This is a genomic window from Streptomyces sp. NPDC046862 (assembly GCF_040704615.1).
GTDB lineage: Bacteria > Actinomycetota > Actinomycetes > Streptomycetales > Streptomycetaceae > Streptomyces.
In genome coordinates, this window is the sequence record NZ_JBEYXP010000008.1 from 1 (window position 1) to 57671 (window position 57671).

Here is a 57671-nt window from a genome sequence, read left to right on the forward strand (position 1 = left end):
AGGCTGGAAGCCCCGCGAGAGGGCCGGCCTCTCGCCGTAGTCATGGCCTCGATGGACGCCATGAGCGGCCGCGAGTTCGAGGAGAACGGCGCCGAGTTGCTGCGCCGCGACGGCTGCGCAAGCGTCGTCGTCCAAGGCGCAGGCAGGGACCGTGGAGTCGACATCACCGGTCTCACGCCCGACGGAAGGCGCCTCGCCGTTCAGTGCAAGAGGTTCGCGCCCCACATCTCCATCACCAGCCCCGAGGTCCAGAAGTTCATCGGGGCAGCCAGGGTGCTGCACAACTCGGAGGTGGCCATCTTCGTGGCGACCTGCCCCTTCACACGGGACGCCCTGAACATCGCGGCCGACGGTGGAATCACCGCCGTACATCGTGGGCTGCTTGAAGAGTGGAGCGCCGGGGCAGCACTGAGCATCCTGCAGTAATCACGACAGAACGCAGAAACGCCCGAAGCCGCAAGAGATAGTTGCGGCTTCGGGCCTCCGCCATGCTAGGTGACGGACCTCCCCGAAGGAGGCCAGTCACCTCACCGCAACTCCTCCGGCAACGTCCGATCCGCGTTCACCTTCTGCACCCGCTCCAACTCCCCCCACACCACGTACCGGTACGTGGACGTGTACACAGGCGTGCAGGTCGTCAGCGTGATGTAGTGGCCCGGCTTCTTCTTGCCCGACTCCTTCGGGACCGGGGCCAGGACCTTGACGTTGAACTTCGATGTCTCGGGAAGGATCGCGTAGACCTTGTAGACGTACCAGTCGTCCTTCGTCTCGAAGACGATCGGGTCGCCCTTCTTGATCTTGTCGATGTTGTGGAACTTGGCCCCATGGCCGTCACGGTGAGCGGCCAGGGAGAAGTTGCCGTCCTTGCCGCCGGTCGGGAGCGTCGCCTTGACGGGGTCGGTGTAGTAGCCGGCCACACCATCGTTCAGCAGCTGCGTCGACGTGCCCTTACGGACCAGGATCTCGCCCTTCGACATCGACGGAACGTGCAGGAAACCAATGCCGTTCCTGGTGTTCAGGGCCCCGGGACCGGAGTCCCGGTCCTGTTCGTGCGCCCACGTGTCACGGACCTTCTCACCCTGCTTGTCCGCCTCACGGTCCGCGACGACGTTCGTCCACCACAGCGAGTAGACGACGAACAGGCCGAGCACCAGGCCCGCCGTGATGAGGAGCTCACCGAAGACACTGACCGCCATCGCGATCCGGCCCATACGGCGACGACGCGGCACCGCGGCCGAGGAGACGGGCACGCCATCGGCCCGCTCGTCCTGCTCCTCGTGGTGCTGCTCCCCGTGATCGGTGGTCGCTGCCACTTCCATCCGCCCCGTCTGTTCGAGGTACCGCGTGCTCCTACTGGACGAGCGCGTCCGGTTTGCCCTTGCTGCGCGGCCGTTCCTCGACCATCTTGCCCCACACGATCATCCGGTACTTACTGGTGAACTCCGGCGTACAGGTAGTGAGGGTGATGTAGCGCCCCGCCTTGGTGAAACCGGACCCCTGGGGGATCGGATTCAGGACGCTGACATTCGAAGGCGACGTCACCGGCAGGATCGACGCCATGTCGTACACGTAGTACTTGTCCTGCGTCTCGACCACGATCGGATCACCCGGCTTGAGACGGTTGATGTACCGGAACGGCTCACCGTGCGTGTTCCGGTGCCCCGCGATACCGAAGTTGCCCGTCTTGTCCCCGGGCATCGCCGTCTTGATGCTGTCCTCGTCGTAGTGCCCGACCATGCCACGGTCCAGGACCTTCGACTTGCTGATGCCCTGCGCGATCGGCACCACCACGTCCAGCTTCGGGATGTGCAGAATGGCGAAGCCCTGCCCTGGCATGAACGCCCCCGGCGCACGCTTGCCACTGGCCCACTCCTGCTGAAGGCTGTTCGCCTCCTTCCCCGCCTGCGCATGCGCCCGGATGTTCGACCACCACAGCTGGTACGTCACGAACAGCAGCATCACCACGCCCGTGGTGATGAACACCTCACCGATCAGCCGACTCGCGAGAACACCCGCGCCGGGCTTGTTCGCCCGCGCCGCCCGCCGGGCCTCCACCCGCGACCGCGGCGCCGCTAAAGCCGACGCCGTCCCATCAGCCTTCTCGCCCTCCTGGACGCCCTGGGTGCCATGAGCGCCACGAGCACCATGCCGAGCCCTGCGGGCGCCTGTGCCCTCCTGAGCCGCTCCAGCGCCTCCCTGGGCGCTGTGAGCGCCTCCCGCGCCCCCGTGCCGCCCATGCCGCTTCGCGGCCTTCCTGCGGGCCGCACGACCGCCGGGAGACGGAGCGGAAGACGTCGTACCGGCCGCTCCCGCAGCGGACGCCGAACCCGCCTCGGATATCGCCTCGTCGGCCTCCCGCACCCTGCGCCGCGCGTCCTCCACCCGCAGCGCCACCGTCTCCTCGTCGACCGGCGGATGCTCGAGCCCCTCCGCGGCATACGCGTCGTCGTAGGGAGCCTGCGGATGCGTTCCGTACGACGCGGAGGGCGCGTGATCGTACGGCGCCTGCGGCTGCGGGTAACCCTGGCCGGACCAGTCCTCGCCGTACTGGGCTGTCTCTGCGCCCTGGGCGCCGTACCACTCGGGCTGCGGTTCGACCGGTCCGGCCGTTTCGACTGGTTCAGCCGTTTCGACTGGTTCGGCCGGTTCGGAGGCCGAGCGTGGGCCGGGAGCACCCGGCAGGGGGTCCGTGAGCGGGTCCGACAGACCCTGGACCGCCGCCTCGAACGCGTCGGCTCCCCCGTACGCGGCCTCGCCGCCATAGGGGGAGCTGTCGCGCTCGGGGCGCAGCGCCGTCACGCCGTGGCCCTGCCCACGACCGGCGCGAGCCCCGAGGACCGGGCCACAGCCTCACGGTCCCCGCACTCCACCAGCCAGTTGGCGAGCATCCGGTGCCCGTGCTCCGTCAGCACCGACTCCGGATGGAACTGCACACCCTCCACCGCGAGTTCACGATGCCTGAGCCCCATGATGATGCCGTCGTGCGTACGCGCGGTAACCTCCAGCTCGGCCGGCACGGTCGCCGGCTCGGCTGCCAGCGAGTGATACCGCGTCGCCGTGAACGGAGACGGCAGACCCGCGAAGACACCCCTGCCCTCGTGCTCCACCAACGACGTCTTGCCGTGCAGCAACTCGGGCGCCCGGTCCACGACACCGCCGTACGCCACCTGCATCGACTGCATCCCGAGGCAGACCCCGAAAACCGGCACCCCGCTCGCCGCGCAGTGACGGACCATGTCGACGCAGACACCCGCCTCCTCCGGCGTGCCCGGCCCGGGCGACAACAGCACACCGTCGAAACCGTCCTGCGCGTGCGAGGTCGCCACCTCGTCGTTGCGCAGCACCTCGCACTCCGCACCCAGCTGATACAAGTACTGGACCAGGTTGAAGACGAAGCTGTCGTAGTTGTCGACGACGAGAATCCGGGCGCTCACTGGTCGTTCACCGTCACATCGTTGAAGGGCAGCAGAGGCTCGGCCCAGGGAAAGACGTACTGGAAAAGGACATAGACCACGGCGAGGACCAGGACGACGGAGACCAACGCCCTCACCCATGCGTTCCCCGGCAGATGCCGCCAGATCCAGCCGTACATGCCGTCCCTTCCCTCACATCACGGCACCAGACTCACGCCGTTCACGCCACCAGACTAACGGCGCAACGCCTCCGGTTTCCCAGCCTCCACAGGCTGTGTGGAATCAAGGTGCGCCCACACGATCAGCCGATGGCTGTGCCCCCACTCCGGTTCACAGGTGGTCAGCGTCAGATAGCGGCCCGGGCGGGTGTACCCGGACTTACGTGGGACAGGGTCGATCACCTCAATGTCCGAGGGCAGGGTTTTGTACGGTCCTTTGTCGATCCGATACGTGAACCAGGTCGTCCCATCAGTCAGAACGACCGCGTCACCGGCCCTCAGCTTCGGGAAGTCCTTGAAAGGATCACCGTACGTACGCCGGTGACCGGCCACCGAGAAGTTCCCCTTCTGCCCGAGCCGCGCCGTGTTCGCGTAGTGGCCGAGACCTTTCTTGAGAGTGTTCACCCCGGTGCCCTCGAGCACGGGCTTGTTCCACGTGAAACCAAGACGCGGGATGTACATCAGGGCGAAGGGCTCCCCGCCCTTGTACGGGCCGGGCGGGGCCGGGGCGGCCGAACCGCCGGGCGCCGACGAGCTCCCTGGCTTCGTCGAGCCCCCGGGCGCGGCCGAGGGCTTCACGTCCTCCCTCGCCCACCGCTCCTGGAGCTGGTCGACCTGACGGTCCATGGCGCTGTCGGCCTTCACACCCGTCCAGAACAGCACATAGGCCACGAACAGCACGATCAGGGCGCCGACGGTGATGCACAGCTCGCTGACGGTCCTGACGATCACCCGCACCGACACAGAGAGTCCCCCAGGGGCAGCTACTCCACAGGCTTCGCGTAGTGCAGATCCACTGTGCCCGAGTAGCCGGGAAGAGTCACCGCCCCGTCCTCGGTGACTTTCCAGCCGAGTCCGTAGACATTGACGTACACCATGTAGTTCTGGATCGCGGGGGAGGCGCTCAGAGCCTTCTGCAGCTTCTCCGGGTCACCGACCGCCTGGATCTTGTACGGGGGCGAGTAGACGCGGCCCTGAAGAATCAGAGTGTTGCCGACACAACGCACGGCACTGGTGGAGATCAGCCGCTGGTCCATGACCTTGATCCCCTTGGCACCGCCCTGCCACAGCGCGTTCACCACGGCCTGGAGATCCTGCTGGTGGATGACCAGGTAGTCGGGCTGCGGCTCCGGGTAACCGGGCAGCTTGGCCGTCGCGTCCGGCGGGGCGTCGTTGAGGGTGACCGTGAGGGCCTCGCCCTTGAGCTTCTGGGTGCCCGCGTTCTTCTCCAGCGCCTTCAGCCGGGCGTCCTCCGCCTCGGTACTGCCGTCGTCGCGCTCGGCGAGGGCCTCCACGTCGTCACGCAGGGTCCCGTTCGACTCGTCGAGCTGACCGTTCTTCTGGCTGCGCTCGTGGATGAGGTCGGACAGCTTCAGCAGGGAGGTGTCCGTACGGATGTTGGTGCCCTTGGCCGTGTTGAAGCTCGTGAAGAAGATCAGCCCGGCGAGGGCGAACACGGCGACAGTGAGCACCCGCACCGGCGGAAAACGGCGCGGGGCGGGCGGTTCGGCGGGGCCGGAATCCTCTGTGGGCGGGCTGCCCTGACCCGATCCGGGTGTGTCGGCGGAATTGCTCAACGTACCCTTATCTCCTTCTGCGCCGCGGAAGCACTACGCTAACGGACGCCCGGGGGAGCATTCAGTGTCCCCTTGTACGCTGCCCCGGAGCCCGCCCCCAGATCCCTGCGCGGCCACGCAGCGCATCGACAGGAGAGACCCTCGTGCCGAAGTCACGTATCCGCAAGAAGGCCGACTACACCCCGCCGCCGACCAAGCAGGCAGCGACCATCAAGCTGGACAGCCGCGGCTGGGTCGCCCCCGTCATGCTGGCCATGTTCCTCCTCGGCCTCGCATGGATCGTCCTCTTCTACGTCACCGACGGCTCGCTGCCCATCGACTCGCTGGGCAACTGGAACATCGTGGTCGGCTTCGGTTTCATCGCGGCGGGATTCGGCGTCTCCACCCAGTGGAAGTAAGGCTCCGCCGCAGGTGACGTAACGGTCGCCACCTGGTGAACGCGGTTCTGCCCGGGACTGTCCACCGAGTTATCCACAGGCGTTATCCACAGTGGGGAAAAGAAAGACGATCTGTGGATAACCCATCGGGCGTTGACGCCGGTACGACAGACACACCGGCCACCGCAAGCATGTTCGCCCCCTGCCTCACCTGCGGAAACACGGGTGAGCGACAGGGGGCACAGCTGTTCCCGCACCGTATGCACAAGATCCGCCACCGTCTGTGGACAACAGACCACAGCCCGGCCGGACGGCCTCTCAGGTGAGCTGAGCCGTCCTGACCAGCGTCGTGACCACGACGGCCACCATCACGAGGGCACAGACCCCGTACTGGATCAGCGCCCGGCGTTCGCGGGGTGCGTGGACCATCGCGTAGCCGATCACTACACCGCCGACGAGGCCGCCCACGTGGGCCTCCCAGGAGATGTTGAACGCCGGGTTGAAGGTGAAGATCAGGTTGATCACCAGCAGGGCGATGATCGGCCGCATGTCGTACCGGAGCCGGCGCATGAGGACGGCGGTGGCGCCGAAGAGGCCAAAGATGGCGCCGGAGGCGCCGAGCGAGGGCTGGTTGGCGTCGGCGATCAGGTAGGTGAGCGCGCTGCCCGCGAGGCCGGAGACCAGGTAGAGGGTGAGGTAGCGGGCGCGGCCGAGAGCTGCTTCCAGAGGGCCGCCGATCCACCACAGGCTGACCATGTTGAACAGGATGTGGACGTAGCCGCTGTGCAGGAACATCGACGTCAGCAGGCGGTACCACTGACCGTCGGCGACTCCCTCGACCGAGCGGAGCTCGGGGACGTAGGCCAGGCCGATGAGGTCGAAGCGGTCGGTGAAGCGGTCGCCGAGGGAGAGCTGGAGCAGGAAGATCAGGAGGTTGATGCCGAGGAGGATCTTGGTGAGGAGCCGGGGGTCGGCGGTGGCGGTGCCGCCCGCCAGGGTGCGCGGCTGGGAGGCGGTGGGTGCGTGTCCGGTGCCGGAGCCGTCGCGGACGCATTCGGGGCACTGGAAGCCCACGGAGGCGCTCACCATGCACTCCGGGCAGATGGGGCGTTCGCAGCGGGTGCAGCGCACTCCGGTCTCGCGGTCCGGGTGCCGGTAGCAGCCGGGCAGGCTGTGGGCGTCCTGCGGGTCCGGGTTGTGCGGGCCCTGCGGGTTGCCCGGCGCCTGGTCCACCATGGGGTCCCCTCATTCTCCGTACGTCGGCAGGCGGCGGGCGCACGAGGTTCCGTACGCGCAACGTCGCGCCCCGCTCATCCTTACGGTTGAGCGGGGCGATTGGTTCCCCTCGGGCTGTGCGGGCCCTGTGCGGGGTGCTGCGACTGGTTGGTGCCGGGCCCTGGCGGGCGTCGGCGCTCAGCCCTGCCGGGTCTCGACGACGACGCTCTCGATGACGACGTCGTTGACCGGGCGGTCGGTGCGGGGGTTGGTCTGGGTCGTCGCGATGGCGTCGATGACCTTCTGGCTGGAGGCGTCGACGACCTCGCCGAAGATGGTGTGCTTGCGGTTCAGCCAGGCCGTCGGGGAGACGGTGAGGAAGAACTGCGAGCCGTTGGTGCCCGGGCCGGCGTTGGCCATGGCCAGCAGGTAGGGCTTGTCGAAGCCGAGGTCCGGGTGGAACTCGTCCTCGAACTGGTAGCCGGGGCCGCCGGTGCCGTTGCCCAGCGGGTCTCCGCCCTGGATCATGAATCCACTGATCACCCGGTGGAAGACCGTGCCGTCGTAGAGCCTGTCCGTGGACTTCTTGCCGGTTGCCGGGTTGGTCCACTCACGCTCGCCCTGGGCGAGCTCGACGAAGTTCCGGACCGTCTTGGGCGCGTGGTTCGGCAGCAGCCGCACCTCGATGTCGCCTTGGTTGGTCTTCAGGGTGGCGTAAAGCTGCTCAGCCACGATCTGCCTTCCGTTGTCCCTTTGTGACTCCCCTGATCCTCGCACGGACGGCGGCGCGCGTCGCCCGGCCACCACATCCGAGCGAAGATCCGGGGGTCGTGCTTGCGGTTCCGGGAAGTGGTACGTCCTGATTCCCTGGTCGTACTCGCTGAAAACCGGTCGAGTCGTCCCGGGCGGGAGCGCGTCGCGGCGATCCGTGGCATTGTCGTCGTCAAGCGGCCGTTGCCCCATATTCATCCGCTATTGCACGTGATCGTCACTCATGACCCATCACCCACGCGCGCCGCACTCGTACCGAACCCGCACCGAAATCCCATGGACATCTCACAGAACCCGTAACGGCCTCGGTACCGACCCCGTACCAGCCTCGGTACCCGCCCCGCACGGTCGCGTCCGGAGTCCGCTTCGGTCCCCGGGGGTGACCCGGATGCCCGTCCACACATGCCCAGAAGCGTTTGGACAGGCATGATCCGTAAAAGGGTGGAAAGTCGAATTACCGTACGCCACCGAGGAGGAGGATCTCGTGACCCGCAAAGACAGCGTGCGCGCAGCGGCCGAGTCGGCGAAGGGAAGCGTGCGGCACGCCGCGGACGTGGTGGCGCCCTACGCGGACACAGCCAAGGACAAGGCCGTGCACTATTCGCACGAGGCGCGTGTGCGGCTGGCGCCGAGGGTGTCTCAGGCCGCGGAGCAGGCTCGCCACCAGTACGGCGCTCATGTGGCTCCGCGTCTGGAGCAGGCCCGTTCGCATGTGCCGCCGAAGGTAGACCACGCGGCCCACGAGGCCGCTTCCAGGACTCGTAAGGCGGCTCGGCAGGCCGCCGTGTACACCACGCCTCGCGTGGAGCGGGCCGTGGCCGCGGCCGGGCCCGCCCGGGTGGAGGCCGCGTCCCGTGGTGCCGCGGCGGTGGCCGCGCTGCGGGGGCAGGTCTCGCCCCGGCAGATCCAGAAGCTGGTGCGCCGGCAGCGGCGGCGGGCCAGGGTGGGCCGGATCGCCAAGGGTCTGGCCGTGCTGGGTGCTGTCGCGGGCGGCGCCTTCGCCGCCTGGAAGTGGTGGGACAAGCAGGCCAACCCCGACTGGCTGGTCGAGCCGCCCGCCGCCACCGAGGTCCCCGACAGCGGTCGTCTCTCGTCGGTCGACGGCAGCGGGCAGTCCGTCCTGGACCCCGAGGTGCAGGCCAAGGAGGCGGAGGAGGAGGCGGTGGACAAGGACGACCGCCGCTGATCCGCCACTGATCCGAGTGTTGGGCGCAGCCACTTTCATCCGGCGGCTGTGGGGAGGGTGGGGCCGTGGAGCCCGCTCTCCCTTCGGCCTGTTCCTTGTCGGCCCCGTCGGCCGGTCGCTACGCAACGGTGCTGTGGGGCAGGAGACTTGAGGGTCTCCTGCCCCACAGTGCTGTTTCACGTGGAACATCCATCGAGCGGAATGCACTGATCCGATTGCGGAGAGTGGCTTCCACATCTTTTCGCCACCGACGTGACGCGGAACACAGTTTTCGCTAATGCGCACGTCAGGACGTCGGATCCCGTCTCACCTCTGCATATGCCACGCACGGCCTTCACCTGCACAGACGCGATCGCGACGGCCGGCCCGTACGGCCGCGCAAAAAAGAACCGGCCTGGTCGTCTCAGGACGACCAGGCCGGTCATGTGGTGTGGAGCCTAGGGGAGTCGAACCCCTGACATCTGCCATGCAAAGACAGCGCTCTACCAACTGAGCTAAGGCCCCGGAAGGGAAGCGTCCGCCCGGTGGATTCCGCCACCGGAAGGTGCCGCAGACCAGAGTAGCGGGTCACCCCCGGGATCTCGCAAAAAGATTGGGGGTCCCCGTGAACGACCACTCTCCGTAAGATGCTCGTCGTGGTTCGCTACAGCGAACCACGGTATTTGGGGAAGCGATGGGGAGACGCAATGGACGCCGCACAGCAGGAAGCGACCGCAAGAGCCCGGGAGCTGCAGCGGAACTGGTACGGAGAGCCGTTGGGGGCGCTCTTTCGTAGGCTCATCGACGACCTGGGTCTCAACCAGGCTCGTCTCGCGGGGGTGCTGGGTCTGTCGGCGCCGATGCTGTCGCAGCTGATGAGCGGTCAGCGCGCCAAGATCGGCAACCCCGCGGTGGTCCAGCGGGTTCAGCTGCTGCAGGACCTGGCGGGGCAGGTCGCCGACGGCAGCGTGAGCGCCGCGGAGGCGACCGAGCGCATGGACGAGATCAAGAAGTCGCAGGGAGGCTCGGTGCTCAGCAACACCACGCAGTCGACGACGAGTTCGGGGGCGCCCACGGTCAAGCGGGTGGTCCGCGAGATTCAGTCGCTGCTGCGCTCGGTGGCGGCGGCCGGGGACATCATCGAGGCGGCGAACACCCTCGCCCCGACCCACCCGGAACTGGCAGAGTTCCTCCGGGTGTACGGCGCCGGCCGCACCTCCGACGCGGTCGCCCACTACCAGGCCCACCAGAGCTGAGCCGAAGTCCCGGTCGCCGAAGGGGGTTCGGCGACCGGGACGACGGTTGAGGGGGGAGTCGGGGCGGGCGTCCCGGGCGGTGCGGAATCCGGGATGCCGCATAAGCGGTGTCAGGGCGGGGAAGCCGATATCCGCGAACACCCGAGCGGGCCGAGGGGAGCCGTAGTGCTCGCCCGGGGAGCCAGCCGAGGGGGGAGCCGAAGGGGGAGCGACGCACAGCCATGGGTGAGGTCTTCGCCGGCCGGTACGAACTGGTCGACCCGGTCGGGCGCGGAGGAGTCGGCGCCGTCTGGCGCGCCTGGGACCACCGCCGGCGCCGTTATGTGGCGGCCAAGGTCCTGCAGCAGCGCGACGCGCACTCCCTGCTGCGTTTCGTACGGGAGCAGGCCCTGCGGATCGATCACCCTCATGTGCTGGCGCCCACCAGCTGGGCCGCCGACGACGACCAGGTCCTGTTCACGATGGAGCTGGTGACCGGTGGCTCGCTGGTCAATCTGGTCAACGACTACGGCCCGCTGCCGCACGGATTCGTCTGCACCCTGCTCGACCAGCTGCTGTCCGGGCTCGCCGCGGTCCACGCGGAGGACGTCGTGCACCGCGACATCAAGCCCGCGAACGTCCTGTTGGAGGCCACGGGTACGGCCCGGCCGCACCTGCGCCTGTCCGACTTCGGCATCGCCATGCGCCTGGGCGAGCCCCGGCTGACCGAGACCGACTACGTGGTGGGGACGCCCGGTTACTTCGCGCCCGAGCAGATGCTGGGTTCCGAGCCCGACTTCCCCGCCGATCTCTTCGCCGTGGGCCTGGTCGCCCTGTACCTCCTCGAGGGCGCGAAACCGGATGCCAGGGCGCTCATCGAGTACTTCGCCGACAAGGGCACACCGGGGCCTCCGAAGGGTATTCCGGAGCACCTGTGGCAGGTCGTGGCCACGCTTCTGCAGCCCGACCCGGCCGCCCGCTTCCGGACGGCCACGGGTGCCCGCAAGGCCCTCGCCTCCGCCGTCGAGCTCCTTCCCGGGCCCGGCCCGGACGACGAGCTGGTGGAGGTCTTCGACCAACTCGGCCCGCTCCCCGAGGGGTTCGGGCCGAACGGGCCTGTGCGGAGGGCCTCGGGGCTGGACACGGCCGGCGGCAACGGGTTCTCGCCGACTCCTCAGCGGGGCACGGGCGGTGCGGGCAGTACGGGTGCCGGCACCGGCAGTACGGGCACTGGCGCGGGCGCGCCGCCGTCACGGTCCGGCCCGGGTGGCATACCGTCGGGCGGCTCGGACGTCACGCCGATGCCGCCCCTCACTCCACCGTCGGTCACGGCGGGCAGCGGCACGGGATCCGTGTCGTTGCCTCCCTCGCCGGGCTTCCTGCCCCGGCCTCCTTCCACGCCGCCGCCCATGCCGCCCATGCCCCAGAGCGCGCCGCCTCCGGCCGGCTCAGGCGGTGGGCTGTGGGAGCACGGGGCGGGCACGGGTACCGGTACGGGTGGGGCGGGTACGGGTTCGGGGGCCCAGGAGCGCCCCTCCGGGCCCGTACACACGGAGAGTGCCCCGGGTGCCGTACGGCCGGAGTCCGCTCCCCTGGCCGTACCACCGCGCCCCGAGCACGATCCCGAGCCCGTGCGGCCGTCCACGATGTCGGACACCGGCAGTTTTCATCTCCCGCCGCCACAGGCACAGGCGGCCGCCGCGCCCGTCCAGTCGCCGGCGCGGGACGCCGAGTACCAGGAACCGCACTCCCCTCCCGCGCCTGTGCCGCAGCCGCACGCGCCCTGGAGCGGTCTGCCCGCCGAGATCCCCTCGCAGGCTCCGACGACCGCGGTGCAACAGCACGCTCAGGTCTCCGCTGGTCCGCACGCCGCTGGTCCGCACGCCGCTGGGCCCCCTCAGCCGTCGCGTCGGTCGAGGAGACTGTCGCGGCGCCGTCCGGGCCCGCCCGCCAAGGTGGCCGTACCGGTCGTCCTGCTGGCGCTGGCCTGCTTCGCGGTGGGTTTCTGGGCCCTGGCCCACCTCTGACCGGCGCCGCCTACCCCCGTGGCGCCCCGCGCCCACGCCCGCGCCCACGCTTGGTCATGGCCACCCCCTGCCCGGCGGCGGGCACCACCGCCGCCCGCCGCCGGGCCACGACGGTCCACAGTCCGAGCCACAGGAGCAGCAGGCTGCCGGTACCGATGCCGCCCGCGGCGACCAGTTTCATCGCGATGGGGTCCGCCGCGATGCCCTGGGTGTTCCCCGTGGTCTCCGCATCTGCGGATCCCGTGCCGCCTTCGGTGCCGCCGCCGGAGCCTCCACCGTCCACCGACCCGCTCTCGGCGGCCTTCCGGTCCTCTGCTGTGATCTCGAACACGCCCCTCGGTTCGGGGGCATCCAGGTAATCCGGCCCTTCGGCCGCCGAACCGGCCACGCGTACCCGCAGTGTCAGCCCGAGGGGCCCGTCGCCGAACCGGTCGGCGACGGGGGCCCCGAGATGGACGGCGAGGTAGTACCAGCCGGCGAACCGCATGCCGCTCGTCTCGCCGTCGGCGGCGAAGCGGTTGTCGTAGCGGACGGGAGGCAGCGGGTCCAGGTCCGCGGACGTCTGACGGCCGTTGTAGCCGATCGTCGCGTCGTCCACGGATCCACGTACGGGGTTGTAGAGGGACATGACCAGCGCGTTGCCCACATAGCCGTTGTCGTTTCCGTCGTCGTTTCCGTCGGCGCTGCCGAGCTCCGCGGTGACGTACAGCTGCTGTCCCCAGTCGACGGGCACTTTGTAGTAGAGCGTCTGCCCGGCCCGTATGCCGTCCGTGTCCTCCCAGACGCCCTGGGCCACCGCGCTCGCCGTCGTGAAGCTCGTACCGCCCTTGCGGCGCCTGGCGTCGCCCGTGACGGCCTCGGGTGACGCGGAGTTCCATGCCTCGGGTGGGCTCGTGGAACCCGCCTGCTTCACGACGGGCTCCAGCACGTAGCCGAGTTCCAGTCCCCAGGCCTCCCCGCCGTCAGAGGATCCCTGGGTGCCCTGGGTGCCCTGGGTGCTCCGATCAGGCGTGACCGTCCCGACGCGCTCGACGAGCACGTAGTACGTTCCGGCCTCCTGGCACATGTAGGGGTCGCTGCCGATCTGACGCGACGCCCAGGCGGTGACGGGGTGCGGGCTGCGGGTGGGGCCGAAGCGTGCGGTCTCGGAGGAGCACCGGTGGCCGTCGGCGTCCTGCACGGTCACCTTGACGCCCTCCGCCGAGGCGACCGCCGTCCCCAGGTCGGGGACAGCCGTGGCGGAGACGTAGGCGTTGGCCCCGGCTCCGAGTTCAAGGCGGTAGTAGAGCTTGCCGCCCTCGCGGAGGGAGCTGCGGTACGTCTTGCCGGGGGCGAGGCGTACGGCGCCCGTGGTGCTCGGCATGCCGTCGACCCTGGTGGCGTCCTCGGCGTAGGCGTACGGGTCGGGTGTGCCGGCCGCGGTGGCCCCTGCGGTCAGCGTCGCCGTCGCGCACAGGGCCGCTCCCACGGCTGCCAACGCTCGCCACCAGACCGTGCGCCGCCCCATCACGCGCCACCCCTCGTCGTAGCCCCGGACGCCGCCCATCCTGCCCCGCCGGAGGGCGTGCCACCCGCACTATGCGCACGCGGGCCAGAAAGCCCTCTCCGGAGATCCCTGATTCGCTTTTGCAACCTAATCGATCACAGAAGCGAACAGGCCAGGTGATCAGGGCCTCCGGGCCGCCCGGAAACACAAAACCCCGACCGCTGGGCGGTCGGGGTCTGCTCTGAGACTGATGTCGATGCAGTCGACACTCACGAACCCGTGGGCACGGAGTCAGTCGCCTCCGTCCACAGATCCTGCTCGGCGCGATCCGCCTGGATCTGGCGGTACACGAGGAGCCCGCCGATGGCGGCCAGTGCGACCAGGAGAAGCTTCTTCACCGCGCGACCTCGTCTTTCGTTGACGTAGGGGACCTCTGGCGCCCGACTATACACACCGATCGATATCGATCGGTGACCTACGTCGGCCTTCAACTCCCGCCCGGGACACCGCAGTAGAACCGGACGGATCTGTTCCGATGGCACGTTGATCACATCGCGCAGAGCGCGACATTCACAGGCAAACCACACTCGTTACCAACTTTGCCACTCCCGTGCGCCCATCCGGGTGCTGTTCATCGGAAGAGCGGCACGCGACGAGCGTCGATCCACCACTTCGCGGCCCACATACACATCATGAGGAAAGTACGCAAATCGCCCCACCCGAAAGTGAGAGGCTCATGGCCCGCAACCAGGTCAGGACGCTGTGGACCGCCGTCGTCACCGCCTTCCTCGCGCTGTTCACGGCGCTCGGACTCATCACGACCACGGCCTCGGCGGCTGTACCGCAGACCGAGCCGGCCTGCAAGAGCGGCGCCCCGGAGGTGAAGGTGCAGGCGCCCGTCCCCTGGATCGTGGCCTACGCCCGCTCCCTGCCCCCCACGATGGAGCAACGCATCCGTGCCGAGGCCCACGGCGCCTCCCCGTCCTGTCGCCACCGCACACTCACACAGGCCGCCGCGGACGCCCCCGGGTCCCCCGGATCCCCCAGGTCCGAAGCCGCCCCCGCCCCAGCGACAACCACAGGGCCCCTGCCCTAGCCCCTCACCCACGGGCGAGCCTGCGTACACCGCAACACCCGAAGACCCTCAACCGTGATCGGTTGGGGGTCTTCGGGCTGGTGGGGCTCTCAGGATGTGAACCTGTGGCCTCATCCGTCACTGGCGCCGTTGGCCAAGGACACAGAACTCGTTGCCTTCGGGGTCTGACATGACGACCCACGACTGGTCACCCTGGCCGATGTCGACGCGCTTCGCACCATGAGCCTCAAGACGAGCCACCTCGGCGTCCTGGTCATCAGGCCTGAAGTCGAGATGCAGCCGGCTCTTGGCCTTCTTGTCCTCATCGATCCGGACGAAGTCCAACCCTGGCAGGCGATCCGGCTCCGGGCGGATCTCGAACTCGTCATCAGAGGAGTGGACCACGACCCAGCCAAGAGCCTCAGCCCACCACTGCCCCAACGCCACCGGATCCCCCGAGTGAACGATTACCTGTTCCCATTCCAAGGTCATCTGCCGAGTCTAGGTCCACCGGGTTCACCGGGTCTTCGAACGCAAAAGCCAAAGACCTCCTACTCACGTGAGTAGGAGGTCTTTTCGCTGGTGGGGCTAACAGGATTTGAACCTGTGGCCTCATCCTTATCAGGGATGCGCTCTAACCAACTGAGCTATAGCCCCGCCGCGCTGTGCGGTGTGTCCCGCGCGCTGACTCCTGAAGGTTAGCGCACGACCTGGGCAGTCCCAAAATCGATAGCCCGCGGTTACTCGTCCTCGGCCAGCGTGAGCTCCACGCCGCCCACGAAGCCCGCGGAGAGGTTGTAGATGAACGCGCCGAGCGTCGCGAGTGCCGTCGCGAGGACGACGTCGATGACGGCGATCACCGACGTGAAGATCAGCACGTTCGGCAGGGACAGGAAGGCCTGTAGATCGAAGCCGTTCGACTCGTTGGAGCCGGTGGCCTCGGAGATGGTGCCACCGACCGTAGAGAAGACGCCCATCGCGTCCATCACCATCCACAGCACCGCCGACGCGACGATCGTGCAGACGCCGAGCGCGATGGAGAGCAGGAAGCTGACCTTCATCACGGACCACGGGTCGGCCTTGGCCACCCGCAGACGGGCCTTACGGGTGCGCGGCATCGTGCGTGCACCCGTACGCGGCCGGCGCATGGCGCTGTCGGACGCCTGCGCCGGGTAGGCCTGCGGCGGGTGGTAGGGGGCCGCGCTCTGCTGCGGCTGCCGCTCACCGGGAAGCGGTGAGGCCGACGCCGCGGAGGCGGACGGCCCCGCGGACGGCCCGTGGTTCGGCGGCCCCGGGTTGGACGGCCCGGAGTTCGACGACGCGGCGGCCGACTGCGGCGCGGGCTGGGCCTGCGGCTGAGGCTGCGCCTGCGGCTGTGGTTGCGGCTGGGCGCTCGGAACCCCCGAGCCCGCGCCGGCCTCGTACGGCTGGCTCTGCGGGCCTCGGGTGTCCGTTGCGCCTCTCCCCTGGGATCCAGAAGCGTCGGGCGAGTTCGACTCCGCCGCTTGCGGCTTGATCGCCTTCAGCTGGGTCGTGTGCGTATCCGTCACACGCTCGGCGGAGCCACGGCCGCCGTCCGTTTCCGTACCGGTGGAGGTATCGGTACCGGTCGATCCGGGGCCCGTGGCTCCGCTCACGATGACTCTCTCCTCGCGCTACTCAGCCGAGGACGGCTCGCCCTCGTCCGTGCCGGTGGTCGTGACGTCTTCGGCCTCCGGCTCGTCCACGGCTACGTCGCCGTCGACCTCCTCGGCCTCGCGTCCCGCCTCGGCGTTACGTGCGATACCGACGACGGCATCGCGCTTGCCCAGGTTGATCAGTTGAACGCCCATGGTGTCACGGCCCGTCTCCCTGACCTCGTTGACTCGCGTACGAATCACGCCGCCGCCGAGCGTGATGGCGAGGATCTCGTCGGTCTCCTCGACCACCAGCGCGCCGACGAGAGAACCGCGGTCCTCCACGATCTTGGCGGCCTTGATGCCGAGGCCGCCGCGACCCTGGACGCGGTACTCGTCGACGGCGGTCCGCTTCGCGTACCCGCCGTCGGTGGCAGTGAACACGAACGTACCGGTTCGAACAACATTCATCGAGAGCAGCTCGTCTCCCTCACGGAAGCTCATGCCCTTGACGCCCGAGGTGGCACGGCCCATGGGCCGCAGCGCCTCGTCGGTGGCGGTGAACCGGATGGACTGCGCCTTCTTGCTGATCAGAAGGATGTCGTCCTCGGCCGAAACGAGCTCGGCTCCGATCAGTTCGTCGTCGGAACCGTCGTCCTTTTCACGGAGGTTGATCGCGATCACACCGCCCGAGCGGGGAGAATCGTAATCCTTCAGAGGCGTCTTCTTGACCAGGCCGCCCTTCGTGGCGAGCACCAGGTACGGCGTCGCCTCGTAGTCGCGGATGGCGAGGATCTCGGCGATCGCCTCGTCCGGCTGGAAGGCGAGGAGGTTCGCGACGTGCTGGCCGCGCGCGTCCCGGCCGGCGTCCGGCAGCTCGTACGCCTTCGCCCGGTACACGCGGCCCTTGTTGGTGAAGAACAGCAGCCAGTGGTGCGTCGTGGACACGAAGAAGTGGTCGACGATGTCGTCTTCCTTGAGCTTCGTGCCGCGCACGCCCTTGCCGCCGCGCTTCTGGGCCCGGTAGTCGTCGGTCTTGGTGCGTTTGACGTAGCCGCCGCGCGAGACCGTGACGACGATGTCCTCCTCGGCGATCAGGTCCTCGATGGACATGTCGCCGTCGTACGGGACGAGCTTGGTCTTGCGGTCGTCGCCGTACTTCTCGACGATCGCGGCCAGTTCCTCACTGACGATGCCGCGCTGACGGACCGGCGAGGCGAGGATCGCGTTGTACTCGCGGATCTTCGCCTGGAGTTCGTCGTGCTCCTGGACGATCTTCTGACGCTCCAGGGCGGCCAGGCGGCGCAGCTGCATCTCGAGGATGGCGTTGGCCTGGATCTCGTCGATCTCCAGGAGGTCCATCAGGCCCGTACGCGCGATCTCGACCGTGTCACTGGCCCGGATCAGCGCGATGACCTCGTCGATGGCGTCCAGGGCCTTCAGCAGACCGCGCAGGATGTGCGCCCGCTCCTCGGCCTTGCGCAGACGGAAGCGCGTCCGGCGGACGATGACCTCGATCTGGTGCGTCACCCAGTGGCGGATGAACGCGTCGAGCGACAGCGTGCGCGGCACTCCGTCGACCAGCGCCAGCATGTTGGCGCCGAAGTTGGACTGCAGGTCGGTGTGCTTGTACAGGTTGTTGAGCACGACCTTGGCGACCGCGTCCCGCTTCAGCACGATGACAAGACGCTGGCCGGTACGGGAGCTGGTCTCGTCCCGGACGTCCGCGATGCCGCCGATCTTGCCGTCCTTCACCAGGTCGGCGATCTTCTGCGCGAGGTTGTCGGGGTTGGTCTGGTACGGCAGCTCCGTGACCACCAGGCACTGGCGGTTCTGGATCTCCTCGACCGCGACGACCGCCCGCATGGTGATGGAGCCGCGGCCCGTGCGGTACGCCTCCTCGATGCCCTTGCGGCCGACCACGAGGGCGCCGGTCGGGAAGTCGGGGCCCTTGATGCGCTCGATCAGGGCGTCCAGGAGCTCCTCGTGGGAGGCCTCCGGGTTCTCCAGGTACCACTGGGCGCCGGCCGCGACCTCGCGGAGGTTGTGCGGCGGGATGTTGGTGGCCATGCCGACCGCGATACCGGCCGAGCCGTTGATCAGCAGGTTCGGGAAGCGGGCCGGCAGGACGGTCGGCTCCTGGGAGCGGCCGTCGTAGTTGTCCGTGAAGTCGACGGTCTCCTCGTCGATGTCACGGACCATCTCCATCGACAGCGGCGCCATCTTGCACTCGGTGTAGCGCATGGCCGCCGCCGGGTCGTTGCCCGGAGAGCCGAAGTTGCCGTTCGAGTCCACCAGCGGCATGCGCATCGACCACGGCTGGGCGAGGCGGACCAGGGCGTCGTAGATCGAGGAGTCGCCGTGGGGGTGGTAGTTACCCATGACGTCGCCGACGACGCGGGCGCACTTGTAGAAGCCGCGCTCGGGGCGGTAGCCGCCGTCGTACATGGCGTACAGGACGCGGCGGTGGACGGGCTTGAGACCGTCCCGTACGTCCGGCAGCGCGCGGGAGACGATGACGGACATCGCGTAGTCGAGGTACGAGCGCTGCATCTCCGTCTCGAGCCCGACGGGTTCGATGCGCAGCGTGGTCTCGCCGTCGACGGGCTCGGGCGTGACTGGGGGGTTCTCGTCGGCCATTGCTGGTGAAGATCCTTCCTGGTGCGGTCAGCTGAGACCGACTCAGATGTCGAGGAAGCGGACGTCCTTGGCGTTGCGCTGGATGAACTGGCGCCGGGCCTCGACGTCCTCGCCCATCAGCACCGAGAACAGCTCGTCGGCCTGGGCGGCGTCGTCGAGCGTGACCTGGCCGAGGACGCGGTGGTCCTGGTCCATGGTCGTGATGCGCAGTTCCTCGGCGTTCATCTCGCCGAGGCCCTTGAAGCGCTGGACCGAGTCGTCCTTGATGCGCTTGCCGTTCTGGCGGCCCAGCTCGATCAGGGCGTCGCGCTCGCGGTCCGAGTAGGCGTACTCGAAGTCGTCGCGACCCCACTTGATCTTGTAAAGCGGGGGACGCGAGAGGAACACGTGCCCGGCCTCGACCAGCGGCCGCATGAAGCGGAACAGGAAGGTCAGCAGCAGGGTGTTGATGTGCTGGCCGTCGACGTCGGCGTCCGCCATCAGGATGATCTTGTGGTAGCGCAGCTTCTCGATGTCGAAGTCCTCGTGGACCCCGGTACCGAAGGCGGAGATCAGCGCCTGGATCTCCTGGTTCTGCAGGATCTTGTCGATCCGCGCCTTCTCCACGTTGAGGATCTTGCCGCGGATCGGGAGGATCGCCTGGTACTCCGGGTTGCGGCCGGACTTGGCCGAGCCGCCGGCGGAGTCACCCTCGACGATGAAGATCTCGCACTTGGTGGGGTCGTTCGACTGGCAGTCGCTCAGCTTGCCCGGGAGGGAGGCCGTCTCCAGCAGACCCTTGCGGCGCGTCAGGTCGCGCGCCTTGCGGGCCGCCACGCGCGCGGTGGCCGCCTGGATGCCCTTGCGGATGATGTCCGTGGCCTCGTTGGGGTTGCGGTCCAGCCAGTCCGTCAGGTGCTCGTGCACGATCTTCTGGACGAAGGTCTTCGCCTCCGTGTTGCCCAGCTTGGTCTTGGTCTGGCCCTCGAACTGGGGCTCGCCGAGCTTGACCGAGATGATCGCGGTGAGACCCTCGCGGATGTCGTCGCCCGTGAGGTTGTCGTCCTTCTCGCGCAGCAGCTTCTTGTCACGCGCGTAGCGGTTGATCAGACCCGTCAGCGCGGCCCGGAAGCCCTCCTCGTGCGTACCGCCCTCGTGCGTGTGGATGGTGTTGGCGAAGGAGTACACGCCCTCGGTGTAGCCGTTGTTCCACTGCATCGCGACCTCGATGGACAGGAGTCGCTCCTTGTCCTCGGCGTCGATCGAGATGACGGAGGGGTGCACCACGTCTCCCTTACGGGAGTTGAGGTACTTGACGAAGTCAACGATGCCGCCCTCGTAGTGGTACGTGACGGCCTTGGCCTCGTCCTTCTCGTCGGCACCCGCCTCGTCCGCACCGGTGACGGCCTTGGCCGACGCGCGCTCGTCAGTGAGTTTGATCGTCAAACCCTTGTTGAGGAACGCCATCTCCTGGAAGCGCCGCGAGAGCGTCTCGAAGGAGTAGTCGGTGGTCTCGAAGATGTCCGGGTCGGCCCAGAAGGTGACCGAGGTGCCGTGCTCCTCCGTGGCCTCGTGCTGGGCGAGCGGGGCGGTCGGTACGCCCAGCTTGTAGTCCTGCGTCCAGCGGGAGCCGTCGGTCTTGACCTCGACGGCGACCTTCGTCGACAGGGCGTTCACCACGGACACACCGACGCCGTGCAGACCGCCGGAGACCGCGTAGCCGCCGCCGCCGAACTTGCCGCCCGCGTGCAGGACCGTCAGCACGACCTCGAGGGCGGGCTTGCCCTCGGACGGCACGATGCCCACCGGGATGCCGCGACCGTTGTCGACGACGCGTACGCCGCCGTCGGCGAGGATCGTGACGTCGATCGTGTCCGCGTGACCGGCCAGCGCCTCGTCGACGGAGTTGTCGACGACCTCGTACACGAGGTGGTGCAGTCCGCGCTCACCGGTCGAGCCGATGTACATGCCGGGCCGCTTGCGGACCGCGTCCAGCCCTTCGAGGACGGTGATGGCGCTGGCGTCGTACGAGGAGTTGGCCTCGCCGTTCTCGCCGGCGTCGATGGACGGGATGTTCTCGTTGGGGTTGCCGGAATCGGCCACGAAGCGCCCTTTCTGGCACAGCACAAGCCAGGCTCCCGGCGGGTTTGCCGGAGCGGCTGCGGCATGTTGCGGTGGAAGCCTTTGTCAGCGTTGCACAGTGTTTCCGAAGCGGTCCCCACAAGTGGGGCGGGATTAGCTTCCAGTCTACCGGTAGCGCCGACAGTGATGGGGGTTTGCCGGTACCTGAGTCCGCATGTGCCGCCCTGAACCGGTCTCGCCCGACTCCCCATATGCGGAACGGGGCTCCAAGAGGCTCACGGAGGCACTCAGCGCTTCCGGGCGTCAACCCATCGCTACTCCCTTACGGGGGCGGGCTTCGCACCCGCGTGCGACCACGAACTTCGACACGAACAGAGGGCCGAATACCCATCAAAACGCCCCCAACCCTCCCGTGACGGATTCGTCCGTGTGAATCCGGTCACGAAAGCGGCCGACACCTACGGCTGAGCCACGTCATGCACCCCAGCGGAGCTCAGCCGTAGGTGTCCCCGGGACCCGTGCTCCCAGGCGCGCGCAGCGGGCCGAAACGGTGGGCGGGCCCCCCGGGGCCCTGCACCTTGAGCAGCCTCACCCTGCCGTGGCCCAGGTCCTCGTTGAGGCGCGCGACGATCTGCGGGGCCAGCAGGCGCAGGTTGGTCGCCCAGGCCGTGGAGTCGCAGCGCACGGTCAGGACCCGCTCGTCCTCGTCGTACTTCTCCGGGACGCAGTGCTTGGCCACGTCCTCGCCCACGATCTCGGGCCAGCGGCCCATGACACCGCCGACGGCGGCCGGCGTCTCCCAGCCGCGCTCGGTGATCAGACGGTTGATGGCGGAACCGAGCGCCATCGGGTCGCGGCCGTCCGCCCGCGCGCCGGAGCGCAGCCCGCCTCCGCGCCGGGCCTGCCTCTTCTGCTGAGCGGCGTCCCCACGCGCGCGTGCCGCCTCCTTCGCGGCGCGCAGCGCCACGCGCGCGAGGTCCACGCCGGACGGCTCGGGAGTCCTGCGCGGCGCGGGCTCAGGGGCGCCCGGTGGGGTTCCGTCGGTGCTCATGCGCGCTCCACAGTGCCGTCCGACACGGCGTACCGCGTCCCTGTCAGTACGCCCGGTACGTCGTCGTCGACCGCGGCGGTCACCAGGACCTGCTCCCCGGGAGCGACGATCTCCGCCAGGCGCTCCCTCCTGCGGGCGTCCAGCTCCGCGAAGACGTCGTCGAGGACGAGCACCGGCTCGTTCCCCTCCGCCCGCAGCAGGTCGTACGAGGCGAGCCGCAGCGACAGGGCGAACGACCAGGACTCACCGTGCGACGCGTACCCCTTCGCGGGCAACTGACCGAGTTTGAGGACCAGATCGTCCCGGTGGGGCCCCACCAGGGTGACGCCCCGCTCGATCTCCTGCTTGCGGGCCTCGGTGAGGGCCGCCATCAGCTGCTCGTAGAGCTCCTCGCGCGCCTGGCCGACGATGCCGGGCGCGGACGGCTTGTACTCCAGGGCGACGGGACCGCCGCCGGGCGCGAGCTGCTCGTACGCCTTGTCGGTCAGCGGCTGGATCGCGGCGACCAGGTCGAGGCGCTGTGCGAGCAGTTCCGCGCCCGCGCGCGCCAGGTGCTGGTCCCACACGTCGAGCGTGGACAGGTCCATGGAGCGGCCGCCGTGGCGGCGTGCCAGCGCGGCCGACTTCAGCAGGGTGTTGCGCTGCTTGAGGACCCGCTCGTAGTCGGAGCGGACGCCCGCCATGCGCGGCGAGCGGGCGGTGACCATCTCGTCGAGGAGGCGGCGCCGTTCGCCCGGATCGCCCTTGACCAGGGCGAGGTCCTCGGGCGCGAACAGCACGGTCCGTACGATGCCGAGCACATCACGCGGTCTGACCTGCGAGGACCTGTTGACGCGGGCGCGGTTGGCCCTGCCCGGGTTCAGCTCCAGCTCCACCAGCTGCTGGCGCTCGCCCTGCCGGACCTGGGCGCGGATGACCGCGCGCTCGGCTCCCATACGGACCAGGGGCGTGTCCGACGCCACCCGGTGGCTGCCGAGCGTCGCGAGGTAGCCGATCGCCTCGACCAGGTTCGTCTTGCCCTGCCCGTTGGGGCCCACGAACGCGGTGACGCCCGGGTCGAGCGGGACCTCGACCCGGGCGTACGAGCGGAAGTCGGCCAGCGACAGGTGCGTGACGTGCATGGTCGGGTGCCGACCTCCCCCGGGTTGTGGACCGGCGACGCGGCCCTGTGGATTACTTCTTCTCGACCGCGTGGCCGCCGAACTGGTTCCGCAGCGCCGCGATCATCTTCATCTGTGGCGAGTCGTCCTGCCGGGAGGCGAACCGCGCGAACAGGGACGCGGTGATCGCCGGCAGCGGGACGGCGTGGTCGATGGCGGCCTCCACGGTCCACCGGCCCTCGCCGGAGTCCTGTGCGTAGCCGCGCAGCTCCTCCAGGTGCTCGTCCTCGTCGAGGGCGTTGACCGCCAGGTCCAGCAGCCAGGAACGGATCACCGTGCCCTCCTGCCAGGAGCGGAAGACCTCGCGGACGTCCGTCACGGAGTCGGCCTTCTCCAGCAGTTCCCAGCCCTCGGCGTAGGCCTGCATCATCGCGTACTCGATGCCGTTGTGGACCATCTTCGCGAAGTGCCCGGCGCCCACCTTGCCCGCGTGCACCGCGCCCGAGTCGCCCTCCGGCTTGAGCGCGTCGAAGACCGGCTGCACCTTGGCGACGTTCTCGGCGTCGCCGCCGTACATCAGCGCGTAGCCGTTCTTGAGGCCCCAGACGCCGCCGGAGACCCCGCAGTCGACGAAGCCGATGCCCTTGGCGGCCAGCTCCTCCGCGTGCCTCTCGTCGTCCGTCCAGCGCGAGTTGCCGCCGTCCACGACGACGTCACCGGGCTCGAGGAGCTCGGCGAGCTCGTCGATGGTCACTTGCGTCGGGGCGCCGGCCGGGACCATGACCCACACCACGCGCGGGCCCCGCAGTTTGCCCACCAGCTCTTCGAGACTGTGGACATCGGCGAGGTCCGGGTTGCGGTCGTATCCGATCACGGTGTGGCCTGCGCGGCGTATGCGCTCGCGCATGTTGCCGCCCATCTTGCCGAGGCCGACGAGACCGAGCTCCATCAGTTGTTCCTTAGGTTGCGACGTGGCATGAGGGCACCTTCGTACCCGTGTCCGAGCCTAAACCCGGACGCTCACGCACATCCGTGGGCATACGCGCTCAAACGTATGCCCCGACCTGCGGCTTCGTCGGCTGGTCGCCCGGACGCCCCGGTGGTCGCGCGCCGGCCCCGGTGGTCCACCGGGCCCGTCCCGGGCTGTGGACGACCGACGACCGACAACCGGCGACGGATCAGCCGCTGAGCCGCACCGGCATGATCAGGTACTTGTAGGCCTCGTCGGCCTCGGCGTCGACCGCGGGCTTTCCGCTGAGCAGCGCCGGCTTCGTGGACGTGGTGAAGGACAGCTGGGCCACCGGCGAGTCGATCGCGCTCAGGCCGTCCAGCAGGAACGTCGGGTTGAAGGCGATCGACACGTCGTCGCCCTCCAGCTGAGCGTCAACCCTTTCCACAGCCTGTGCGTCGTCACTGGAGCCGGCCTCCAGGATGAGCACGCCCTGCTCGAAGCTGAGCCGCACCGGGGTGTTCCGCTCGGCGACCAGGGCCACACGCTTGACGGCCTCCACGAAGGGGGCGGTCTCGATGACGGCCACGCTGTTGAACTCCGTCGGGAACAGCGAACGGTACTTCGGGAGGTCCCCCTCCAGCAGGCGCGTGGTCGTACGGCGCCCCGCGCCCTCGAAGCCGATCAGGCCCTCGCCCGCACCCGAGCCGGACAGTGCGATGGTCACGCTGTCGCCGCTGGTGAGGGCCTTGGCGGTGTCCAGGAGAGTCTTGGCGGGAACCAGGGCGACCGCGGAGGCCTCCGGGTTCTCCGGCTTCCACAGGAACTCGCGGACCGCGAAGCGGTAGCGGTCGGTGGACGCCAGCGTGACGGTGTCGCCCTCGATCTCGATGCGCACGCCGGTGAGCACCGGCAGCGTGTCGTCACGTCCGGCGGCGATGGCGACCTGGGCGGCGGCGGAGGCGAAGACCTCGCCGGGAACCGTGCCCGTCGCAGTCGGCATCTGCGGCAGCGCCGGGTACTCCTCCACAGGCAGCGTGTGGAGGGTGAACCGCGAGGAGCCGCAGACCACGGTCGCCCGTACACCGTCTGTGGAAATCTCCACCGGGCGGTTGGGGAGGGCGCGGCAGATGTCCGCGAGGAGGCGGCCGGAGACGAGGACCGTGCCCCCCTCCTCGACCTCGGCCTCCACCGACACGCGCGCGGAGACCTCGTAGTCGAAGCCGGACAGGCTCAGCTGACCTTCCTCGGCCTTCAGAAGGAGGCCGGCAAGGACAGGCGCCGGCGGACGGGCCGGGAGGCTGCGCGCCGCCCAGGCCACGGCCTCCGCGAGTACGTCGCGTTCCACCCGGATCTTCACTGTTGCCGCCTCCTGCTGTTGCCGGCGCTTCTCGGCCTGCCTGGCTCGTCGTCTGACTCGGTGTGCTCAGCCCCTGTGATGGGGAGGACACCGGGGAACAGTCTGACGCACCCCACTGACAGTAGGTGCCTCTCGGGGTCAAGTCGTGACGAGGGGCAGCTGGGAGCCGGACAGCGAGTTGTGCACAGGGCCCCCTTCGAAACGGATTCCCAGCTCTCTCTAGTTGGGAGTAGTAGTAGGGCCTGTGGAAACCGTGGATAACCCTGTTTTCGCAGCTCAGAGGCGATATTTTATCCACTGGGCCTGTGGGTGAGGGCAGTGGACAACCAGGTGTCTCTGTGGAGAACAGAAAGTTCTGCACACGCCGTGCACAGCCCGGGGCCACTTCTCCCCAGCGGCGTCCCCAGGTTTACCCACCTTTCCCACAGCCCAACCCGGCACCTTTGTGTGACGCCTTTCACTCGACGCGGTGAGAGGGCGCGTTGCGTTGCCGAACAGTGGACAGCCATGTGGAGAAGGCGGGACTTGCTGGGGACAACTGACCACAGCCTGTGGGTTGTCGGTGGACAACTCCGTACACAGCCTGTGGATCTTCTCGTCGTCCACAGTCTGTGGAGATCGTCTGTCCACGAATCCACAGGCGGCTGACCTTGCCTGATGCTTCTCCGGCAGAGCTGCCTGTGGACATGATCTGTATAACTTCCCAGTCCCCAGGGTGTGGACGGGAGAAAGTCACCGAATCTGTGGAGGGCGGCCGTAACCCCACGCTTATTCGAACAGTGGGTGTCGGGTGCGGGGACGGAGCACGACGGCCGACACCCCTCGGCGTGCGCCGGGGAACGGCGGGCGGCGTCCTCGGGAACGGGCGGTGGACCTTCCCGAGGACGGCTGCGGGTGCCCTGGGCAGTGCTGAGCGGCGCTTCTCGGGGACGGCGCTTCTCGGGGACGGCGCCTGTCGGGAACGGCGCCTGTCGGGAACGGCGAAGGCGCCCTCGGAACTCTCGTCCCGGGGCGCCTTCAGGGGCGTCCGGCTGTGGTCGTCTGTGTGTGTGGGCGTATGCCTGTGGCTTTACGCCTGTGGCCGTCAGCCGTTCTTGATGCGGTTGGTCAGCTCGGTGACCTGGTTGTAGATGGACCGGCGTTCGGCCATCAGCGCGCGGATCTTGCGGTCGGCGTGCATGACGGTCGTGTGGTCGCGGTTGCCGAACTGTGCGCCGATCTTGGGCAGGGACAGGTCGGTGAGCTCACGGCACAGGTACATGGCGATCTGCCGTGCGGTGACCAGGGCGCGGCCGCGCGAGGTGCCGCACAGGTCCTCGACGGTCAGACCGAAGTAGTCGGCGGTCGCGGCCATGATGGCGGTCGCGGTGATCTCGGGGGCCGCGTTCTCGCCGCCCGGGATCAGGTCCTTGAGGACGATCTCGGTCAGGCCGAGGTCCACCGGCTGCCGGTTGAGCGAGGCGAACGCCGTCACCCGGATCAGTGCGCCCTCCAACTCGCGGATGTTGCGCGAGATGCGGGAGGCGATGAACTCCAGTACCTCCGGCGGGGCGTTGAGCTGCTCCTGCACCGCCTTCTTGCGCAGGATCGCGATACGCGTCTCCAGCTCGGGCGGCTGGACGTCGGTGATCAGACCCCACTCGAAACGGTTCCGCAGCCGGTCCTCCAGGGTCACCAGCTGCTTGGGCGGCCGGTCGCTGGAGAGCACGATCTGCTTGTTGGCGTTGTGGAGCGTGTTGAAGGTGTGGAAGAACTCCTCCTGTGTCGACTCCTTGTCCGCCAGGAACTGGATGTCGTCGACGAGCAGGATGTCCATCTCGCGGTAGCGCTTGCGGAAGCTGTCGCCCTTGCCGTCGCGGATGGAGTTGATGAACTCGTTGGTGAACTCCTCCGAGCTCACGTACCGCACGCGCGTGCCCGGGTAGAGGCTCCGCGCGTAGTGCCCGATCGCGTGCAGCAGGTGCGTCTTGCCGAGCCCCGACTCGCCGTAGATGAAGAGGGGGTTGTACGCCTTGGCCGGCGCCTCCGCGACCGCGACCGCGGCGGCGTGCGCGAAACGGTTCGAGGCGCCGATGACGAAGGTGTCGAAGAGGTACTTCGGGTTCAGTCGTGCGGTGGGTTCGCCCGGACCTGTCGCGGGCGCGGGCTGCGCGGCCAGTGGGCCGGGGGCGCCACTGGGGGCGGGCAGAGTCGAGCCGACGGGTCCGCCGCGGTGCACATGACCGGAGCCCGGCGGGGGGTCGGGCAGCTCACGGCGGTCGGGTCGCTGGTCGTAGTCGCCCCGGCCCGAGTCGTAGTCGCCCCGGCCGTGGTCGAAGTCCGAGCGGGCCTGTTCGTAGTCGGCCCGGGAGTTGTCGTACTCGGACCGCTGCTGCTCGTACTCGGGTCGCTGTTGCTCGTACGGCGGCCGCTCCATCGACTGCTGGCGGTAGTCCTGCGACGGCGATGCGTACGGGTCGCGCTCCGGGAAGCCGAGCCGCTGCTGCTGCCAGCCGTAGTCGTCCTGGTGCGGGCGCGGCCAGGCGCCGGGCTCCGGGCGCTGGTAGTCCCCGGGGTAGGCGGGGCGGGGGGTGGGGAGCTGGTCCGCGCGCGGGGGCGGCAGCTGGTCGCCGGGTCCGCCGGACAGGTGTTCGGGTCGGCCGGGTGCGCGGTCGTCGGCGCGGTGGCGGCCGTAGCCCTCGTACCGGTCCCGGGTCCGGCTGTCGTAGGTGTCCGGGGGCTGAGCGTCATAGCCGTCGCGGTTCTGTGCCGGTACGGAGGGGAGCTCGGGTTCCTCGTAACGGGACGGAGCCGGGCGTGAGGGGGGCGGGGCGGGCGCGGGGGATTCGCCGATCGAGCTGTCGACGGTGATCGCGATGCGGATCGGGCGGCCGCACTCCCGGCTCAGGGTTTCGCTGACGATCGGCGCGAGCCGGCCTTCCAGTACGCCCTTGGCGAACTCGTTCGGCACCGCGAGCAGCGCGGTGTCCGCGACCAGTGCCAGGGGCTGGCAGCGCCTGATCCAGCGCTCGTCCTTGACCTCGACGCCCTGCCCGCTGCCCTCACCGAGAAGCTGCTCCAGTACTCGTGGCCACACTGCGGCAAGATCGGCAGGCAGGTCAGCCACAGGGCACGCTCTCTCACGGGTCCCACGAACGTGTGGTTCTGGGACAGGTAGGGATTTGAATCGGGCGGGAACGTCGGTTCCCGGTGGTCGGGCCGACACCAAGCCGTTGGGTCAGGGAGATGGGTCAGGGAGAAGGGAACGAATCGGAGTCCAGTCACGGTAGTCAGGGCGACCCGTGCGGTTCAAGTTGTTGTCCCCAGGCTGTGGATAGTGTCTCTCCGTGACCCCTGGTTTGACCGGATGGCGCGGCCCCGCGTACCGTAACCAGGTCGAGTTGTCGATGGCTGCTGCCGCCTGCCTCCGATGGGCACAGATCGCTTTGGGTGATCGGTAAGCGGTGCACTCGGGCGTTAACGCGAGCTACTCGTGGGCGCACGGTGACAGCCAGGACGGCACCCCGCAACCACCGATTCTTTCTGGAGCCCCCGAGTGAGCAAGCGCACCTTCCAGCCGAACAACCGTCGTCGCGCCAAGACCCACGGCTTCCGCCTGCGGATGCGTACCCGTGCCGGCCGCGCGATTCTCGCGAACCGCCGCAGCAAGGGTCGCGCCAGCCTGTCCGCCTGATCCCGATCAGGTCATGACGTCGTGCTGCCTACCGAGCATCGGCTGAGGCGGCGCGAGGACTTCGCGACCGCGGTACGACGAGGACGCCGGGCCGGGCGCCCGCTCCTCGTCGTCCACCTTCGAAGCGGTGCCACGGACCCGCACGCGCCTGGGGAGAGCGCTCCCCCGACGCGTGCGGGTTTCGTCGTGAGCAAGGCAGTCGGAGGCGCGGTCATACGGAACAAGGTCAAGCGCCGACTTCGTCATCTGATGCGGGAGCGAGTGGCTCTGCTGCCCCCCGGTAGCCTGGTAGTCGTACGAGCGCTGCCCGGTGCGGGCGACGCCGACCACGCACACTTGGCCCGAGACCTGGATGCCGCCCTTCAGCGGCTGCTGGGAGGGGGCGCGCGATGAAGTACCCGTTGCTGGCGCTGATCAAGCTGTACCAGTGGACCATCAGTCCGTTGCTCGGGCCGGTCTGCAAGTACTACCCGTCGTGCTCCCACTACGGCTACCAGGCCATCGACCGGCATGGTGCGCTCAAGGGCACGGCACTCACCGCCTGGCGCATCCTCCGGTGCAATCCGTGGTCACTGGGCGGTGTGGACCATGTCCCGCCGCGCAAGCGTCCGCGATGGCACGAGATGTTGCGCAACGCCTGGCGCGCACGCAAGGGCGGGACCTCCGCCGCCGAACCGGCCACTGAGGGACAAGGGGTGCCCGACCTCTCCTCGAGCCCGGCCGCCGAGAGCCCGTCCCATGCCCAAGGAGCATGATTAGTGGACACGATTGCCAGTCTCTTCAGCTTCATCACCACACCCGTTTCCTGGGTCATTGTCCAGTTCCACACGGTGTACGGCGCCATCTTCGGCCCTGACACCGGGTGGGCCTGGGGCTTGTCCATCGTGTCCCTGGTGATCCTGATCCGTATCTGCCTGATCCCGCTCTTCGTGAAGCAGATCAAGTCGACGCGGGCCATGCAGACGCTCCAGCCCGAGATGAAGAAGATCCAGGAGCGCTACAAGAACGACAAGCAGCGTCAGTCCGAAGAGATGATGAAGCTGTACAAGGAGACGGGTACCAACCCGCTCTCCTCGTGCCTTCCCATCCTGGCGCAGTCCCCCTTCTTCTTCGCCCTGTATCACGTGCTCAACGGCATCGCGACGGGCGACACCATCGGTGTGATCAACAAGAGCTTGCTGGAGAGCGCGCAGAAGGCGCACATCTTCGGTGCTCCGCTGGCCGCGAAGTTCACCGACAGCTCGGCGAAGGTGGAGTCGCTCGGCGCCTCCCTCACCGACGTCCGTGTCGTCACCGCGGTCATGATCGTCCTGATGTCGGCGTCGCAGTTCTACACGCAGCGCCAGCTGATGACGAAGAACGTCGACACCACGGTGAAGACGCCGTTCATGCAGCAGCAGAAGATGCTGATGTACGTCTTCCCGGTCATGTTCGCCGTGTTCGGCATCAACTTCCCGGTCGGTGTCCTCGTCTACTGGCTGACCACGAACGTGTGGACCATGGGCCAGCAGATGTACGTGATCCACAACAACCCGACCCCGGGTTCCAAGGCCCAGGCCGCCTACCTGGAGCGCCTGCAGAAGCACGTCGCGCACCACGGCAAGACCCGTAACCGCCGGGAACGCGCCATCGTCAAGGCGATCGTCGTCAAGGGCCGCGACCGCAACGAGTTCGAGCGCAAGTTCATCAACGGTCTCACCAAGGCCGGCCTCGCGGCCCAGGCCGACGGCTCCGTGGAAAAGAGCGATGGCTCGGCCGTCGCTGTCGCCGAGGACGGTACGCCGACCACCACCGGCGCTCCGAAGCGGCAGCAGCCCAAGCGGCAGAGCAAGTCTCAGCGCCAGTCCGGTGGGGCCAAGCCGGCGGGCGATACCGAGGCGACGACCTCCGCCACATCGCTGAGCAAGTCCGACGGGCCGTCGGACGAGCCGTCCGACGAGCCCTCCGATGAGCCCAAGGACGCCAAGCCCGCCGGTGCCGCCGGCGCCAAGAAGGCGGCCTCCAAGCCCGGCTCCGGCACTCGCAGCAAGGCCCAGTCCAGTCAGCGCAAGGGCCAGCAGCGTCCCAAGTCCCCGTCCAAGAAGTAAGCAAGAAGGAGTCCATCCCGTGACGGAAGGCACCACCTCCGCCGCCACCGAGGGTGGCGACACCCTGACCCGCCTGGAGCAGGAGGGCGAGATCGCGGCGGACTACCTCGAGGGTCTGCTGGACATCGCCGACCTCGACGGTGACATCGACATGGACGTCGAGGCCGACCGCGCCGCTGTCTCGATCATCAGCGACGCGGGCAGCCGCGACCTGCAGAAGCTGGTCGGTCGGGACGGCGAGGTGCTGGAGGCGCTCCAGGAGCTCACGCGCCTGGCCGTGCACCGGGAGACCGGGGACCGCAGCCGTCTGATGCTGGACATCGCCGGCTACCGGGCCAAGAAGCGTGCCGAGCTCTCCGAGCTGGGTGCCAAGGCCGCGGCCGAGGCGAAGAGCTCCGGTGAGCCGGTGAAGATGAAGCCGATGACGCCCTTCGAGCGCAAGGTCGTGCACGACGCGGTCAAGGCCGCGGGACTGAGCAGCGAGTCCGAGGGCGAGGAGCCGCAGCGCTTCGTCGTCGTGCTTCCCGCCTGATTCGGTACGTACATTCCTCCGGCCCCGTCTGTTGCGCAGGCGGGGCCGAACTTTGTCAGCCTGGTTTCTGGTGGTCGGCGCTGGATGCGCTGATGCGCTTACGGAAGGACGGTTCCCGTGACGGAGGCAGCGGAGCTCCCCCCTGCGCCCGAGCAGGCGCGTGACGTGTTCGGCGATCGCTTCGCCGATGCGGTCCGGTACGCGGAGCTGCTCGCTGAAGCAGGAGTGCAGAGGGGGCTCATCGGCCCGCGCGAGGTGCCCCGCCTGTGGGAGCGGCATCTGCTGAACTGCGCGGTGCTCTCGGACGTCGTGCCCGAGGGCGTGACCGTGTGCGATGTGGGCTCGGGAGCGGGGCTGCCGGGCATTCCGCTGGCTCTCGTCCGGGACGACCTGAAGATCACGCTGCTGGAGCCGCTCCTGCGGCGCACGAACTTCCTCACTGAGGTCGTTGAGCTCCTGGGCCTCGATCACGTGACGGTCGTCCGGGGGCGTGCCGAGGAGGTCATGGGGCAGCTGCAGCCGGTCCATGTCGTGACCGCGCGGGCAGTGGCGCCGCTGGACCGGTTGGCCACCTGGGGTATTCCGTTGCTGCGGCCGTACGGGGAGATGCTCGCGCTCAAGGGCGACACGGCAGAGGAGGAGCTGAAGAGCGCGGCCACGGCGCTGAGCAAGCTCGGTGCGGTGGAGACATCGATCCTGCATTGTGGTGAGGGCGTGGTGGACCCGATGTCCACGGTCGTCCGGGTTGAGGTCGGGGAGAGCCCGGGTGGTGTGCGCTTTGCCGCGAAGCGGGCGAAGGCGGCCCGGACAGGGCGGGCTCGTCGGCGTCGGGGGTAGGGCGGTCGGCAGTTTCTGTTTCCGTTGATCCAGCCGTGGGCTCATCCGTCCTGACGACCAGCGGTACTCCACACAAGCTGCCAAACTTACCCAACTCGGAGTGTCGCGCGGATACGGCGACAGCCGCTGTGCATCGTGTTTCACGTGAAACGTCGCTCACTGCTGCATGGCATCATCAGCCGCGGCCGCGCCGCGGCCGGACCCCGCGACCGAAAGCCTCTCGGGTCACTCGGAGAGGTATCGGAGTTGTCCACAGAGGTGGATTTCTCCACAGAACACCAGGCCTCACTGGTTCACGACCCCGAAGACATGGGAGGCTCTGTTCATAGCGAGCCTGAAGTCGAGGAGAGTGAATCCTTGCGGTCCGACGCCAACATCGCGGGACCGATGACCGATCCGGTCCCCGGTCCCCGTACCGAGTCGATGGGGGAGGATGTTTCACGTGAAACACCGCCTCCGATGGACGACACTCCCATCGGTCGTGCTGCCCAACTTGCGGTGGAGGCTCTAGGCCGCGCCGGTGAGGGCCTGCCACGGCCTGAACAGACGCGCGTCATGGTCGTCGCCAACCAGAAGGGTGGGGTGGGGAAGACCACGACGACGGTCAACCTTGCTGCTTCACTGGCTCTGCATGGTGGACGTGTCCTGGTGATCGACCTTGACCCGCAGGGCAATGCGTCCACTGCCCTGGGAATCGATCATCACGCCGAAGTTCCTTCGATCTACGACGTGTTGGTCGAGAGCAAGCCGCTGGCCGAAGTCGTCCAGCCGGTGCCCGACGTTGAAGGACTCTTCTGTGCGCCCGCCACGATCGATCTCGCCGGTGCGGAGATCGAGCTGGTGTCTTTGGTGGCGCGGGAGAGCCGACTGCAGCGGGCGATCCAGGCCTACGAGCAGCCCTTGGACTACATCCTCATCGACTGTCCGCCCTCGCTCGGCCTGCTGACCGTCAACGCCCTGGTGGCCGGCGCGGAGGTCCTTATCCCGATTCAGTGCGAGTACTACGCGCTTGAGGGCCTCGGCCAGCTGCTGCGCAACGTCGACCTGGTGCGGGGGCACCTCAACCCCGCCCTGCATGTGTCGACCATTCTGCTCACCATGTATGACGGCCGGACGCGTCTCGCGTCCCAGGTCGCCGACGAGGTGCGCAACCACTTCGGCAACGAGGTGCTGAGGACGAGCATTCCGCGCTCGGTCCGTATCTCCGAGGCGCCGAGCTATGGGCAGACGGTGCTGACCTACGATCCTGGATCGAGCGGTGCCCTCTCCTATCTTGAGGCGGCACGAGAAATCGCGCTGAAGGGTGTTGGCGTCGGGTACGACCCGAAGCAGGCTCACATCGGCGCACAGAACAACCCGAGCACGGTGGAGGGGATGCAGTGAGCGAGCGACGGAGGGGGCTGGGTCGTGGTCTCGGCGCGCTGATCCCCGCGGCCCCGACAGGGGAGAAGACGGCACCGCCGACGGGGAGCGGAGGGTCCACGCCTCCGGCGGCAGGGCCCACTCTCACCGCCGAGCGGGGAGTGGCGGCCGCGAAGGTGGCAACGCTGGCGCATGTTTCACGTGAAACAGAGGACCCGTCGGTGGACGCTGCCGAGGAGGCACCGGCCGCGCCTCTTGGTGCCCACTTCGCCGAACTGCCCATCGACTCCATCACACCGAACCCCCGCCAGCCGCGCGAGGTGTTCGACGAGGACCTTCTGCAGGAGCTCGTCACCTCCATCCAGGAGGTCGGCCTCCTCCAGCCCGTCGTCGTACGGCAACTGGGCCCCGCGCGGTACGAACTCATCATGGGTGAGCGCCGTTGGCGGGCCTGCCGTGAGGCCGGCCTGGAGGCGATCCCGGCGATCGTGCGCGCCACGGACGACGAGAAGCTGCTCCTGGACGCGCTCCTGGAGAACCTGCACCGTGCTCAGCTGAACCCGCTGGAAGAGGCGGCTGCCTATGACCAGCTGCTCAAGGACTTCAACTGCACGCATGATCAGCTGGCCGACCGGATCGGTCGCTCCCGTCCGCAGGTCTCCAACACCCTGCGCCTGCTGAAGCTTTCGCCCGCGGTGCAGCGCCGTGTGGCTGCGGGTGTTCTCTCCGCGGGGCACGCTCGGGCACTGCTCTCCGTGGAGGACTCGGAGGAGCAGGACCGGCTGGCTCATCGGATCGTCGCCGAAGGGCTGTCGGTGCGGGCGGTCGAGGAGATCGTCACCCTCATGGGTTCGCATCCGAAGAGCGCCCCACGCTCCAAGGGCCCGCGTGCCGGCGCCAGGGTCTCCCCGGCGCTGAGCGAGCTGGCGACCCGGCTCTCGGATCGCTTCGAGACGAGGGTGAAGGTCGACCTCGGTCAGAAGAAGGGCAAGATCACAGTCGAGTTCGCCTCGATGGAGGACCTTGAACGCATCCTTGGCAGCCTGGCACCTGGCGAGGGACCGGTTCTTCAAAGGAGTCTCGTGGACACCGACTCCGACTCCGACGAGACCGAGTCCTGAGCCTTCAGACTGTAGGACGACTTTCGACCGGTCGACCAGCAGAGCGGGCCGTGTCCGGTGTGTACCGGAACACGGCCCGCTCTTTGCTTTCAGGCGGTATCGATGGAATCACATTGTGGATACGATGCGTTCGGATATGGCGCGTCCACCTGGCGGCACCTTGATGGGGGAGGCGGGGGTCATGCGGACCATGAGCCGTTCCGGGCTGGTGACGGCCGGCCTCGGCCTGGGGGCGGTTGGCGGCTTCGTCGGCAGCCTGCTGAGGGAGCGGAGCGTCCTGACAGCCGCCCGCGACGCAGCGGGCGAAGGAAGCGAGGAACATCCTTCATGGGGCGTCGGCTCGTACCGCTCACCCTGGACAACCTTAAGGACCTTCCCAAGCGCTGTCGTTCGTGTGTCTTCTGGGAGTTGGACCCAGTCAGCGGTGAGGCCGCGGTAAAGGCGGGCACCCCGGCACTGGAGAAAGAGGCATGGATCTCCGCTGTTCTGCTGGACTGGGGATCCTGTGGCCGGGTCGTCTACGTGGACGAGGTGCCGGTCGGTTTCGTGTTGTATGCGCCGCCTGCCTATGTCCCCCGCTCGACGGCGTTTCCCACGAGCCCGGTGGCTCCCGACGCCGTCCAACTGATGACCGCCTTCATCATGCCGGGCTATCAGGGACAGGGCCTGGGCCGTGTGATGGTCCAGACGGTGGCCAAGGATCTACTGCGCAGGGGCTTCAAGGCCATTGAGGCCTTCGGGGACGCGCGGTGGCAGGCGCCGGCGTGTGTGCTGCCTGCCGAGCATTTGACGGCGGTGGGCTTCAAGACGGTCCGACCCCATCCGACGTACCCCCGCCTTCGGTTGGAGCTACGGACAACGCTCTCCTGGAAGGAGGATGTCGAGCTGGCGTTGGACCGCTTGCTCGGCGCCGTCCAGAAGGAGCCCGCGCTACGGCCGCTCTAGTCGCCGTTGAGCCTCTCCGTTGGCCTCTGTGCGCGCCCACCTCATACGAATGGGCCAGCCCTCAAGGGCTGGCCCATTCGTGTTTCACGTGAAACATCGTCGCTGTCGTGAAACGACGGTGCCGACAACTCGGGTCAGTCAGCGATGAAGTCCTCAAGGTCGCGCACGATCGCGGCCTTCGGCTTGGCACCGACGATGGTCTTGGCGACCTCGCCACCCTGGTACACGTTCAGGGTCGGGATGGACATCACGCCGTACTTGGCGGCCGTACCCGGGTTTTCGTCGATGTTGAGCTTGACGATCTCGATCTTGTCGCCGTACTCGGCGGCGATCGCCTCGAGGGACGGCGCGATCTGGCGGCACGGACCGCACCAGGCGGCCCAGAAGTCCACCAGGACGGGCTTGTCGCTCTTGAGGACGTCCTGCTCAAAAGAGTCGTCGGTCACGTTCTTCAGGGTGCCGGCCACGGCGGGGCTCCTTAAATGGTTGGTGCGGTGGGGCGGATGAGGGTCAGACAGCGGTCTTCTCGGGCTCGGCGGCCTGCTCGTCATCCGCGAGAGCGGCGAGGAAGCGCTCGGCGTCGAGGGCGGCGGAGCAGCCGGTGCCGGCTGCCGTGATCGCCTGGCGGTAGGTGTGGTCGACGACGTCACCGGCACCAAAGACACCGGTCAGGTTCGTCCGAGTGGAGGGGGCTTCGACCTTCAGGTAGCCCTCCTCGTCCAGGTCGAGCTGACCCTTGAAGAGTTCGGTGCGCGGGTCGTGGCCGATCGCGATGAACAGGCCCGTCACCGGCAGTTCGGACGTCTCGCCCGTCTTCAGATTGCGCAGCGTCAGGCCGGCCAGCTTCTGGTCGCCCTTGATCTCGGCGACCTCACTGTCCCAGACGAACTTGATCTTCGGGTCGCCGAAGGCGCGCTCCTGCATGGCCTTGGAGGCTCGCAGGGTGTCCCGACGGTGCACGACCGTCACGGACTTGGCGAACCGGGAGAGGAAGGTGGCCTCCTCCATGGCGGTGTCACCGCCACCGATCACGGCGATGTCCTGGTCCTTGAAGAAGAACCCGTCGCAGGTGGCGCACCAGGAGACTCCACGACCAGAGAGAGCGTCCTCGTTGGGCAGTCCGAGCTTGCGGTGCTGGGAGCCGGTGGTGACGATAACCGCCTTGGCACGGTGCACGGTGCCCGCCGTGTCGGTGACGGTCTTGATCTCACCGCTGAGGTCGACAGCAACCACGTCATCGGGAACGAGCTCGGCACCGAAGCGCTCGGCCTGGGCACGCATGTTGTCCATGAGCTCGGGGCCCATGATGCCGTCCTGGAAGCCGGGGAAGTTCTCCACGTCGGTGGTGTTCATGAGCGCGCCACCCGCGGTGACGGCGCCCTCGAACACCAGCGGCTTCAGCGACGCGCGCGCGGTGTAGAGCGCCGCCGTATAGCCGGCGGGCCCGGACCCGATGATGATCACGTTTCGGACGTCGCTCACGGCTTGATTCCTCGTCTCTGGAGACTGCTGCGTTCTGCTGCCGGTGGGAGCTTCTCTCACTACTCTCACCCCACCCAACGGATCCTACGGGGCGCGCATTCCCGGTGTGTCCGGGCACACGGAGTCGTAGCACCGCGCAGGGATGCCAAGGGTGCCAGGGGTCCGGACACGGTCCGCTCAGCGACCGGTGGAGGCCGATCCGGAGGGGCGCGGATACGAGTGCTTCAGCAGGACGTCACCAGGGGGAGCCGGAGCCTTCCCCGCACAGGCGGCGTCGACGACGTATGCCGTGACGCGGTCGGTGTGGGAGGTGTCGGGCAGGACCACGAGATACGCGGTCACGCCCTTGTACTGGCCCTGCTTGGCTGCCAGCGGGTTCTCGCTGCGACCGATGCCGTCAGTGATGCAGTCGGGCACGTCGACCGCGACCTTGATGTTCGGCCCATCGGTCTTGGCCCCTGGTGGATTGGTGCTGGTGCCGAAGTCGTCCTGCCCTTGGGAGCTCTTCCGCTCGCTGTGGTTCTCGGCGAGGAGACCCTCCACCTGGTGCTTCACCGTGTCCCCGGCGAAAGTGCTCACGGAGGTGTCCTCGCTCTGCCCTGCTGCGGGGTTGCCTCCGGAGTCGGAGCCCCCCATCGACTGGGCGAGCAGCGTGCCGAGGCCAAGGGCGGCAACCGTGAAGACCGTGCCCAGGACGACGGACCTCCGCCGAACGCTGCGCTTGCGACCCGGTCGGCCAGGGCCCGTGGCCGCGCGCGAGTGGCCCGTCGGGCGGTCTGCGGGTCGGTCTGCGCGGGGCGATGTTTCACGTGAAACATGGACGCCGCTGTTCTCGTCGAGCTCCGAATGCGACGCATCGGCCGGTCCCTGAGCCGTCGTGGCCTGGGGGGTGGGGGTCGTGGAATTCAGCAGTGCTTCGGCGGCCAGGGCGGCGTCGATGCGGCCGGCGATCTCGGCAGGCATGCGTGGTGGCCCCGGCAGCGTGCCGAGCAGGCCGCGGATCTCCTCCAGCGAGGCATACACGTCGGCGCACAGCACGCACTCGTCCAGGTGCTGTCGTACGTCCGCACTACGAGAAGGAGGGAGCAGACCTTCGGTGAGATCGGAGAGCTCCGTGACCTCCGGGTGCTCGGCCGTATCGGTCGTGGATGTCACGCTCGCCCACCTCCGCCCTTCACAGCAGCTGAATCGCTTGGCCCTGCATCTTGTGGTCCTGCTGCGGGTGGGACGGATGTCCCCTGCGTCCGGTTCCTTCTGCCCGCCGGCTTCTTGCCGCCCTCGCCGCTGCCGTCCGCACGGAGGTGGGTGAGCAAGGGAAGGAGTCTGGCTCTGCCCCGGGCACAACGGCTCTTCACGGTGCCCGTGGGGACGTCGAGGATCCTGGCGGCCTCTGCCACGGGGTAGCCCTGCATGTCCACCAGGACCAGAGCGGCGCGCTGGTCGGCGGGCAGGGTTCCCAGAGCCTCCAGGAGCTGACGGTGCAGGTCGTTGCGCTCCGCCGGAGCGGATGCCGACTCGTGCGGCTCCAAGAGCTGTTCCAGCCGCTCCGTGTCGTCGACGGGAGAGGTCTTCCGCGAGGCGGCCTTGCGAGCGCGGTCGAGACAGGCGTTCACCGTGATGCGGTGCAGCCAGGTCGTCACGGCCGACTGGCCGCGGAAGGTGTGGGCCGCCCGGTAGGCGGAGACGAGCGCGTCCTGGACCGCGTCGGCCGCCTCCTCACGGTCCCCCAGCGTGCGCAGCGCCACCGCCCACAGCCGGTCGCGGTGCCGCCGCACCAGCTCTCCGAAGGCCTCCGGCTCGCCCTCGACATGGCGGGCGAGGAGATCCTGATCGCTCGCCTCGCCATATCCAGCGCCGTCTGCCATCCGGCCCCCTCCCCTCGGCCTCAGCTGGTCACTTTGATGTCCGCCACGCGGCCACGGTAGGTACCGTCGTCGGTCAGGGGAAGTTTGGTCAGCCAGACCAGGAGATAGCGGGTCTTGACGGACTTGTCGGGCTTGAGTTTCACGGTCGTGCCTGAGCCTGCGGCGACCTTCGGATAGGCATCGAACGACGTGGGCTGCGAGCTCGCTGTACCGGAGGCGGCACGGAGTTCGACGGACGTGTTCCCTACGAAAGTGACCGTCACGGTCCCGACCTTCTGGGTCTTGCCGAGATCGAGGATGATGCCGAGACCCGGCTTCAGGTTTCCGAAGTCGGCACCCTTGTAGAAGTCCGTCTGCCAGTACGTTTTGGTGCTGTTGTCGTAGGTCTTGTCTATGTCTGAGGGCTTCTCGGACCCGTCGCCGAACGGGTCGAAGTCCTGGGCACCGCTGATGGCGATCGGCTGGCTGGTCGGCTTCGCCTGGCTCTTGTCGTTCCCGTCCGACGGCTGGTTCGTGTTCGTGTCGTCGGACGACTTGCCGCCCTGCTCCATCAGGGCGTCGGCGAGTTGCCAGCTGCCCAGGCCCAGGGCCGCGATGAGAAGGGCCGACACGGCCCACTTGAGGGCCTTGCCGGTACGGCTCTGCAGCGGGGGCGGCGGCGCCGCGATCGGCTGCGTGGCGCCCGGGTGGGGCGTCTGACGGCCGTACGTCCCCTGCTGGTAGCTCGTGCGCTGGTACGCGGGCGGAGCGGTGAAGGTGGGCTCCGGCGGGCGAATGCGGGGCATCTCGCCGATTGCCTTGACCAGCTCCTCCGGCGTGGTGCAGGCGGACTCGTGGCGGGAGGCGGTCGCGCCGTCGTTGACGAGAGCGCGCATCGCGAGCTCCGACAGGCCGCGGTGGACGCCGGCCCGTACCTGGTCGGGAGCGATGAGTCCGACATCCTTCGGCAGCCCGGAGAGGCCGTAGGCGTCCTCCTCGTACGGCCAGCGCTGGGTGAGCGCGGTGTAGAGCAGGGCGCCGATCGCCTCCGTGTCCGTGCGCTGCGGGGTGTCGGAGCTGATCCCGCGGAGTGCGGCGTTCACCGCGAGTCCGCGGATGCGCCACTGACCGGACCCGGAGCGCTGCACGGCGCTGGGGTTGAGCCGCAGATGGGAGAGGCCCTCGCGGTGTGCGGCGGCCATGGCGTGGGAGACCTGCGTCACCATCTGGTACGCGTCGTGCGGCTCCAGCGGGCCGGACGCGAGAAGCGTCGTCAGCTCCGTCGCGTCCGGCAGCCACTCGTGCACCACGTACACGAGGTCGTTCTCCTCGACCGCGTCCAGGACCTGCACGAAGCGAGGGTCACCCAGCAGGGCGGACGAGCGTGCCGCTGCCAGCACGGAGCGGGCCCGTGTGTGGTCGGCAGGCAGGATGTGTACGCCGACGGCGCGGCGGAGTTTCTCGTCCACCGCACGCCAGCTGCTGAAACCGTCCAGACGGGTGACGCATTCTTCGAGACGGTAGCGTCTGGCGAGCTTGTGGCCGCTGTGCAGTTCGGGCGGTGTGGTCTTCCCGACCTCCGTGCCGCCGCTCCCTGGTGCCTCTTCGCTCGCCGCGCTGTCCGTGTCCCGCTCCCGGTTCTGGGCCACCCCGTCGGCCGTGGACTGGTCCGCCTGTGCGGTCAGCGGCTCGTCGCCGCTGTTGTCTGCCACGTCGACGGCAGCCGTGCTCCGTTCCGCCACCGTCGTCCCTGCCTCCCCATCTGTTGCGCGTTGTCCGACGCCAAAGCCAATTGTGCCCACAGTCCGCCGCTATGAGCGACACACGGCGGCGGACGATGGTTGTGCGCTTACCCCCGCCTTAGCGCCCCAGGCGCCCGCGGACCATGCCGACCATTGAGTTGAGCTCCTCGATGCGCATCCGCCGCGCCGCGACGAAGAAGACACCGAGCAGAACGATTCCGCCGCCGACGAGCGCGAGCATAGAGCCACCGACGCCCTGCCCCAGGACGCGGGTGATGCCGTAGCAGGCGGCGCCGCCGAGCAGGGCCGCGGGCACCGAGGCGATGCCCAGTCTCGCGTACGTCCGCAGCACCGTGGACCCGTCCAGATCCCCGCCGAGCCGCTTGCTCAGCCGACGCCAGGCCACCCCGACACCGATCGAGTACGCCAGGCCGTACACGGCGGCCATGCCCACCACGGCCCAGCGGGCCGGCAGCACGAGGAAGCAGGCCCCGGACGCCAAGGCGTTGACGGCCGCGACGATGACCGTGTTGTAGAAGGGCGTCCGGGTGTCCTCGTAGGCGTAGAAGGCTCGCAGCACGACGTACTGCACGGAGTACGGGATCAGGCCGAGGCCGAAGGCCATCAGCATGTAGCCCATGTTCGTGGCGGAGCTGGTGCCGGAGGAGCCGAAGATCAGGGTGCACATCGGGATGCCGAGGGCGACGAACCCGAAGGCGATGGGCACGATCGCGACGGCCGTCGTCCGCAGGCCCTGGGAGATGTCGTCGCGGACGGCACCCGCGTCGTCCTCGGCGGCCGAGCGCGAGATCCGCGGCAGCAGGGCGGCCATCAGGGAGACCGTGATGATCGCCTGCGGCAGGCCCCAGATGAGCTGGGCGTTGGCGTAGGCGCTGAATCCGGTGCCGTCGATCTTCGATTCCGTGACCGACGCGGTGGCGAGCTGGGTGACGACGAGGGCGCCCGCCTGGTTGGCGAGGACGAACAGGATCGTCCACTTGGCGAGCATCGCGGCCTTGCCCAGGCCGTGGCCCTTCCAGTCGAAGCGCAGGCGCAGCTTGAAGCCTGTCTCCCGCAGGTACGGGATCATCGCGAGGGCCTGGACGACGAGGCCGAGGAGGACACCGATGCCGAGGAGCCGCTCCCCCTCCGGGGGGATGTTGTCGACGGTCATCTGCGAGTTGGCCGCGCTGCCGTAGACCCAGAGGAACGCCCCGAGGGTCACGATGATGACGATGTTGTTCAGGACCGGGGTCCACATCATCGCGCCGAACCGACCGCGGGCGTTGAGGATCTGCCCCATCACCACGTGGATGCCCATGAAGAAGATCGACGGCAGGAAGTAGCGGGTGAAGGTGACCGCGACCTCGTTGGCCGAGGGGTTCGTGGCGAGGGGGTTCGACAGGGCGCGGACCAGGAGCGGCGCGGCGAACATGGCGGCCGCGGTGAGCACGCCGAGGGCCACCATGACCAGGGTCAGCAGCCGGTTGGCGTAGGCCTCGCCGCCGTCGTCGTCCTCCTTCATGGAGCGCACCAGCTGGGGCACGAAGACGGAGTTCAGGCCGCCGCCGACGGTCAGGATGTAGATCATCGTCGGCAGCTGGTACGCCACCTGGAAGGACTCGCCCAGGAGGTTCAGGCCCAGGGCGGAGACGATCATCGCCGAGCGGATGAACCCGGTGAGGCGGGACACCATGGTGCCGGCCGCCATCACGGCGCTCGACTTCAGCAGCCCCGAGGCACGGCCGCCCTTCTTGGCCGCAGGTGCGGGAGCGGGCGCGGGGGTGCTCTGCTGAGGTTCGGCTCCCTGGGCGGGTCTCGGCGGCTGGGCAGGACCCGGTACGGACGGCTGATCCATGGGCGCGGGTGCGCCGCCCTGCTGCTGGTCTCGGAAGAGATGGGCGAAGGCGTCCGGCTCGTGCCGCTGCTCCCCGGCCCGCGTGACGAGGTCGTCCACGCCCACGAACTGCGTCGTACGGGGGTCGTCGCCGTACGGCAGATGCTGGGAGGGCCCCTCGGGCTCCGGCGGCGGGGTCTGTGCCCACACCCGCGGGTCGGGAGCGTACGGGGAGGAGGGCGGCTGGGCGTAGAGCGGCTGCTGCGGCTGGTACGTGCCCGGGGGCGGTGGAGGGTGGGCGGCGCGGTCGTAGAAGGCCTCGGCGACCGGGTCCTGGGCGGAGAGGTCCTGCGCCCGGTAGGGGTCCTGGCCGTAGGCGTCCGGCCCCTGGGCGTCCTGCGGGTACATGTCGGTGTGGGGCTGCGGCGGGACATGGCCCGGCCCGGGCTGCGGGCGCTCGGGATAGCCCGAGTCCGCCGCGCCCTGACCGCGGTCACCGTCGTACGGCGCGTTCATCCTTACCCCACCTCATCGTCCCCTGGCCCACGGGCCACGACATCGCTCAACGGTCCACTCTCTCACCCGTGCCGGACGGGTCGGCGCTTTCCTGTGCGGTGTCCGCCGACGGGTCACTCGGGTGCTCCGGCCCGTCGGCCCCTGACCGCACGCGGGACTCCTCCTCCGGTCCGTCCGCGTCGACGTCTTCGGTCTCGCTGGTCTCCTGGACCGCGGCGTCCTCCTCGGCAACCTCTTCCTCGGCCTGCCGCGCCGCCGCGCGCTTGCGCTGCGTGTACATCCGGAAGCCGGCGAGCACGAGCAGCAGGACTCCGCCGGCGATCACCAGCATCACCGTGGGCGTGAACTCGGTGACGTTCACGTCGAACGTCACGGGGGGACCATACTTCTGGCCGTCCTCCGTGTAGAGCTGCGCCTCCACCGCGACCACGCCGTTGGCGTTGGCGTTGGTGTTGAACTTCACTGACTGGCTGTGGCCGCCGGAGACCTTGATGGTCTGCTCCGCGTGGTCCTCGCCGTCGATCTCCAGGCGCTTCGGCTGCTTCGACGTGAGGCGCAGCACCAGCTTGTCGACGCCCTGCACGAGGTTGTTCTGCACCGTCACCGGGATCGTGGCGCTGCGGCCCGAGAGCTTGGTCTCCGACTTCTCGATCAGCCTGACCTGGTCGGTGAGGGTGCCGAGGTACGACCGCACGCTGTCGCGGTAGGGGCCGGCCTCACCGGCACGTCCGCGCCAGGAGGTGGACATCTCCCGGTTCATGGCCCGTCCGAAGGGCGTGACGACACGGGACTTGTCGGCGAGGATCATCTTGAAACGGTCGAGATCGGTCTGCGTGCCCAGGATCGTCTCGAAGGCCGAGGTCGGCAGCTGCTGCTTGCGCAGGGACTTGGGGTACGCGGATGCCGCCGGGACCTTCGTGCTGGCATTCGGGTCGGGCTTCGCGTCCGCGGCCGCCGACAGGTCCTGTGACTGGGACCAGTTTCCGTTCTGGAGGGCTGTCAGGGCCTGAGCCATCGTCTGGGCCTGGCTCGCGGACGGCATGCGCTGCGGGGCGATCACCACGCTGCGCTGCTTGCCGGGGTTCTGCAGGCTGGTCATCAGGCTCTGCGCGAGGAACCTCTGCACGGCCCGGGTCGCGTTGTCGGCCTTCGTCATGTCGCCCTGGAACGCGGTCGACAGTCGTGCGTCCGCGACGACCGCCGTGGTTCCGCCGCCGATGGGGCGGGCCGCGTTCGGCGTGTAGGTCAGGCCGCCGTCCTGGAGGCTGTCACTGCGGGCGATCACCTTGTCGGCACCCGCCGAGGTGGCGACCTTGACGATCGACGGGTCGACGGCGCCGTTCACGGGCCAGGAGAAGTCCGTCTCCGGTTCCACGTGGAGCACGGTCTCGACGGTGTCCGCGGCCACGTCGGTGGCGTCCTTGAGGTGGCTCAGCGAGCCGGAGACGTTCTTGCCGTTGTGTGCCAGCGAGGCGAGGTCGGGGTCGGCGAAGGGAAGGGCCACGACTTCCTCGCCCTGGACGGCCTCCTCCAGCTCGCCGAGCCACCGCTTGGCGATCGCCTGGTTCCTGCCCGCGACGGTGTCGGTGCCGCTCTTGACCCGGTAGCTGCGCGTCATCGCATCCACGGAGGCCAGGAGATCCGGGTCGATCACCCAGGTGATGTTGAGTTCCTTGCCCAGGTTGAGCATCTGGCCCAGGCGGCCGCCCGGGGCGATCTCGTTGGCCAGGTCGTCGTTCTGGAAGACGGGTGTCTGCTGTTCGCCCGGGCCCGTCTCCGCCGTCAGGTGGGAGGTGGAGATCAGGGGCCAGAGGTAGGTCGTCTTCGTCTTGGTGTCCGCCGTGTCCGGCTGCCAGGGGAGGAACGTCCGCTCGATGCCGAGCACCTGGTCGTACGGTGCGGACGCGGTCTTGCCCGAGAGGGAGATCCCGAGCTGGTAGACGCCGTCGTCCCCGAGGTCCAGGTTCTTGACCGGCACCGAGATGCTGAAGGACTGGGCGACGCCGGGCGCGAGCCGGGAGAACTTCTCGACGTACTTCCCTCCGACCTCCGTCCCGTCCGTGTACTGGTTGAAGCCGCTGCGCTTGGCGGCGTCGTCGATCGCCGCACGGCCGGACACCGTCCCGCCGACACGGAGCCCTACGTGGGCGCTCGTGACCGGCTGCTTGCCGTTGTTCCTGACCGTGCCGGAGACGGTGAGGGTGTCGCCGTCGCTGGGGACGCTGGGAGCGAGCGAGTCCAAGGAGACGTCGACCGTGTTCGATCCGGTGGCCTCGGCCGGTGAGGACTGCTCCGCGGAGTGCGCCGCCGGTGCGGTGGGCAGCTGGAGCAGACAGGCCAGCAGAGGAGCCCCGGCGAACAGTGCTCCGGTACGCCGGAGCCACCGGCGGGCAGGTGAGGCACTCATGCCCTGGGTGTCTGCCGCCTCGGCCACGCGCTCGCCCGTCCCTCGTCGTGTCAGTGGTCGTCGGAATGTGCGTCCACGCATGGTAACGATGTGCGCCGAGGGGAAGTGCCGCGGTCTGCCTCACAAGATCGGCGGACCGGGCCGCCGTGTCCCGTATGGGTACGTATTAAAGGGAGCGTTAAAGCGAGCGATCATGGGGACGACTGTGGACGTTCCATGAAGGCGCTCCCGGTGGCTGGGGGCACGTACCCTTTTCTGTTGTGCCGAACGCCAACGAAGACAAGCCCAGTGCCCTGAGCCAGGTGCAGCACCGCGCGGTGAGTGAACTCCTGCGGGTCTCCCCTGTCGCCGACGATCTCGCCCACCGTTTCCAGGAGGCCGGGTTCTCGCTCGCCCTTGTCGGCGGCTCGGTACGGGACGCGCTCCTCGGCCGGCTCGGCAACGACCTGGACTTCACGACGGAAGCACGTCCCGAGGACGTACTGAAGATTGTGCGACCGTGGGCGGACTCCGTGTGGGAGGTCGGTATCGCTTTCGGCACGGTGGGGATTCAGAAGGACGCCCGCGTCGGAGACGTTGTTCAGCGCTTCCAGATCGAGATCACCACGTATCGGTCGGAGGCGTACGACCGGACCTCGCGCAAGCCGGAGGTGTCCTACGGAGACTCCATCGAGGAGGACCTCGTACGGCGCGACTTCACGGTGAACGCGATGGCCGTGGCCCTTCCCGAGAAGAAGTTCATCGATCCGCACGGTGGTCTGGAGGACCTCGCGGAGCGTGTGTTGCGCACGCCCGGCACTCCGGAGGAGTCCTTCTCCGACGATCCCCTGCGGATGATGCGGGCCGCGCGTTTCGCCGCCCAGCTCGACTTCGAGGTGGCTCCCGACGTCGTCGCGGCGATGACCGGGATGGCCGGGCGGATCGAGATCGTCTCCGCCGAGCGGGTCCGGGACGAGCTGAACAAGCTGATCCTGTCCGCGTATCCGCGCAAGGGTCTGGCGCTGTTGGTCGAGAGCGGACTCGCGGGCCATGTGCTGCCCGAGCTTCCGGCGCTGCGGCTGGAGCGTGACGAGCACCACCGGCACAAGGACGTCTACGACCACACGCTGATCGTGTTGGAGCAGGCGATGGCGCTGGAGGAGAACGGTCCTGATCTCACACTCCGGCTCGCCGCGCTGCTGCATGACATCGGTAAGCCGAGGACGCGTCGCTTCGAGAAGGACGGCCGGGTCTCCTTCCACCACCACGAGGTGGTGGGCGCCAAGATGACCAAGAAGAGGATGACCACCCTCAAGTACTCCAACGACCTCATCAAGGACGTCTCGCGCCTGGTCGAACTCCACCTGCGCTTCCACGGCTACGGGACCGGGGAATGGACGGACTCGGCGGTCCGCCGGTACGTACGTGACGCCGGTCCGCTCCTGAGTCGCCTCCACCAGCTGACCCGCTCCGACTGCACCACTCGCAACAAGCGCAAGGCGAACGCCCTGTCGCGGGCGTACGACGGCTTGGAGGAGCGCATCGCTCAACTCCAGGAGCAGGAAGAGCTGGACGCCATCCGCCCGGACCTCGACGGCAACCAGATCATGGAGATCCTGGGCGTCGGTCCCGGCCCGGTCGTCGGGCAGGCCTACAAGTTCATGCTGGAGTTGCGACTGGAGAACGGTCCAATGGGGCACGACGCGGCGGTGTCGGCGCTCAAGGAGTGGTGGGCCGGGCAGGGCTGAACCCGGGGAGAAGCGGGGGCGTGCCGTGAAACGGGGCCATGTTTCACGTGAAACATGACCCCCGGGGAGAACTGGTCGCGCACATACCGAGGGGCGATGTTTCACGTGAAACATCGCCCCTTGAGCGTTCCGGCGTCGGCCTTACACGGACTTCAGGCAGAGCACCACGTTGTGGTTGTTGCCCACCTGGTAGTACGAGATCTCGGCTTCCTTGACCGACTTGCACTTGTTGCCGTCGCTGGTGTTGTCGAACTTCTCGACGACCTTGTACTGGGCGTCAGTGGAGGAGCAGTCGACCGTCTTCAGGTCCGGCGAGGACTGCGAGCCCTCGTTGTGCATGCAGCTGCCGACGGAGGTGGTCTCGGCGTCACTCTGGCCCAGGTACCACTTGCCGACTGCGACGACTATGGCGACGACGATGAAGGCGCCGATGCGCAGCAGCGTCTTACTGACGCGCTTCTTCGGTGCGGGCGGCGGGACCGGAGCCCCCTGGAACGGCGCGCCCGGCTGCGGCGGATAGGGCTGCTGAGGGAACCCCGGCTGGACGGGCTGTGTGGCGTACGGATTCTGGCCCTGGGGCGGCGGAGTGGTCACTTGGGGGTCCCCCTTGGATGCGTGCGCATGGCGCGAAATAAGACGTGCGTAAGCTACCGGGGCCCACTGACAACTTGAGACTTCAGGAATGCTCTGTGGCATTGATGTGACACTTACTGCCGTTCAAAGCGGGTCATACCCGCAGCAACCGCCGCGTAGGCAGCGGCGATTGTTATGACCAGGGCGGCTGAGCGGCCGTCAGGCGGGAGCATCAGGGCAGCCACTCCGGCGGCGCCGACGAAGGCGATGTTGAACAGCACGTCGTAGACCGAGAAGATCCGGCCACGAAAACCGTCATCGACCGAGGACTGGACAAGCGTGTCCGTGGCGATCTTCGCGCCCTGGGTGACGAGGCCCAGGACGAATGCCGCGATCAGTATGGGGACTTCGGCGAACGGCAGCCCCAGAGCCGGCACCAGGACGGCGGCGGCACCGGCACAGGTGACGATCCACAGGCCTGGTCCCAGCTGCCCGGCCGCCCACGGAGTCACCACGGCCGCCGCGAAGAAACCCGCGCCCGAGATCCCCACAGCGAGGCCCAGCAGGGCCAGTCCCTCGTCGGAGGTGGACGACCAGGCGTACCGGCAGAGCATCAGCACCATGACGGTCAGGGCGCCGTAGCAGAACCGCATCAGCGTCATGGAGGCCAGCGCCCAGGCCGCCTCCCGCCGCTGGGGCTCTACGAGATGCCGTACGCCCGCCACCAGGTCCCGCACGGTGCCGGTGAGCGCCGCTCGCAGCCGTAGCCGCACCAGGTTCGGCTCGGGCCCGAGCAGTTCCGGTGCCATGCGCAGGGAGGCGAGGCCCGCACACAGGTACAGGGCCGCGCCGACGAGGACCACCGCGGCGTCGGAGTCCGCCACCACCAGCCGTACGACGAAGGCGATCCCGCCGCCCGCGGTGGCGGCGAGTGTTCCGGCTGTCGGTGAGAGGGAGTTGGCCATCACCAGGCGGTCGGTGTCCACCACGCGTGGCAACGCTGCCGAGAGCCCGGCCAGGACGAAGCGGTTGACCGCGGTGACACAGAGCGCGGAGAGGTAGAAGAGCCAGTCCGGCACGTCGCTCAGGATCAGGACGGCCGTCACACAGGCCAGGAGAGCGCGCAGAAGGTTGCCGTACAGGAAGACCTGGCGGCGTCGCCAGCGGTCCAGCAGGACACCGGCGAACGGGCCGACGAGCGAGTACGGCAGGAGCAGGACGGCCATGGCCGAGGCGATCGCCGCGGCCGACGTCTGCTTCTCCGGTGAGAAGACGACATACGTGGCGAGCGCAACCTGGTAGACGCCGTCGGCGCCCTGGGAGAGCAGCCGTACGGCGAGCAGGCGCCGGAAGTTCCGGAAGCGGAGCAGGACGCGCAGGTCACGCACGACGGACATGGGGCACAGCCTCACACACGGGGAAAGCCCCCGGGTCATGCGACCCGGGGACCCCCGCAGGACTCGGGGCGAAGCGCCTCAGGGCCCTGTTGTGCCGGTGCGCGGCGGTTGGTCAGCCGCTAGCGCTCGACCTCGCCCTTGATGAACTTCTCCACGTTCTCGCGGGCCTCGTCGTCGAAGTACTGGACCGGCGGGGACTTCATGAAGTAGCTCGAGGCCGACAGGATCGGGCCTGCGATGCCGCGGTCCTTGGCGATCTTGGCGGCGCGCACGGCGTCGATGATGACACCGGCGGAGTTCGGGGAGTCCCACACCTCGAGCTTGTACTCCAGGTTCAGCGGGACGTCACCGAAGGCACGGCCCTCCAGACGGACGTAGGCCCACTTGCGGTCGTCGAGCCAGGCGACCCAGTCGGAGGGACCGATGTGGACGTTGCCCTCGCCGAGCTCCCGGTCGCGGATCTGGGAGGTCACGGCCTGCGTCTTGGAGATCTTCTTGGACTCCAGGCGCTCACGCTCGAGCATGTTCTTGAAGTCCATGTTGCCGCCGACGTTCAGCTGCATCGTGCGGTCCAGGATGACGCCCCGGTCCTCGAACAGCTTCGCCATGACACGGTGCGTGATGGTCGCGCCGACCTGCGACTTGATGTCGTCCCCGACGATCGGGACGCCCGCCTCGGTGAACTTGTCCGCCCACTCCTTGGTGCCGGCGATGAAGACCGGAAGGGCGTTGACGAAGGCGACCTTGGCATCGATGGCGCACTGGGCGTAGAACTTCGCCGCGTCCTCGGACCCCACCGGCAGGTAGCAGACGAGGACGTCGACCTGCCTGTCCTTGAGGACCTGGACGACGTCGACCGGCTCCTCGGCGGCCTCCTCGATGGTGGCCCGGTAGTACTTGCCCAGGCCGTCGAGGGTGTGGCCGCGCTGAACGGTCACGCCGGTGCTGGGCACGTCGCAGATCTTGATGGTGTTGTTCTCGGAGGCGCCGATGGCGTCGGCGAGATCCAGGCCGACCTTCTTGGCGTCTACGTCGAACGCGGCGACGAACTCGACATCGCGGACGTGGTAGTCGCCGAACTGGACGTGCATCAGGCCGGGGACCTTGGACGCCGGGTCGGCGTCCTTGTAGTACTCGACTCCCTGCACCAGCGATGCGGCGCAATTGCCCACACCGACGATGGCTACGCGAACCGAACCCATTCCGGTTGCTCCCTGTGTGTACGAGTGAGGCCCTGGCAGGGGTCTCACGTGGCAGTGTCGCCGGGCGTATCCGGACCGGGGTCGTCCCCGGGCCGGGGCAGGACGCCCGGCGCTCCCTCTGTGGTGTCGCGAGCGGGTTCTCCATGGGCGCGCCCCTTGAGGTCACGGCCCGCCCGCTCGCTCTCGATGAGCTCGTTCAGCCAGCGCACTTCGCGCTCCACGGACTCCATCCCGTGGCGCTGGAGCTCAAGCGTGTAGTCGTCGAGGCGCTCCCGGGTGCGCGCCAGGGAGGCGCGCATCTTCTCCAGCCGCTCCTCCAAGCGGCTGCGACGGCCCTCCAGGACGCGCATGCGCACGTCGCGGGAGGTCTGCCCGAAGAAGGCGAAACGAGCGGCGAAGGTCTCGTCCTCGTACGCGTCGGGGCCCGTCTGCGAAAGCAGATCCTCGAAGTGCTCCTTACCTTCCGCCGTCAACCGGTAGACGATTTTTGCCCGGCGCCCGGTGAGCGGGGCGGCGGGAGTCTCGTCCTGCGCGCCCCCCGATTCCTCGATCAACCAGCCGTTGGCAACCAGCGTCTTGAGGCAGGGGTAGAGCGTCCCGTAGCTGAAGGCGCGGAACACACCCAGTGACGTATTGAGTCGTTTGCGCAGCTCATAGCCGTGCATCGGAGATTCGCGGAGCAGCCCGAGTACGGCGAACTCGAGGATTCCGGAGCGCCGGCTCATCGTCGCCTCCTCTCTGCCGCGGCCTCGTCGGCACCTCTTTATGCCGAGCTGATGTATCGACTCGATACATCTCGACGATAGAACGACCCTCCGGGTGCGACAAGAGGGAGCACGGTGAACGGGATCACATCACCGTTTCGTTGCAGGCAAGTTGCCTGGTTTGGGATGAAGTTCGGTCCTCGGGGGTTTTGGTGGTGCGTAGTGTGTGCGCCATGCACACCACCGGGAACCGAGTGACGTCTGAGGACGTCGTCGTCCTTGGTGCAGTACGGATGAATGCCAACACGACCGCATCCGTACTTCGGGGGGACAGGAAACCAGCCGCCGTTTCCAGGCGCGCAGGGGTGCGCCTGCCCGAGGAGTAGTCGTTCGATGAGCGAGCACCGTCGCAAACCGCCGCAGCCGCAGGGAGACGGACGTGCTGCGGCCCGACGCGGCCAGTCGGCGTCCTCCGGCCGCCGCGCGGCACCGCGAGGCGCCACCGGGTCTCCTTCCGACTCCTATGGCGCGGGAGGTGAGGAGCGCCCGTACGGCGGCCGTGCCGAAGCCCGGCGGGCGGCACAGAGAAGTACAGGGGGTGGCCGCCGCAGAGCGGCACCCGAAGGCGCGGGACGTGGTCCCGGGCGCGGCAGAGGGCGTGCCGCGCCGCCTCCAGGGAAACGGATCATCGACTACCCCCGCGCGGGGAAGTACGGTGGTGCCCGCTGGGTGCCGTCATGGCGGCTCGTGACGGGTCTGATCATCGGCTTCTTCGGGAGCCTGGTGGCGGTCGCGGGCATCGGTTACGCGCTCGTTGGCGTGCCCGACCCGGCCAAGGCGGCCCAGGCGCAGAACAACGTCTACTACTGGGACGACGGCAGCCCGATGGTCTCCAGCGGTGGTGAGGCGAACCGCCAGATCATCGCGTACTCCAAGATCCCCAAGGCGATGCGGTACGCGGTCATCTCGGCCGAGAACAAGACGTTCGAGACCGACAGCGGCGTCGACCCGATGGGTATCGCGCGTGCCCTCGTCAACATGGCCAAGGGCGGCGACACCCAGGGTGGCTCGACCATCACCCAGCAGTACGTGAAGAACGCGATGCTGGACGATCAGTCGCAGACCCTGACCCGGAAGTTCAAGGAACTCTTCATCTCCATCAAGGTGGGCACGAAGAAGTCCAAGGACGAGGTGATGAGCGGCTACCTGAACACCGCCTACTACGGGCGCAACGCCTACGGCATCCAGGCCGCCGCCCGTGCCTACTTCAACAAGGACGCCGACGAGCTGAACCCGAGTGAGTGCGCCTTCCTGGCCGGCGTGCTCAAGGGAGCGACGTACTACGACCCCGCGGGCTCCGTCGAGATCGACCCCGCTGCCACTCCTCAGGCCAACCGCAAGCGGGCCGAGGAACGCTGGAAGTGGATCCTCGGCGAGATGGTCAAGGACGGGCACCTCAGCCAGTCCGAGGCGGCCAAGTACCCGTCGTTCCCCAAGGTCCAGAGCCCTCGCTCGAACAATGATCTGAAGGGCCAGGTCGGTTACCTCGTCGACCTCGCCAGGGCCTACATCATCAAGAACACCAACATCTCGGAGATCGACCTGCGGCGGGGCGGCTACGAGATCCACACGACCTTCGACAAGAAGATGGTCAACCAGCTCTCCGATGCCGTGACGAAGGTCCGCAAGGAGAACATCAAGCCCAAGGAGCGCCCGAAGACGGACACCCACGTCGAGTTCGGCGGGGCTTCGGTGGACCCGACCACCGGCGCCATCAGGGCGATCTACGGCGGCGCGGACGCGACCAAGCACTTCACCAACAACGCCGACCAGACCGGCGCCCAGGTGGGCTCGACGTTCAAGCCCTTCGTGCTGGCCGCCGCCATGAAGTGGGGCGTGCGTGACAAGAACGGCGACGAGGAGCAGCCGCAGGACGAACGGACCATCGTCTCCCCGAAGAGCCTGTTCAGCGGCAAGAACAACCTCAAGGTCAAGGAGTACAACGGCGACATCTGGACGAACGAGAAGGGCGAGGAGTGGCTGCAGGCCAATGACGGAGACGAGTCGTACGGCAGCCCGCCGAACTACGACATCAGCGTTCGTGAGGCGATGAGGGTCTCGGCGAACTCCGCGTTCGTTCAGCTCGGCATGGACGTCGGCCTTGACAAGGTCAAGGAGTCCGCCATGGACGCGGGTCTCCTCGAGAGCAGCCTGACGGGCACCAGTTACCCGTCCTTCTCGATCGGCATCTCCGACCCGAGCGCCATCCGTATGGCCGGGGCGTACTCCACCTTCGCGGACAGTGGCAAGCAGCGCGACCTCTACTCGGTGAAGGAGATCGAGGGCGAGGACGGTGTCGTCTTCAACCACCAGGACATCGCCAAGACCAAGCAGGCCTTCACCGCCAAGGTCGCCGACAACGTCACCGACGTCCTGAAGACCGTGGTCGACGAGGGAACCGGTACCAACGCCAAGCTGCCGGGCCGTGACGTGGCCGGCAAGACCGGTACCACCGACGGCAACAAGTCCGCCTGGTTCGTCGGGTACACCCCGCAGTTGTCGACAGCCATCGGCATGTACCGCATGGACGACAACGAGAAGATCAAGAACCGCGAGTTCCTGCAGATGTACGGAACCGGTGGTCAGAAGTCGATCCACGGTGCCTCGTTCCCGTCAGAAATCTGGCACGACTACATGGAGCAGGCGCTCAAGGGCAAGAAGGTCCTCGACTTCCCCACGCCCGAACCCATCGGTGTCGTGGTCAACGACGATCCGGACCCGACTCCCACCCCGACTCCCACCCCGTCGGACGAGGAGAGCACGGATCCCAGCCCGTCGCCGAGTGAGAGCGAGGTCTCACCGTCGCCCACACCGAGCGAGACCTGCAACCCGTTCGACCCGACCTGCAACGACGTGGGTGGCAACGATGCGGGTGGTACGGACGCCGGAGGCACGGACGGCGGTGTGAGTCCGTCACCGACGGAATCCGATGGCAACACGAGAGGCAATGGCAACGGCGGAGGCATCTTCGGATGACCGATCGCCGGCCACCGGTAGGTGGGCACCGCCGGGGGTGTTTCACGTGAAACATCCGTCGTGAGGTGTTTCACGTGAAACGAGGGCCGCCGCACCCCACCGGGTGCGGCGGCCCTCGGTTTTTTCCTAGGTACGTACGGCAGGATGTGCGGCATGCCCAGTGCAGACACGACGCCAGTGAGCGTGGACGAGCCGGAGCCGGTGCGGCCGACCAAGGAGGACGAGGTCGCCGCGAGCGGCAGTGAGCTGATCGGCGGCCCCATCGGGCGGCGCGCACTGCTCGGGACGTCCTGGTGGACTCCCGTGCGGGTGGTCGCGCTCGTGGCGATCGGCATGTTCGCCCTCGGCATGGTCCAGAAGCTGCCCTGTTACGACGGTGCCTGGTTCTTCGGGGCCAGCTCCCAGTACACGCACGCGTGCTACTCGGACATCCCGCACCTCTACCAGGGGCGCGGCTTCGCCGACGGCCTGGTGCCGTACTTCGACAAGCTCTCCGGCGACATGGAGTACCTGGAGTACCCCGTGCTGACCGGTGTGTTCATGGAGGTTGCCTCCTGGCTCACCCCGGGCAGCGGCAGCATCCAGGACCAGGAGCAGTGGTACTGGATGGTCAATGCCGGGATGCTGATGGTGTGCGCGGCGGTCATCGCCGTCTGCACCGTGCGCACCCAGCGTCGTCGCCCCTGGGACGGCCTTCTGGTGGCCCTCGCGCCCGCCTTCGCGCTGACGGCGACCATCAACTGGGACCTGCTCGCCGTGGCTCTGCTTGCCGCCGGGATGCTGATGTGGTCACGGCGGCGCCCCTTGGCCTTCGGTGTGCTGGTGGGGCTCGCCACGGCCGCCAAGTTCTATCCGTTCCTGGTTTTCGGGCCGCTCCTCGTGCTGTGCTGGCGGGCGGGCAAGTGGCGGGAGTTCGGGACGGCGCTGCTCGGGGCTGTCGGCGCCTGGCTCGCCGTGAACCTTCCGGTGATGTTCCTCGCTCCGGAGGGGTGGGCGAAGTTCTACAGCTTCAGTCGCGAGCGGGGAGTCGACTTCGGCTCGATCTTCCTCCTCCTCTCGCAGCGGTTCGACATCCAGATCACCCCGGACACGGCCAACACCTCCGCGATGATCATGATGGTGCTCGCCTGCGGGGGCGTCGCGGCACTAGCGTTCACGGCCCCGCGCCGGCCACGCCTCGCCCAGCTTGTCTTCCTGATCGTCGCGGCCTTCATCCTCACCAACAAGGTCTACTCGCCGCAGTACGTGCTCTGGCTGGTCCCTCTCGCCGTGCTGGCCCGGCCCCGCTGGCGGGACTTCCTGATCTGGCAGGCGTGCGAGGTCGCGTACTTCCTCGGAATCTGGATGTACCTCGCCTACACAACCAGCGGGGATGCCCACAAGGGGCTGCCGACCGAGGGCTACCAACTCGCCATCGCCGTCCACCTGCTGGGGACGCTGTATCTGTGCGCCGTCGTCGTACGGGACATCTACCTGCCGGAGCGTGACGTGGTGCGCCGGGCCGGCGACGACGATCCCGCGGGCGGCGTACTGGACGGCGCGGAGGACCGTTTCGTGCTCGGTGCTGCGGCCCACCCGCCGCGCCACGCGGCGCACCTCGACGGGCCGCACGTCGAATGGGGTGGCTGCGGTACCACCGAGAGTTCGCCCTGAGCGAACAGGCCGTAGGGAAGGTACGCAGAAGGCCGTACACGGAGTCCGTGTACGGCCTTCTGCGTACGGAGAGGCGAGCGAAAGCCGGGGCCGCGCCGGGTCAGCGGTCGACGATCCGGTCGAACTGCGTGGTGGTGTGCCGCAGGTGGGCCACCAGTTCCTCGCCCACCTTCGGTTCCGGGGCGTCCGCGGGCACGAAGAGGATCGACACCTGCATGTGCGGCGGCTCAGCGAACCAGCGCTGCTTGCCGCCCCAGACGAACGGAGAAAGGTTCCGGTTGACCGTGGCGAGGCCGGCGCGTGCGACGCCCTTGGCGCGCGGCATGACGCCGTGCAGCGCCTTCGGGGCCTCCAGGCCCACCCCGTGCGACGTACCGCCCGCCACGACCACCAGGTAGCCGTCGGAGGCCGCCTTCTGCTGTCGGTAGCCGAAGCGGTCGCCCTTCGAGACCCGTGTGACGTCCAGGACGGCACCGCGGTACTCGGTCGCCTCGTGGTCCCCCAGCCACAGCCGCGTGCCGATACGGGCGCGGAAGCGGGTCTGCGGGAACTGCTGCTGCAGGCGGACAAGCTCCTCGGCCTTGAGGTGGCTGACGAACATCGTGTGAAGCGGCAGACGGGCCGCACGCAGGCGGTCCATCCAGCCGATGACCTCCTCGACGGCGTCCGAGCCGTCGGTGCGGTCCAGCGGCAGGTGGAGGGCGAACCCCTCCAGGCGGACATTCTCTATGGCGGCGTGGAGCTGGGGCAGGTCCTGCTCGCTCACACCGTGCCGCTTCATCGAGGACATGACCTCGATGACCACGCGCGCGCCCACGAGACCGTACACGCCGTCCACGGACGACACGGAGCGGATGACGCGGTCGGGCAGCGGCACCGGCTCCTCGCCCCGCCGGAACGGTGTGAGCACGAGCAGGTCGCCGCTGAACCAGTCCTTGATCCGGGCGGCCTCGTAGGTGGTGCCGATGGCGAGGATGTCCGACCCGAGGCGCGTGGCCTCCTCCGCCAGCCGCTCGTGGCCGAAGCCGTAGCCGTTGCCCTTGCAGACGGGGACGAGCCCCGGGAACTGCTCCTGCACATGCTTGTGGTGTGCCCGCCAGCGCGCGGTGTCGACGGAGAGCGTGAGCGCCATGGCCGGTCCCGGAACCTTTCTTGTGGCTGCCGTGTATCAGGGTGTGAAGCGCAATTGTGGTGCATCCGCCGGACCGGCGGGGCGATGCCGGACCGCGTCAGCGGCGCGACATGTACATGTCGAGCGCCTTGTGGAGCAGCTTGTTGAGCGGGAAGTCCCACTCGCCCAGGTACTCCGCGGCCTGCCCGCCCGTGCCCACCTTGAACTGGATCAGACCGAAAAGGTGGTCCGTCTCGTCCAGCGAGTCGGAGATGCCGCGCAGGTCGTACACGGTCGCGCCGAGGGCATAGGAGTCGCGCAGCATCCGCCACTGCATGGCGTTCGAGGGCCGGACCTCACGCCCGATGTTGTCCGACGCGCCGTACGAGTACCAGACGTGCCCGCCGACGACCAGCATCGTCGCCGCCGACAGGTTCACGCCGTTGTGCCGGGCGAAGTACAGCCGCATGCGGTTGGGGTCCTCGGTGTTGAGGGCCGTCCACATGCGCTGGAAGTACGACAGCGGCCGCGGCCGGAAACGGTCGCG

50 protein-coding genes and 2 tRNA genes (1 of these 52 running past the window's edge) are annotated in these 57671 nt (G+C 68.2%); 18 read left to right on the plus strand and 34 right to left on the minus strand.

Annotated elements, in window-relative coordinates; genetic code table 11:
• A partial coding sequence (locus tag AB0959_RS10690) for a restriction endonuclease (protein ID WP_366825988.1) occupies positions 1-426 on the plus strand: 426 nt, incomplete at its 5' end.
• Positions 427-527: 101 nt separating this feature from the next.
• On the opposite strand, the gene AB0959_RS10695 is transcribed toward AB0959_RS10690, so the two are convergent.
• The 6 genes from AB0959_RS10695 to AB0959_RS10720 all read right to left on the minus strand — a co-directional run bounded on the left by AB0959_RS10695 (position 528) and on the right by AB0959_RS10720 (position 5208).
• Positions 528-1211, minus strand: a complete 684-nt coding sequence (locus AB0959_RS10695) for a class E sortase (RefSeq protein WP_366826207.1) — start codon at positions 1209-1211, stop codon at positions 528-530.
• 139 nt (positions 1212-1350) lie between these two features.
• Positions 1351-2799, minus strand: coding sequence for a class E sortase (locus tag AB0959_RS10700; RefSeq protein ID WP_366825989.1), 1449 nt, complete (start codon positions 2797-2799; stop codon positions 1351-1353).
• The gene (locus AB0959_RS10705) at positions 2796-3434 is read right to left on the minus strand and encodes an aminodeoxychorismate/anthranilate synthase component II (protein WP_366825990.1); all 639 of its coding nucleotides are present in this window, start codon (positions 3432-3434) and stop codon (positions 2796-2798) included. The genes AB0959_RS10700 and AB0959_RS10705 overlap by 4 nt, the downstream gene beginning before the upstream one ends.
• Positions 3431-3592 (minus strand): hypothetical protein, encoded by a 162-nt coding sequence (locus AB0959_RS10710; RefSeq protein WP_366825991.1) that lies wholly within the window; start codon positions 3590-3592, stop codon positions 3431-3433. Before AB0959_RS10710 ends, AB0959_RS10705 begins: the two co-directional genes overlap by 4 nt.
• A 54-nt stretch (positions 3593-3646) precedes the next feature.
• On the minus strand, positions 3647-4369 hold the full coding sequence (locus tag AB0959_RS10715; protein WP_366825992.1) for a class E sortase: 723 nt from the start codon (positions 4367-4369) through the stop codon (positions 3647-3649).
• A gap of 26 nt (positions 4370-4395) precedes the next feature.
• On the minus strand, positions 4396-5208 hold the full coding sequence (locus tag AB0959_RS10720) for a DUF881 domain-containing protein (RefSeq protein WP_366825993.1): 813 nt from the start codon (positions 5206-5208) through the stop codon (positions 4396-4398).
• A gap of 143 nt (positions 5209-5351) precedes the next feature.
• On the opposite strand from AB0959_RS10720, the gene crgA reads away from it, so the two are divergent.
• A complete protein-coding gene (crgA, locus tag AB0959_RS10725) occupies positions 5352-5606 on the plus strand; it encodes a cell division protein CrgA (protein ID WP_366825994.1) in 255 nt (84 codons plus the stop codon).
• Positions 5607-5903: 297 nt separating this feature from the next.
• Here crgA and AB0959_RS10730 read toward each other — a convergent pair whose 3' ends face one another.
• The gene (locus AB0959_RS10730) at positions 5904-6821 is read right to left on the minus strand and encodes a rhomboid family intramembrane serine protease (protein WP_366825995.1); all 918 of its coding nucleotides are present in this window, start codon (positions 6819-6821) and stop codon (positions 5904-5906) included.
• A gap of 177 nt (positions 6822-6998) precedes the next feature.
• Positions 6999-7532 carry a peptidylprolyl isomerase gene (locus AB0959_RS10735; protein ID WP_366825996.1) on the minus strand — a complete coding sequence of 178 codons (534 nt, stop codon included), beginning with the start codon at positions 7530-7532 and terminating at the stop codon, positions 6999-7001.
• Between the two features lie 523 nt (positions 7533-8055).
• On the opposite strand from AB0959_RS10735, the gene AB0959_RS10740 reads away from it, so the two are divergent.
• Positions 8056-8757, plus strand: a complete 702-nt coding sequence (locus AB0959_RS10740) for a DUF5324 family protein (RefSeq protein WP_366825997.1) — start codon at positions 8056-8058, stop codon at positions 8755-8757.
• A 431-nt stretch (positions 8758-9188) separates the two neighbouring features.
• Here the strand turns inward: AB0959_RS10740 and AB0959_RS10745 are convergent.
• Positions 9189-9261 (minus strand) — tRNA-Ala (locus AB0959_RS10745).
• Positions 9262-9443: 182 nt separating this feature from the next.
• Here AB0959_RS10745 and AB0959_RS10750 point away from each other — a divergent pair.
• Positions 9444-9992 (plus strand): DNA-binding protein, encoded by a 549-nt coding sequence (locus AB0959_RS10750; protein WP_366825998.1) that lies wholly within the window; start codon positions 9444-9446, stop codon positions 9990-9992.
• A gap of 221 nt (positions 9993-10213) precedes the next feature.
• Positions 10214-11998 (plus strand): protein kinase, encoded by a 1785-nt coding sequence (locus AB0959_RS10755; RefSeq protein WP_366825999.1) that lies wholly within the window; start codon positions 10214-10216, stop codon positions 11996-11998.
• 10 nt (positions 11999-12008) lie between these two features.
• Here the strand turns inward: AB0959_RS10755 and AB0959_RS10760 are convergent, their stop codons facing one another.
• Entirely contained in the window at positions 12009-13544 is a 1536-nt protein-coding gene (locus AB0959_RS10760) for a hypothetical protein (protein WP_366826000.1), read from the minus strand.
• Between the two features lie 209 nt (positions 13545-13753).
• Positions 13754-13882 carry a DLW-39 family protein gene (locus tag AB0959_RS10765; protein ID WP_003999697.1) on the minus strand — a complete coding sequence of 43 codons (129 nt, stop codon included), beginning with the start codon at positions 13880-13882 and terminating at the stop codon, positions 13754-13756.
• 338 nt (positions 13883-14220) lie between these two features.
• Here AB0959_RS10765 and AB0959_RS10770 point away from each other — a divergent pair, with 338 nt between their 5' ends.
• Positions 14221-14580, plus strand: a complete 360-nt coding sequence (locus AB0959_RS10770) for a DUF6344 domain-containing protein (protein WP_366826001.1) — start codon at positions 14221-14223, stop codon at positions 14578-14580.
• Positions 14581-14697: 117 nt separating this feature from the next.
• Here AB0959_RS10770 and AB0959_RS10775 read toward each other — a convergent pair whose 3' ends face one another.
• From AB0959_RS10775 to dnaA, 10 genes are all read right to left on the minus strand, one after another.
• Complete coding sequence (locus tag AB0959_RS10775; RefSeq protein WP_366826002.1) at positions 14698-15051, minus strand: VOC family protein; 354 nt, start codon at positions 15049-15051, stop codon at positions 14698-14700.
• Between the two features lie 88 nt (positions 15052-15139).
• A tRNA-Ile gene (locus tag AB0959_RS10780) sits at positions 15140-15216 on the minus strand.
• Between the two features lie 83 nt (positions 15217-15299).
• Complete coding sequence (locus AB0959_RS10785; protein WP_366826003.1) at positions 15300-16196, minus strand: DUF3566 domain-containing protein; 897 nt, start codon at positions 16194-16196, stop codon at positions 15300-15302.
• 18 nt (positions 16197-16214) lie between these two features.
• On the minus strand, positions 16215-18815 hold the full coding sequence (gene gyrA / locus AB0959_RS10790; protein WP_366826004.1) for a DNA gyrase subunit A: 2601 nt from the start codon (positions 18813-18815) through the stop codon (positions 16215-16217).
• A gap of 42 nt (positions 18816-18857) precedes the next feature.
• On the minus strand, positions 18858-20921 hold the full coding sequence (gene gyrB / locus AB0959_RS10795; RefSeq protein WP_366826005.1) for a DNA topoisomerase (ATP-hydrolyzing) subunit B: 2064 nt from the start codon (positions 20919-20921) through the stop codon (positions 18858-18860).
• Positions 20922-21369: 448 nt separating this feature from the next.
• Complete coding sequence (locus tag AB0959_RS10800; protein WP_366826006.1) at positions 21370-21927, minus strand: DciA family protein; 558 nt, start codon at positions 21925-21927, stop codon at positions 21370-21372.
• Positions 21924-23048: a DNA replication/repair protein RecF gene (gene recF, locus AB0959_RS10805; RefSeq protein ID WP_366826007.1), complete on the minus strand. Its 1125-nt coding sequence runs from the start codon at positions 23046-23048 to the stop codon at positions 21924-21926. Before recF ends, AB0959_RS10800 begins: the two co-directional genes overlap by 4 nt.
• A 52-nt stretch (positions 23049-23100) precedes the next feature.
• Complete coding sequence (gnd, locus tag AB0959_RS10810; protein WP_366826008.1) at positions 23101-23976, minus strand: phosphogluconate dehydrogenase (NAD(+)-dependent, decarboxylating); 876 nt, start codon at positions 23974-23976, stop codon at positions 23101-23103.
• 229 nt (positions 23977-24205) lie between these two features.
• Positions 24206-25336: a DNA polymerase III subunit beta gene (gene dnaN / locus AB0959_RS10815; RefSeq protein WP_366826009.1), complete on the minus strand. Its 1131-nt coding sequence runs from the start codon at positions 25334-25336 to the stop codon at positions 24206-24208.
• Between the two features lie 1084 nt (positions 25337-26420).
• Positions 26421-28442 (minus strand): chromosomal replication initiator protein DnaA, encoded by a 2022-nt coding sequence (gene dnaA / locus AB0959_RS10820; protein WP_366826010.1) that lies wholly within the window; start codon positions 28440-28442, stop codon positions 26421-26423.
• A gap of 429 nt (positions 28443-28871) precedes the next feature.
• Here dnaA and rpmH point away from each other — a divergent pair, with 429 nt between their 5' ends.
• The 9 genes from rpmH to AB0959_RS10865 all read left to right on the plus strand — a co-directional run bounded on the left by rpmH (position 28872) and on the right by AB0959_RS10865 (position 35893).
• On the plus strand, positions 28872-29009 hold the full coding sequence (gene rpmH / locus AB0959_RS10825) for a 50S ribosomal protein L34 (RefSeq protein WP_005482975.1): 138 nt from the start codon (positions 28872-28874) through the stop codon (positions 29007-29009).
• A 21-nt stretch (positions 29010-29030) separates the two neighbouring features.
• Positions 29031-29402 carry a ribonuclease P protein component gene (rnpA, locus tag AB0959_RS10830; protein ID WP_366826011.1) on the plus strand — a complete coding sequence of 124 codons (372 nt, stop codon included), beginning with the start codon at positions 29031-29033 and terminating at the stop codon, positions 29400-29402.
• A complete protein-coding gene (gene yidD / locus AB0959_RS10835; protein ID WP_366826012.1) occupies positions 29399-29764 on the plus strand; it encodes a membrane protein insertion efficiency factor YidD in 366 nt (121 codons plus the stop codon). The genes rnpA and yidD overlap by 4 nt, the downstream gene beginning before the upstream one ends.
• 3 nt (positions 29765-29767) lie before the next feature.
• Positions 29768-31096 carry a membrane protein insertase YidC gene (gene yidC / locus AB0959_RS10840; RefSeq protein ID WP_366826013.1) on the plus strand — a complete coding sequence of 443 codons (1329 nt, stop codon included), beginning with the start codon at positions 29768-29770 and terminating at the stop codon, positions 31094-31096.
• A gap of 19 nt (positions 31097-31115) precedes the next feature.
• Positions 31116-31628 (plus strand): R3H domain-containing nucleic acid-binding protein, encoded by a 513-nt coding sequence (locus tag AB0959_RS10845; protein WP_366826014.1) that lies wholly within the window; start codon positions 31116-31118, stop codon positions 31626-31628.
• Positions 31629-31745: 117 nt separating this feature from the next.
• On the plus strand, positions 31746-32465 hold the full coding sequence (rsmG, locus tag AB0959_RS10850) for a 16S rRNA (guanine(527)-N(7))-methyltransferase RsmG (protein WP_366826015.1): 720 nt from the start codon (positions 31746-31748) through the stop codon (positions 32463-32465).
• Between the two features lie 309 nt (positions 32466-32774).
• Entirely contained in the window at positions 32775-33848 is a 1074-nt protein-coding gene (locus AB0959_RS10855) for a ParA family protein (RefSeq protein WP_366826208.1), read from the plus strand.
• Positions 33845-34948, plus strand: coding sequence for a ParB/RepB/Spo0J family partition protein (locus AB0959_RS10860; RefSeq protein ID WP_366826016.1), 1104 nt, complete (start codon positions 33845-33847; stop codon positions 34946-34948). The genes AB0959_RS10855 and AB0959_RS10860 overlap by 4 nt, the downstream gene beginning before the upstream one ends.
• 327 nt (positions 34949-35275) lie before the next feature.
• Positions 35276-35893, plus strand: coding sequence for a GNAT family N-acetyltransferase (locus AB0959_RS10865; RefSeq protein WP_366826017.1), 618 nt, complete (start codon positions 35276-35278; stop codon positions 35891-35893).
• A 134-nt stretch (positions 35894-36027) separates the two neighbouring features.
• Here the strand turns inward: AB0959_RS10865 and trxA are convergent, their stop codons facing one another.
• From trxA to AB0959_RS10900, 7 genes are all read right to left on the minus strand, one after another.
• The gene (trxA, locus tag AB0959_RS10870; protein ID WP_366826018.1) at positions 36028-36360 is read right to left on the minus strand and encodes a thioredoxin; all 333 of its coding nucleotides are present in this window, start codon (positions 36358-36360) and stop codon (positions 36028-36030) included.
• Between the two features lie 43 nt (positions 36361-36403).
• A complete protein-coding gene (gene trxB / locus AB0959_RS10875; RefSeq protein WP_366826019.1) occupies positions 36404-37375 on the minus strand; it encodes a thioredoxin-disulfide reductase in 972 nt (323 codons plus the stop codon).
• A 177-nt stretch (positions 37376-37552) separates the two neighbouring features.
• A complete protein-coding gene (locus AB0959_RS10880; RefSeq protein ID WP_366826020.1) occupies positions 37553-38530 on the minus strand; it encodes a hypothetical protein in 978 nt (325 codons plus the stop codon).
• Positions 38527-39240, minus strand: a complete 714-nt coding sequence (gene sigM, locus AB0959_RS10885) for an RNA polymerase sigma factor SigM (RefSeq protein ID WP_366826021.1) — start codon at positions 39238-39240, stop codon at positions 38527-38529. Before sigM ends, AB0959_RS10880 begins: the two co-directional genes overlap by 4 nt.
• 20 nt (positions 39241-39260) lie before the next feature.
• Complete coding sequence (locus AB0959_RS10890) at positions 39261-40961, minus strand: protein kinase family protein (RefSeq protein WP_366826022.1); 1701 nt, start codon at positions 40959-40961, stop codon at positions 39261-39263.
• A 118-nt stretch (positions 40962-41079) separates the two neighbouring features.
• Positions 41080-43314: a murein biosynthesis integral membrane protein MurJ gene (gene murJ, locus AB0959_RS10895; protein ID WP_366826023.1), complete on the minus strand. Its 2235-nt coding sequence runs from the start codon at positions 43312-43314 to the stop codon at positions 41080-41082.
• 46 nt (positions 43315-43360) lie between these two features.
• The gene (locus AB0959_RS10900) at positions 43361-45748 is read right to left on the minus strand and encodes a DUF6049 family protein (RefSeq protein WP_366826024.1); all 2388 of its coding nucleotides are present in this window, start codon (positions 45746-45748) and stop codon (positions 43361-43363) included.
• 233 nt (positions 45749-45981) lie between these two features.
• On the opposite strand from AB0959_RS10900, the gene AB0959_RS10905 reads away from it, so the two are divergent.
• Positions 45982-47448, plus strand: a complete 1467-nt coding sequence (locus AB0959_RS10905; protein WP_366826025.1) for a CCA tRNA nucleotidyltransferase — start codon at positions 45982-45984, stop codon at positions 47446-47448.
• Between the two features lie 141 nt (positions 47449-47589).
• Here the strand turns inward: AB0959_RS10905 and AB0959_RS10910 are convergent, their stop codons facing one another.
• The 4 genes from AB0959_RS10910 to AB0959_RS10925 form a co-directional block, all read right to left on the minus strand.
• Positions 47590-48042, minus strand: a complete 453-nt coding sequence (locus AB0959_RS10910; RefSeq protein WP_366826026.1) for a hypothetical protein — start codon at positions 48040-48042, stop codon at positions 47590-47592.
• A 113-nt stretch (positions 48043-48155) separates the two neighbouring features.
• Entirely contained in the window at positions 48156-49418 is a 1263-nt protein-coding gene (locus AB0959_RS10915; protein WP_366826027.1) for an MFS transporter, read from the minus strand.
• Positions 49419-49537: 119 nt separating this feature from the next.
• Complete coding sequence (locus AB0959_RS10920) at positions 49538-50620, minus strand: inositol-3-phosphate synthase (RefSeq protein ID WP_366826028.1); 1083 nt, start codon at positions 50618-50620, stop codon at positions 49538-49540.
• A 44-nt stretch (positions 50621-50664) separates the two neighbouring features.
• Positions 50665-51345, minus strand: coding sequence for a helix-turn-helix transcriptional regulator (locus tag AB0959_RS10925; protein ID WP_366826029.1), 681 nt, complete (start codon positions 51343-51345; stop codon positions 50665-50667).
• A gap of 372 nt (positions 51346-51717) precedes the next feature.
• On the opposite strand from AB0959_RS10925, the gene AB0959_RS10930 reads away from it, so the two are divergent.
• Both AB0959_RS10930 and AB0959_RS10935 read left to right on the plus strand, forming a co-directional pair.
• Entirely contained in the window at positions 51718-54360 is a 2643-nt protein-coding gene (locus AB0959_RS10930; RefSeq protein WP_366826030.1) for a transglycosylase domain-containing protein, read from the plus strand.
• Positions 54361-54504: 144 nt separating this feature from the next.
• The gene (locus tag AB0959_RS10935; RefSeq protein ID WP_366826031.1) at positions 54505-56013 is read left to right on the plus strand and encodes a glycosyltransferase 87 family protein; all 1509 of its coding nucleotides are present in this window, start codon (positions 54505-54507) and stop codon (positions 56011-56013) included.
• A gap of 100 nt (positions 56014-56113) precedes the next feature.
• Here the strand turns inward: AB0959_RS10935 and AB0959_RS10940 are convergent, their stop codons facing one another.
• Both AB0959_RS10940 and femX read right to left on the minus strand, forming a co-directional pair.
• Positions 56114-57145, minus strand: coding sequence for an alanine racemase (locus tag AB0959_RS10940; RefSeq protein WP_366826032.1), 1032 nt, complete (start codon positions 57143-57145; stop codon positions 56114-56116).
• Positions 57146-57242: 97 nt separating this feature from the next.
• Positions 57243-57671 carry the 3' portion of a peptidoglycan bridge formation glycyltransferase FemX gene (gene femX / locus AB0959_RS10945; protein ID WP_366826033.1) on the minus strand. It continues 690 nt past the right edge of the window, so the window shows 429 of its 1119 coding nt (coding positions 691-1119); the start codon falls outside the window, past its right edge — the gene reads right to left on this strand; the stop codon is at positions 57243-57245.

Excerpts from the sequence above, each read along its gene's own strand:
- AB0959_RS10695 (WP_366826207.1), bottom strand. The coding sequence starts at position 1,211 with ATGGGCCGGATCGCGATGGCGGTCAGTGTCTTCGGTGAGCTCCTCATC.
- AB0959_RS10710 (WP_366825991.1), bottom strand. The coding sequence starts at position 3,592 with ATGTACGGCTGGATCTGGCGGCATCTGCCGGGGAACGCATGGGTGAGG.
- AB0959_RS10730 (WP_366825995.1), bottom strand. The coding sequence starts at position 6,821 with ATGGTGGACCAGGCGCCGGGCAACCCGCAGGGCCCGCACAACCCGGAC.
- AB0959_RS10750 (WP_366825998.1), top strand. The coding sequence starts at position 9,444 with ATGGACGCCGCACAGCAGGAAGCGACCGCAAGAGCCCGGGAGCTGCAG.
- AB0959_RS10755 (WP_366825999.1), top strand. The coding sequence starts at position 10,214 with ATGGGTGAGGTCTTCGCCGGCCGGTACGAACTGGTCGACCCGGTCGGG.
- AB0959_RS10760 (WP_366826000.1), bottom strand. The coding sequence starts at position 13,544 with ATGGGCGGCGTCCGGGGCTACGACGAGGGGTGGCGCGTGATGGGGCGG.
- AB0959_RS10770 (WP_366826001.1), top strand. The coding sequence starts at position 14,221 with ATGGCCCGCAACCAGGTCAGGACGCTGTGGACCGCCGTCGTCACCGCC.
- AB0959_RS10775 (WP_366826002.1), bottom strand. The coding sequence starts at position 15,051 with ATGACCTTGGAATGGGAACAGGTAATCGTTCACTCGGGGGATCCGGTG.
- gyrA (WP_366826004.1), bottom strand. The coding sequence starts at position 18,815 with ATGGCCGACGAGAACCCCCCAGTCACGCCCGAGCCCGTCGACGGCGAG.
- AB0959_RS10800 (WP_366826006.1), bottom strand. The coding sequence starts at position 21,927 with ATGAGCACCGACGGAACCCCACCGGGCGCCCCTGAGCCCGCGCCGCGC.
- recF (WP_366826007.1), bottom strand. The coding sequence starts at position 23,048 with ATGCACGTCACGCACCTGTCGCTGGCCGACTTCCGCTCGTACGCCCGG.
- gnd (WP_366826008.1), bottom strand. The coding sequence starts at position 23,976 with ATGGAGCTCGGTCTCGTCGGCCTCGGCAAGATGGGCGGCAACATGCGC.
- yidD (WP_366826012.1), top strand. The coding sequence starts at position 29,399 with ATGAAGTACCCGTTGCTGGCGCTGATCAAGCTGTACCAGTGGACCATC.
- AB0959_RS10855 (WP_366826208.1), top strand. The coding sequence starts at position 32,775 with ATGGGAGGCTCTGTTCATAGCGAGCCTGAAGTCGAGGAGAGTGAATCC.
- AB0959_RS10865 (WP_366826017.1), top strand. The coding sequence starts at position 35,276 with ATGGGGCGTCGGCTCGTACCGCTCACCCTGGACAACCTTAAGGACCTT.
- sigM (WP_366826021.1), bottom strand. The coding sequence starts at position 39,240 with ATGGCAGACGGCGCTGGATATGGCGAGGCGAGCGATCAGGATCTCCTC.
- murJ (WP_366826023.1), bottom strand. The coding sequence starts at position 43,314 with ATGAACGCGCCGTACGACGGTGACCGCGGTCAGGGCGCGGCGGACTCG.
- AB0959_RS10915 (WP_366826027.1), bottom strand. The coding sequence starts at position 49,418 with ATGTCCGTCGTGCGTGACCTGCGCGTCCTGCTCCGCTTCCGGAACTTC.
- AB0959_RS10920 (WP_366826028.1), bottom strand. The coding sequence starts at position 50,620 with ATGGGTTCGGTTCGCGTAGCCATCGTCGGTGTGGGCAATTGCGCCGCA.
- AB0959_RS10925 (WP_366826029.1), bottom strand. The coding sequence starts at position 51,345 with ATGAGCCGGCGCTCCGGAATCCTCGAGTTCGCCGTACTCGGGCTGCTC.
- AB0959_RS10930 (WP_366826030.1), top strand. The coding sequence starts at position 51,718 with ATGAGCGAGCACCGTCGCAAACCGCCGCAGCCGCAGGGAGACGGACGT.
- AB0959_RS10935 (WP_366826031.1), top strand. The coding sequence starts at position 54,505 with ATGTGCGGCATGCCCAGTGCAGACACGACGCCAGTGAGCGTGGACGAG.
- AB0959_RS10940 (WP_366826032.1), bottom strand. The coding sequence starts at position 57,145 with ATGGCGCTCACGCTCTCCGTCGACACCGCGCGCTGGCGGGCACACCAC.